47 protein-coding genes and 1 pseudogene (2 of these 48 running past the window's edge) are annotated in these 57,671 nt (G+C 36.3%); 25 read left to right on the plus strand and 23 right to left on the minus strand.

The features are described 5' to 3' along the window. Positions 1-831, minus strand: partial view of an isopenicillin N synthase family oxygenase gene (locus GQ45_RS02735; protein ID WP_047414889.1) — the 5' portion only. Its footprint begins 120 nt before the window's first position; the window shows 831 of its 951 coding nt (coding positions 1-831); it begins with the start codon at positions 829-831; its stop codon lies beyond the left edge, outside the window. A gap of 128 nt (positions 832-959) precedes the next feature. On the opposite strand from GQ45_RS02735, the gene GQ45_RS02740 reads away from it, so the two are divergent. The 10 genes from GQ45_RS02740 (at position 960) to GQ45_RS02785 (ending at position 10,630) form a co-directional block, all read left to right on the plus strand. Then, positions 960-2,936: a thiamine pyrophosphate-dependent enzyme gene (locus tag GQ45_RS02740; RefSeq protein WP_047414891.1), complete on the plus strand. Its 1,977-nt coding sequence runs from the start codon at positions 960-962 to the stop codon at positions 2,934-2,936. Positions 2,937-3,080: 144 nt separating this feature from the next. After that, entirely contained in the window at positions 3,081-3,560 is a 480-nt protein-coding gene (locus GQ45_RS02745) for a lipocalin family protein (protein WP_047414893.1), read from the plus strand. A 93-nt stretch (positions 3,561-3,653) separates the two neighbouring features. Continuing rightward, the gene (locus tag GQ45_RS02750) at positions 3,654-4,346 is read left to right on the plus strand and encodes an OmpA family protein (RefSeq protein WP_047414895.1); all 693 of its coding nucleotides are present in this window, start codon (positions 3,654-3,656) and stop codon (positions 4,344-4,346) included. Between the two features lie 322 nt (positions 4,347-4,668). Next, on the plus strand, positions 4,669-5,787 hold the full coding sequence (locus GQ45_RS02755) for an NAD(P)/FAD-dependent oxidoreductase (protein ID WP_047414897.1): 1,119 nt from the start codon (positions 4,669-4,671) through the stop codon (positions 5,785-5,787). Next, positions 5,781-6,509, plus strand: a complete 729-nt coding sequence (locus GQ45_RS02760; RefSeq protein WP_047414899.1) for a methyltransferase domain-containing protein — start codon at positions 5,781-5,783, stop codon at positions 6,507-6,509. Before GQ45_RS02755 ends, GQ45_RS02760 begins: the two co-directional genes overlap by 7 nt. Beyond that, positions 6,506-7,561, plus strand: a complete 1,056-nt coding sequence (locus GQ45_RS02765; RefSeq protein ID WP_047414900.1) for a type III polyketide synthase — start codon at positions 6,506-6,508, stop codon at positions 7,559-7,561. The genes GQ45_RS02760 and GQ45_RS02765 overlap by 4 nt, the downstream gene beginning before the upstream one ends. Before the next feature lie 187 nt (positions 7,562-7,748). Further along, positions 7,749-8,528 carry an SDR family oxidoreductase gene (locus GQ45_RS02770; protein WP_047414902.1) on the plus strand — a complete coding sequence of 260 codons (780 nt, stop codon included), beginning with the start codon at positions 7,749-7,751 and terminating at the stop codon, positions 8,526-8,528. A 1-nt stretch (position 8,529) separates the two neighbouring features. After that, entirely contained in the window at positions 8,530-8,982 is a 453-nt protein-coding gene (locus GQ45_RS02775) for a 3-hydroxyacyl-ACP dehydratase FabZ family protein (protein ID WP_047414903.1), read from the plus strand. Continuing rightward, complete coding sequence (locus tag GQ45_RS02780) at positions 8,975-10,249, plus strand: beta-ketoacyl synthase (protein WP_047414905.1); 1,275 nt, start codon at positions 8,975-8,977, stop codon at positions 10,247-10,249. Before GQ45_RS02775 ends, GQ45_RS02780 begins: the two co-directional genes overlap by 8 nt. A 123-nt stretch (positions 10,250-10,372) precedes the next feature. After that, complete coding sequence (locus GQ45_RS02785; protein WP_047419953.1) at positions 10,373-10,630, plus strand: phosphopantetheine-binding protein; 258 nt, start codon at positions 10,373-10,375, stop codon at positions 10,628-10,630. Here the strand turns inward: GQ45_RS02785 and GQ45_RS02790 are convergent, their stop codons facing one another. Then, positions 10,631-11,599 carry a TerC family protein gene (locus tag GQ45_RS02790; RefSeq protein WP_047414907.1) on the minus strand — a complete coding sequence of 323 codons (969 nt, stop codon included), beginning with the start codon at positions 11,597-11,599 and terminating at the stop codon, positions 10,631-10,633. A 184-nt stretch (positions 11,600-11,783) separates the two neighbouring features. On the opposite strand from GQ45_RS02790, the gene GQ45_RS02795 reads away from it, so the two are divergent. Next, the gene (locus GQ45_RS02795) at positions 11,784-13,670 is read left to right on the plus strand and encodes a CocE/NonD family hydrolase (RefSeq protein WP_047414909.1); all 1,887 of its coding nucleotides are present in this window, start codon (positions 11,784-11,786) and stop codon (positions 13,668-13,670) included. Positions 13,671-13,773: 103 nt separating this feature from the next. Here the strand turns inward: GQ45_RS02795 and hpf are convergent, their stop codons facing one another. Next, complete coding sequence (hpf, locus tag GQ45_RS02800) at positions 13,774-14,079, minus strand: ribosome hibernation-promoting factor, HPF/YfiA family (protein WP_047414911.1); 306 nt, start codon at positions 14,077-14,079, stop codon at positions 13,774-13,776. 171 nt (positions 14,080-14,250) lie between these two features. Between hpf and GQ45_RS02805 the strand changes: the two genes are divergently transcribed. From GQ45_RS02805 to GQ45_RS02815, 3 genes are all read left to right on the plus strand, one after another. After that, positions 14,251-14,595, plus strand: a complete 345-nt coding sequence (locus tag GQ45_RS02805) for a hypothetical protein (RefSeq protein WP_156125335.1) — start codon at positions 14,251-14,253, stop codon at positions 14,593-14,595. Between the two features lie 41 nt (positions 14,596-14,636). Further along, a complete protein-coding gene (locus GQ45_RS02810) occupies positions 14,637-15,185 on the plus strand; it encodes a DUF4251 domain-containing protein (protein ID WP_047414915.1) in 549 nt (182 codons plus the stop codon). A gap of 122 nt (positions 15,186-15,307) precedes the next feature. After that, on the plus strand, positions 15,308-15,772 hold the full coding sequence (locus GQ45_RS02815) for a nucleoside deaminase (RefSeq protein WP_047414917.1): 465 nt from the start codon (positions 15,308-15,310) through the stop codon (positions 15,770-15,772). Between the two features lie 649 nt (positions 15,773-16,421). On the opposite strand, the gene GQ45_RS02820 is transcribed toward GQ45_RS02815, so the two are convergent. Both GQ45_RS02820 and GQ45_RS17475 read right to left on the minus strand, forming a co-directional pair. Next, on the minus strand, positions 16,422-19,223 hold the full coding sequence (locus GQ45_RS02820) for a hypothetical protein (protein WP_047414919.1): 2,802 nt from the start codon (positions 19,221-19,223) through the stop codon (positions 16,422-16,424). 9 nt (positions 19,224-19,232) lie between these two features. Next, entirely contained in the window at positions 19,233-21,809 is a 2,577-nt protein-coding gene (locus GQ45_RS17475) for a hypothetical protein (protein WP_052188103.1), read from the minus strand. Positions 21,810-22,755: 946 nt separating this feature from the next. Here GQ45_RS17475 and GQ45_RS18195 point away from each other — a divergent pair. The 4 genes and pseudogenes from GQ45_RS18195 to GQ45_RS02845 all read left to right on the plus strand — a co-directional run. Then, positions 22,756-22,961 (plus strand): annotated as a pseudogene (locus tag GQ45_RS18195) (IS1595 family transposase); the annotation flags it as partial. A 112-nt stretch (positions 22,962-23,073) separates the two neighbouring features. Further along, on the plus strand, positions 23,074-25,818 hold the full coding sequence (locus GQ45_RS02835) for a prolyl oligopeptidase family serine peptidase (RefSeq protein WP_047414922.1): 2,745 nt from the start codon (positions 23,074-23,076) through the stop codon (positions 25,816-25,818). A gap of 686 nt (positions 25,819-26,504) precedes the next feature. Then, complete coding sequence (locus GQ45_RS02840) at positions 26,505-27,074, plus strand: DUF2202 domain-containing protein (protein ID WP_231555143.1); 570 nt, start codon at positions 26,505-26,507, stop codon at positions 27,072-27,074. Positions 27,075-27,111: 37 nt separating this feature from the next. Beyond that, positions 27,112-28,440, plus strand: coding sequence for a hypothetical protein (locus tag GQ45_RS02845; protein ID WP_047419959.1), 1,329 nt, complete (start codon positions 27,112-27,114; stop codon positions 28,438-28,440). A gap of 739 nt (positions 28,441-29,179) precedes the next feature. Here the strand turns inward: GQ45_RS02845 and GQ45_RS02850 are convergent. Next, positions 29,180-29,470, minus strand: a complete 291-nt coding sequence (locus GQ45_RS02850) for a type II toxin-antitoxin system RelE/ParE family toxin (protein ID WP_047414924.1) — start codon at positions 29,468-29,470, stop codon at positions 29,180-29,182. After that, a complete protein-coding gene (locus GQ45_RS02855; protein WP_231555144.1) occupies positions 29,457-29,738 on the minus strand; it encodes a type II toxin-antitoxin system ParD family antitoxin in 282 nt (93 codons plus the stop codon). Before GQ45_RS02855 ends, GQ45_RS02850 begins: the two co-directional genes overlap by 14 nt. Positions 29,739-30,311: 573 nt before the next feature. Between GQ45_RS02855 and GQ45_RS02865 the strand changes: the two genes are divergently transcribed. Next, positions 30,312-30,884: a porin family protein gene (locus GQ45_RS02865; RefSeq protein ID WP_047414927.1), complete on the plus strand. Its 573-nt coding sequence runs from the start codon at positions 30,312-30,314 to the stop codon at positions 30,882-30,884. Between the two features lie 9 nt (positions 30,885-30,893). Then, positions 30,894-31,991, plus strand: coding sequence for a DUF6544 family protein (locus GQ45_RS02870; RefSeq protein WP_047414929.1), 1,098 nt, complete (start codon positions 30,894-30,896; stop codon positions 31,989-31,991). 667 nt (positions 31,992-32,658) lie between these two features. Here GQ45_RS02870 and GQ45_RS02875 read toward each other — a convergent pair. Then, the gene (locus GQ45_RS02875; RefSeq protein WP_156125337.1) at positions 32,659-34,608 is read right to left on the minus strand and encodes a PQQ-binding-like beta-propeller repeat protein; all 1,950 of its coding nucleotides are present in this window, start codon (positions 34,606-34,608) and stop codon (positions 32,659-32,661) included. Between the two features lie 215 nt (positions 34,609-34,823). On the opposite strand from GQ45_RS02875, the gene GQ45_RS02880 reads away from it, so the two are divergent. Then, positions 34,824-36,851 (plus strand): NADPH-dependent 2,4-dienoyl-CoA reductase, encoded by a 2,028-nt coding sequence (locus GQ45_RS02880; RefSeq protein WP_047414933.1) that lies wholly within the window; start codon positions 34,824-34,826, stop codon positions 36,849-36,851. A gap of 176 nt (positions 36,852-37,027) precedes the next feature. On the opposite strand, the gene GQ45_RS02885 is transcribed toward GQ45_RS02880, so the two are convergent. The 7 genes from GQ45_RS02885 to GQ45_RS02915 form a co-directional block, all read right to left on the minus strand. After that, a complete protein-coding gene (locus GQ45_RS02885) occupies positions 37,028-38,380 on the minus strand; it encodes an ATP-binding protein (protein WP_081980855.1) in 1,353 nt (450 codons plus the stop codon). Between the two features lie 201 nt (positions 38,381-38,581). Continuing rightward, a complete protein-coding gene (locus GQ45_RS02890; RefSeq protein ID WP_231555145.1) occupies positions 38,582-39,361 on the minus strand; it encodes a class I SAM-dependent methyltransferase in 780 nt (259 codons plus the stop codon). A 217-nt stretch (positions 39,362-39,578) separates the two neighbouring features. Then, positions 39,579-40,634, minus strand: coding sequence for an NAD(P)-dependent alcohol dehydrogenase (locus tag GQ45_RS02895; protein ID WP_047414935.1), 1,056 nt, complete (start codon positions 40,632-40,634; stop codon positions 39,579-39,581). After that, on the minus strand, positions 40,631-41,056 hold the full coding sequence (locus tag GQ45_RS02900) for an OsmC family peroxiredoxin (protein ID WP_047414937.1): 426 nt from the start codon (positions 41,054-41,056) through the stop codon (positions 40,631-40,633). The genes GQ45_RS02895 and GQ45_RS02900 overlap by 4 nt, the downstream gene beginning before the upstream one ends. Positions 41,057-41,075: 19 nt before the next feature. Then, entirely contained in the window at positions 41,076-42,179 is a 1,104-nt protein-coding gene (locus GQ45_RS02905; protein WP_047414939.1) for an alkene reductase, read from the minus strand. Between the two features lie 2 nt (positions 42,180-42,181). Beyond that, on the minus strand, positions 42,182-42,862 hold the full coding sequence (locus GQ45_RS02910) for a type 1 glutamine amidotransferase domain-containing protein (RefSeq protein ID WP_047414941.1): 681 nt from the start codon (positions 42,860-42,862) through the stop codon (positions 42,182-42,184). An 83-nt stretch (positions 42,863-42,945) separates the two neighbouring features. Continuing rightward, complete coding sequence (locus GQ45_RS02915; protein WP_047414943.1) at positions 42,946-43,521, minus strand: Crp/Fnr family transcriptional regulator; 576 nt, start codon at positions 43,519-43,521, stop codon at positions 42,946-42,948. 201 nt (positions 43,522-43,722) lie between these two features. On the opposite strand from GQ45_RS02915, the gene GQ45_RS02920 reads away from it, so the two are divergent. Further along, positions 43,723-44,292, plus strand: coding sequence for a Crp/Fnr family transcriptional regulator (locus tag GQ45_RS02920; protein WP_047414945.1), 570 nt, complete (start codon positions 43,723-43,725; stop codon positions 44,290-44,292). A gap of 293 nt (positions 44,293-44,585) precedes the next feature. Beyond that, the gene (locus tag GQ45_RS02925) at positions 44,586-45,326 is read left to right on the plus strand and encodes an acyl-CoA desaturase (RefSeq protein ID WP_047414947.1); all 741 of its coding nucleotides are present in this window, start codon (positions 44,586-44,588) and stop codon (positions 45,324-45,326) included. Between the two features lie 280 nt (positions 45,327-45,606). On the opposite strand, the gene GQ45_RS02930 is transcribed toward GQ45_RS02925, so the two are convergent. From GQ45_RS02930 to GQ45_RS02940, 3 genes are all read right to left on the minus strand, one after another. Beyond that, a complete protein-coding gene (locus GQ45_RS02930) occupies positions 45,607-46,491 on the minus strand; it encodes a DUF4382 domain-containing protein (RefSeq protein ID WP_047414950.1) in 885 nt (294 codons plus the stop codon). A 422-nt stretch (positions 46,492-46,913) separates the two neighbouring features. Continuing rightward, a complete protein-coding gene (locus GQ45_RS02935) occupies positions 46,914-49,409 on the minus strand; it encodes an ABC transporter permease (protein ID WP_047414952.1) in 2,496 nt (831 codons plus the stop codon). Between the two features lie 45 nt (positions 49,410-49,454). Then, positions 49,455-50,144: an ABC transporter ATP-binding protein gene (locus tag GQ45_RS02940; RefSeq protein ID WP_047414954.1), complete on the minus strand. Its 690-nt coding sequence runs from the start codon at positions 50,142-50,144 to the stop codon at positions 49,455-49,457. 27 nt (positions 50,145-50,171) lie between these two features. Between GQ45_RS02940 and GQ45_RS02945 the strand changes: the two genes are divergently transcribed. Further along, positions 50,172-50,912, plus strand: coding sequence for an arylesterase (locus GQ45_RS02945; protein ID WP_047414955.1), 741 nt, complete (start codon positions 50,172-50,174; stop codon positions 50,910-50,912). Between the two features lie 217 nt (positions 50,913-51,129). Here the strand turns inward: GQ45_RS02945 and GQ45_RS02950 are convergent, their stop codons facing one another. The 4 genes from GQ45_RS02950 to GQ45_RS02965 all read right to left on the minus strand — a co-directional run bounded on the left by GQ45_RS02950 (position 51,130) and on the right by GQ45_RS02965 (position 57,182). Further along, positions 51,130-52,668 (minus strand): SDR family oxidoreductase, encoded by a 1,539-nt coding sequence (locus GQ45_RS02950; RefSeq protein WP_047414956.1) that lies wholly within the window; start codon positions 52,666-52,668, stop codon positions 51,130-51,132. Between the two features lie 469 nt (positions 52,669-53,137). After that, positions 53,138-54,454: a DEAD/DEAH box helicase gene (locus tag GQ45_RS02955; protein WP_047414958.1), complete on the minus strand. Its 1,317-nt coding sequence runs from the start codon at positions 54,452-54,454 to the stop codon at positions 53,138-53,140. Positions 54,455-54,456: 2 nt separating this feature from the next. Next, positions 54,457-55,797, minus strand: coding sequence for a DEAD/DEAH box helicase (locus GQ45_RS02960; protein ID WP_047414960.1), 1,341 nt, complete (start codon positions 55,795-55,797; stop codon positions 54,457-54,459). A gap of 113 nt (positions 55,798-55,910) precedes the next feature. Continuing rightward, positions 55,911-57,182, minus strand: coding sequence for an FAD-dependent oxidoreductase (locus GQ45_RS02965; protein ID WP_047414962.1), 1,272 nt, complete (start codon positions 57,180-57,182; stop codon positions 55,911-55,913). A gap of 104 nt (positions 57,183-57,286) precedes the next feature. Here GQ45_RS02965 and GQ45_RS02970 point away from each other — a divergent pair, with 104 nt between their 5' ends. Further along, the gene (locus GQ45_RS02970) at positions 57,287-57,634 is read left to right on the plus strand and encodes a DoxX family protein (protein ID WP_047414964.1); all 348 of its coding nucleotides are present in this window, start codon (positions 57,287-57,289) and stop codon (positions 57,632-57,634) included. 22 nt (positions 57,635-57,656) lie between these two features. Here the strand turns inward: GQ45_RS02970 and GQ45_RS02975 are convergent, their stop codons facing one another. Beyond that, on the minus strand, positions 57,657-57,671 hold the final stretch of the coding sequence (locus GQ45_RS02975) for a DoxX family protein (RefSeq protein WP_047414967.1). 348 nt of this gene lie beyond the right edge of the window; the window shows 15 of its 363 coding nt (coding positions 349-363); the start codon falls outside the window, past its right edge; the stop codon is at positions 57,657-57,659.

Raw genomic sequence — 57,671 nt, forward strand, 5'->3', positions numbered from 1 at the left:
TTCACTTACCGGATGCATAAAAAATGGAACGGAATAGCGCGACGTTCCCCATAATTCTCGCGGCGGATTCACCACTTGATGAATCGTTGATTTTAATTTATTGTTCGTTAAACGCGAGAGCATATCACCCACATTAATCATTAACTCGTTAGGTTGAGCAATCGCATCAATCCATTCGTCATTATGATTTTTTACTTGTAAACCTTTACCGTGAGCACCCATTAATAACGTTATTAAATTAATATCGCCATGGGCAGCAGCGCGAACTGCGTTTTTAGGCTCACTCGTAATCGGTGGATAGTGAATAGGTCTTAAAATAGAATTCCCATTTTTAATGTAGTCATCAAAATACGTTTCATCTAAATTTAGATGTATGGCCAAAGCTCTCAGCACATACTTCGCTGTTTTTTCGAGCATTTTATAGGTTTCTTCTCCAATAGTATTAAAAGCAGGCAATTCATTCACTTGCACATTATCGGGATATTCTTCGGCTAATTTTTCATCGTTTTCTACATATTGTCCAAAATGCCAAAACTCCTTTAAATCGCCTTCTTTTTTGCCTTTAGCATGTTCTTTGCCAAAAGAGGTATACCCGCGTTGTCCGCCAATACCTTCAATTTCATAACTATCCTTTACGTCTTGAGGCAATTGAAAAAAGTTTTTTATTTCAGCATATAAATCATCGACCAACTGCTGGGGTAAAAAATGACCACTTAAGGCTACAAAGCCTATGTCTTCAAAAGCACTGCCAATTTCTTTTATAAATTTTTCTTTTCTTTTTGGGTCTCCAGAAACAAAATCCTGTAAATCAACACTCGGAACATAACTCATAATCACCAAATTTTGAATCAAATTTAATTAAAATATAGAAGTTAAAATAGTATTGTTAAGAATGTTTTCTTTAGGAGGTTTTTTTGTTACATTTATACCAGTATTTAGCGTTTAATTTTTCAATACCTATGGAGTACAAAAGCTTTGCTGTTACTGACAATCAAAAACTAGCGCTGTACCAACAGCTGCTAAAACCAAGAATGATTGAAGAGAAAATGTTGATACTTCTTCGGCAGGGTAGAATATCAAAATGGTTCAGTGGCATAGGGCAAGAGGCTATTTCTGTTGGCGTAACTGCAGCATTGCATAGCTCAGAATATATTTTACCCATGCACCGCAATTTAGGTGTTTTTACCAGCCGTAATATTCCCTTACACCGCTTATTTTCTCAATGGCAAGGTAAATTAGGTGGCTTTACTAAAGGTAGGGATCGTAGTTTTCATTTTGGCACTCAAGAATTTAATATTATCGGCATGATCTCGCATTTAGGCCCGCAATTAGGGGTTGCTGACGGTATAGCCTTGGCTGATAAATTACAGCAGCGAAAACAGGTAACTGCTGTGTTTACGGGTGAAGGTGCCACCAGTGAGGGTGATTTTCACGAGGCGCTAAACCTTGCTGCTGTATGGAATTTGCCTGTGCTTTTTTGTATTGAGAACAATGGGTACGGACTTTCTACACCCACCCATGAGCAGTTTAAATGTAAAAATCTAGCGGATAAAGGAATTGGTTACGGGATGGAATCGCATATTATTGATGGTAATAATATTTTAGAAGTCTACACTAAAATAAATGCTATTTGCACTGATTTGAGAGAAAATCCTAGGCCTGTGCTGTTAGAATTTAAAACCTTTAGGATGCGCGGCCATGAAGAAGCCAGTGGTACAAAATATGTGCCGCAAGAATTGTTAGATACTTGGGAGGAAAAAGATCCTATTCGTAATTACGAAGCCTACCTATTAAAAGAAAATCTTATCACTCAAAACGATATAAAAAACTTTAAGGCTGAAATTCAGACCGAAATTGATGCGAATTTACAGCTAGCCTTTTCTGAAGAAGAAGTTTCTAGTTCCACTGAAATCGAGTTGAACGATGTGTATAAGCCTTTTAACTTTGAAGAAATTTTACCTACTTCAAAGACTAAAAACATCCGGTTTGTTGATGCCATCTCGGAAGGATTAAAACAGTCGATGGAAAAACATGAAAACCTCGTGTTAATGGGACAAGACATTGCCGATTACGGCGGTGTTTTCAAGATTACAGAATCCTTTATTCTCGATTTTGGCAAGGAAAGGGTCCGAAATACGCCTATATGCGAATCTGCTATTGTTTCTGCAGCTATGGGTTTGTCTATTAATGGGATGAAAGCTATGGTTGAAATGCAATTTGCAGATTTTGTGAGTAGCGGATTTAACCCAATAGTCAATTATTTAGCAAAATCGCACTACCGATGGAATGAAAATGCCGATGTGGTGGTTCGCATGCCTTGTGGGGCAGGGGTAGGAGCAGGTCCTTTTCACTCGCAAACCAATGAAGCTTGGTTTACCAAAACACCAGGTTTAAAAGTTGTATATCCTGCATTTCCTTATGATGCCAAGGGACTTTTAATTACGGCTATTAATGATCCCAACCCTGTATTGTTTTTTGAACACAAAGCCCTTTACCGTAGTTTATATCAAGAGGTCCCAGAGGCCTACTACACCATCCCGTTTGGAAAAGCGGCCAGCCTTAGGGAAGGCGACGACATCACTATTGTATCGTATGGAGCAGGCGTTCATTGGGCTTTAGAAGTTTTAGACAAACATCCAACGATTAAAGCAGACCTGCTTGATTTAAGAACCCTACAACCTTTAGATTTGGAGGCTATCTATAGCTCCGTTAAAAAAACAAATCGATTGCTCATCCTTCAAGAAGACAGTCTTTTTGGTAGTATTGGGAGTGATATAGCCGCACTTGTCATGGAAAACTGTTTTGAGTTTTTAGATGCTCCTGTAAAACGCGTAGCCAGTTTAGAAACACCCATTCCGTTTGCTAAAAAATTGGAAAATAATTACCTGCCCAAAGGCCGCTTTGAAAAAGAACTCCTAGAGCTGTTGGCGTATTAGCAATAGGAGTAAAAATTTACCTTATCAAAGCATAAAGTCAGCTGCCTTATATTTACCTTGCGCGGTATTAACAGCGTTTTAACATTCGTTTCGTAGTCGAAAGTAAGTTTTGAACGTATATCCAATTAAATAAACAACAATCATATGAAGAAAGTATTAATTTTAAGTGTAGTCGTAGGCCTATTTTTAAGCAGTTGTGGCGCCTCTAAATTGGCGAGAGAACAAGGTAATTTGCTCAGTGGTACATGGATTTTGAATAATGTAAGTTTCGCCGATCAACCTGGCACATTCAAATCTGTTCTTTTCAATGATGCGCAAGATATCTGTTTCGAAGGCAGCAATTGGTTTTTTAGAGACAACAACAATACAGGTCGCTATACCATAGCCCCCTCTAGTTTGTGCCAAAGTGGGGATCGATTTATTCGCTGGTCTATTATCACCAATGATTATGGTACCAATGAACTTCAATTTAAAATGATTGATGAAAACAGAAAAGATATTTCTGGCGGATTTGGTTATCGGTTAACCATAAATACACTGAACGCATCAACTATGGTGTTAGCATCAAAGGTGACTGCGAATGGCGCTCCAGTGTCAGTGATTTATGAATTTTCTAAAAAGTGATGCTTTTTAAGTACAAAAGAAGTAAAAACAAAGGATAAAAATAATAAAAGCCAAAAGCGTAATGCTGGATGCCTAAAATAAATAAAATAAAGGATGAAAAATATAGGAGTAAAATTAGCAACAATCATCATGACCTTAAGTCTTGTAGTAGGATGTAACGCTGTAAAAAATGCAAATAACACCCAAAAAGGTGGAGCTATAGGCGCAGGTGGTGGTGCTGTAATTGGTGGCATTATCGGTAATAATGTAGGAAGTGGAAACAATACAGCTCTGGGCGCGATTATAGGTGCTGTAGTTGGTGGCGCTGCAGGTGGCTATATTGGCAATCGAATGGATAAACAAGCACAGCGAATAGAGGAAGAAATACCTGGAGCAGAAGTAACTAGAGTTGGTGAAGGGATCAATGTTGTTTTCAATGAAGATGCTGGGGTGTATTTTGACACCAATAAATCTGATGTAAAAGGTACTTCAGCGAATACTTTAGATCGCTTAATAGGAGTTTTAAATGAATATCCAAATACTAATATTTTAGTAGAAGGACATACAGATAGTGCAGGAGCAGATGCCTATAACATGACTTTATCCAAACAAAGAGCAGAATCAGTTACTAATTATTTGGTTAAAAACGGAGTTTCTAGCAGTAGATTAACCACAAAGTGGTACGGAGAAGCACAACCAAAATCAGACAATAGTACTGCTGAAGGCAAGGCAAAAAATCGTAGGGTAGAGATGGTCATTGTTGCCGATGAAAATTTAAAACAAGAGGCGATTCAAAAAACACAATAATAGAGTACACTCTTAAAAATAAATACACAAATCCCAACATTCATGTTGGGATTTGTTTTTATAAATAGGTATCTTCACTTTAAGAAAAATTTTTCTCAAAAAAATCTTTGACGTATTTTTTATAGGCTTATTTTGATGGAGTTATTATATGTTGAAGCTAATTAAGACTGAAGTTTATTAAAGCTTTAAAAAAATACTACTTAAAATTTAAGTCCTGAACAAGTATGTTTTTTGATAGTAGGCAAATTTAATCCCATAGTAGCAACAGCACGGGATCAAGCACAAGAAGCCTAAGTTCTTCAAGGGATAACAATGTTTTAAAATGATGTATGACACAGGTATTATTGGTGGTGGATTAGCCGGACTCACCGCTGCCATTCATTTAACGCAGAAAAATAAACGTGTTATCGTTTTTGAAAAACAGGCCTATCCACATCACAAAGTTTGTGGAGAGTATGTTTCCAACGAAATTATTCCTTATTTAAAGCGTCTAGATATCGCTATTGAAAACGCCGTTAACATCGACACCTTACACTTTTCAACCCAAAAAGGAAATGCTATCGCCACAAAACTGCCTTTAGGCGGATTTGGCATCAGTCGTTTTACTTTGGATGAAATCCTCTATAAAAAAGCAGTGGATTTAAAGGTCACTTTTGTTTTTGAAGCGGTTAGGTCTGTCGTATTTAAAGAAGATAGCTTTGAAATTGAGACCGATTCCGGCCGCTTGGTTTATGCTAAAACAGCGATCGGTGCTTACGGAAAACGATCTAATTTAGATAAAAAGCTACAACGTAATTTTATGGCAAAAAAGTCGTCATGGCTAGGCGTAAAAGCGCATTACCAGCATCCAAATTTTCAGGATAATGTGGTAGCACTTCATAATTTTAAAGGAGGTTATGGGGGTTTATCTAAAACCGAAACTGGGGCCGTTAATTTCTGTTATTTAGTTCATTATGAAACTTTTAAAGAGCTTAAGGATATTGAAAGGTTTAATCATTCGATAGTTTCAGAAAATCCATTTTTAAAAAATTTCTTGACAGAAGCTACGCCAATGTTTGAACAACCGTTGAGCATCGCTCAAATATCATTTGAAAAAAAACAAGCCGTCACCAATCATGTATTGATGTGTGGGGATACTGCAGGTTTAATTCATCCACTTTGCGGCAATGGTATGGCTATGGCCATCCATAGTGCAAAAATAGCTAGTGAATTACTGTGTTCGTATTTTGAGGATCCCACCATGGATCGTGATGCCTTAGAATTAGCCTATAAAAAACAATGGAAGAATGCCTTTGGTTATCGCTTATGGATCGGCAGAAAACTACAATGGATTTTACTCCATGATACCCTTGCCAACCTTGTCATGGGGATTGTTTCTAAATCACCCAACCTACTGCGTTTTTTAATTAAACAAACCCATGGAAAACCGATAAAATGCTAAGAGATCTTTCCAAAAGAAGTTACCAGCCAGAATTAATGGATAGTTTTGATGAGCCCATTGCTTCCTTAAAAGCCGTTTTTCAAGATATTAATCGTGTAAATCAACTTTTAGGCGGTAATGCCATTACCATTAATGCTTTAAAAAAGATACTTCAAGACCACCCACAAGAACAATACACTATTGTAGATATGGGCTGCGGCGATGGGAATATGCTTCGTGAAGTTGCTGCTTATTTTAGAAGCCAAAAGATCAAAGGAAACTTTATTGGCATCGATTTAAATACAAACGCCCTACACATTGCGCAAGAAATGTCAAAAGATTTTCCAGAAATTAGGTATTTAAATCAAGACATTTTAAAAATTGACAGCCATACTTTTCACTGTGATATTTTAATAAATACCCTCACCATGCATCATTTTACAGATGAACAAGTGCTGGTATTTTTAAAAAAGTTTACCCAACTTGCTCGGTATGCCGTCGTTATCAATGATTTACAAAGAAGTCGGCTAGCGTACTATCTTTTTCACTTCTTTAGTAGTATTTTTATCAAAACAAAAATTGCAAAAATTGATGGTTTAATTTCTATCCGTAGGGCTTTTATTAAAAAAGAACTACAGGGCTATTCCGAAAAAATACAGGGTACCACCCATACCATAGCTTGGAAATGGGCCTTTAGATACGTTTGGATTTTAAAACCGAATCTCATAAAAGAAAATGCATGAATGACGTAAAAATTGTAACCGTTGCCAAACAACTGCCTGAATACAGTCGTGAAACAGCAGCTATTTTACCCCTAGTCGAATTTTGGCTTCAGAATCAAGACGAGCGATTTCGACGAAAAGTATTAAAAATATTTGAAGGTGCTGCTGTAGATAAGCGATTTAGTATTATGAAACCCGAAGAAGTTTTTACGGCAAGCTCTTTCGAGGAAAAGAACGCCATTTATGCGCGCGAAGTTAAAAAGTTAGGCGTTCAGGTTTTAAAAAATGCCCTGAAAAAATCGAATTGGAAGGCAGACTCTATAGATTACATCATCACGGTGAGTTGTACAGGAATCATGATTCCGTCTTTAGATGCCTACATCATTAATGACTTAGATTTACGAGAGGATATTGTTAGGCTTCCTGTAACAGAGATGGGTTGTGCCGCAGGTGTATCGGGCATCATCTACGCAAAGAATTTTTTAAAAGCGAATCCCAACAAAAGGGCTGCCGTGATTGCAGTCGAGAGTCCCACTGCCACCTTCCAGTTAGAGGATTACTCCATGGCAAATATGGTAAGTGCTGCCATTTTCGGTGATGGTGCTGCCTGTGTATTATTATCTTCCGAAGAAGATGCAACGGGCCCTAAAATCATTGGTGAGGGCATGTATCATTTTAAAGACGCTACTCAAATGATGGGTTTCGATTTAACTAATGAAGGACTAAAAATGATTTTAGATCCTGCCGTACCTGCTACGATAGCGGAGCATTTTCCAAAAATTATACACCCTTTTTTAGCAAAACACCACAGCAGTATTGAAAAAGTGGAGCATTTAATTTTTCATCCAGGCGGACGCAAAATTGTACAAACCGTAGAAGAGCTGTTTGGCGCTTTAGGAAAAAACATCGATGATACCCGAGAGGTACTTCGCTTGTACGGCAATATGAGTAGTGTTACGGTGCTATATGTATTAGAGCGATTTTTAGATAGAAATCTTGAAAAAGGTGCGCAAGGGATCATGTTAAGTTTTGGACCTGGTTTTTCTGCGCAGCGGGTTTTATTAGAATGGTAGTTTTTTTAATGTTAAAATTGTTTGCCATGAATAATAGGAATAGGCAAACCTCATAAGTATTTGATTTAAAAATTTATAAATTTGGTGTTTTTGAACTTGAACTCTCGCACTGAGCAAAGTCGTAGTGTAAACTTGAACTAAATATTGGTATTCATTCTTAATACTTTGTACACAATACGTAAATAACATGTTAAAAAATAAATGGACTTTAATTCTTGGGGGTAGTAGTGGTTTAGGCTTAGCTACTGCTAAGAAATTAGCGCAACATCAATTTAATTGCATCCTTATTCATCGCGATCGGCGCAGTGAATTAGCTGAGATTGATAAAGCCTTTGAAGCCATAAAAGAAAACGGAGTTCTTTTAAAAAGTTACAATATAGATGCGACCAATGCCGTGAAAAGAGCTGAAATTATTAACGATATTAAAACATGGATGGGTACCGATAAGATTGATGTTTTAGTACATAGTATTGCCAAAGGAAACCTAAAACCAATGTTTTCAACTACTGAAAAAACATTAGCGCATCAAGATTTTCAATTGACCTTAGAAGCTATGGCGATCAGTGTGTACGATTGGACGAACAGCTTAGTGCAGCAAAATTTATTAGCAGAGGATACGCGGATTATTGCGTTTACAAGCGAAGGAAATACGAAAGCAATTCCGAATTATGCCGCTGTATCAGCTGCAAAAGTCGCCCTAGAAGCGATTATAAGAAACATGGCTTTAGAATTTGCTCCTATCGGAATAAAAGCCAATTGCATTCAAGCCGGAGTAACAGAAACGGCGTCTTTTAAAATGATTCCTGGAAGTGAGCTCATCAAGGAAAATGCCATAAAAAGAAATCCGAATAAACGATTAACGCAACCCGAAGATATTGCCAATGTAGTGTATTTGCTTACTAGAGACGAAGCCAAATGGATTACAGGAACTATTGTAAAAGTAGATGGGGGTGAAAGTTTACGCTAATATGAAGTATCTACATATCCTACAACATTTGCCCTATTCTAGTCCGTTTTTATTTGTAGACCAACTACGTCATGTAGATGAAAATAGCGTTGAAGGTTCTTATACTTTTCTTAAAGATGCCGACTATTACAAAGGCCATTTTAAAAATTACCCGGTAACACCTGGGGTTTTGTTAACAGAATGTTGTGCTCAAATTGGTTTGGTTTGCTTGGGAATACACTTACTTATTTCAAGTAATACTTTAGATAATACAAAAATTAAAATTGCCTTAACAAGCTCAGAAATGGAATTCTATTTACCTGTTTTTCCCAATGAGGAAGTCCGAGTGATTTCAGAGAAAAAATATTTCCGTTTTCAAAAATTAAAATGCTTCGTCAAGATGTATAACGCCGAGCATAAGTTAGTATGCAAAGGTACGATATCAGGTATGTTTAAAGCTACAGAAAATGAATAATCGCGTTGTGATAACCGGATTGGGTATTTGCGCTCCAAATGGGGTAGATATTGCTAGTTTTACTCATGCGTTGAAAAACGGAATCAGTGGCATTCGCTTTCATGAAAACTTGGCAGCTTTAGAATTCGGCTGTCAAATAGGAGGGGAGCCTGCAATTACCAAAGAATTATTAGCACACTATTTTACACCCTTACAATTGCGTGGACTGAAGGCTACAGGCATTATGTATGGCGTTATTGCCGGTGTTGATGCTTGGAAAGATGCGCAGTTACCTATAGAAAATAAAGCACAACCCGCATGGGAAAACGGAATTATATTTGGTACCGGAATTTTAGGGGTAGATCAGTTTCGGGAGGCTATACATTTAATTGATGCCAAAAATACACGCCGACTAGGAAGTACCTCGGTGATGCAAACCATGGCGAGCGGTATAAGCGCTTATTTGGGGGGTATCTTAGGCTGTGGAAATCAAGTGACGACAAATTCTTCGGCCTGCACTACAGGTACTGAAGGTATTTTAATGGCTTATGAGCGCATTAAACACGGAAAAGCTACCAGAATATTAACCGGTAGCTGTAGTGACAGTGGTCCGTATGTATGGGGTGGTTTTGATGCCATGCGCATTTTACCGAGGGCCTATAATGACAATCCCACGCAGGCAAGCAGGCCTATGAGTGCATCTGCTTGTGGCTTTGTACCGGGAAGTGGAGCTGGAGCTCTGGTCTTAGAATCTTTGCAAAGTGCTTTAGACAGAGGAGCTACCATTTATGCCGAAGTACTGGGCGGTGCTATAAATAGTGGAGGTCAACGTGGTGAAGGTACCATGACAGCACCTAATAGTGAAGCTGTGCAACGTTGCATTACCGAGGCCGTCGCAGATGCGCAAATTACCAAAAATGATATTGATGTGGTCAACGGACATTTAACGGCCACGAGTAAAGACGGATTAGAAATTGAGAATTGGAGTAAAGCTTTGGAACGCGAACAGCTTGATTTTCCTTATATGAATTCATTTAAAGGAACAGTCGGACATTGTTTAGCAGCAGCAGGGAGTATTGAAGCGGTAGCCAGTATTCTTCAATTTAAAGAAGGGCTTGTTTTTAAAAATACGAATTGTGACGATTTAAACCCTGAAATTGAGGCTATCGTGCATCCTACGAAAATACCGAGAGAAACTATAGCCTACCAACCCAATATCATTGCAAAAGCAAGTTTTGGTTTTGGTGATGTAAATGCTTGCGTTATTTTTAAGCGGTTTGAGTCCTAATGTCGAAAGTCGAAAGAAAAATTGATAGGTAGAGGCTCGTAAATTTGATGAAATTTACCCGGTACTCATCAGATTGCTTCGCTTTGCAAGCAATTAGTGTTAATTAAAAAATGGAATAAAAAAATGAATACAGAAGAACGTTACCAAAAATTAAAGGCTATCGTAAAAATATACCTACCAGAAGATGTTTCCGTAGATGACATAAGCATCGAAAGTCATTTTATCAATGAATTAAATATCAATTCTGCCAATCTCGTCGACATTGTTTTAGATGTTGAAGACGCTTTTGATATTATGCTTGAAAATGCCGATATGGACCAAATGCAAACGGTTAAGGATGCCTTAGAGATTATTGATACAAAATTAAAAGCTAAGCTTTAATTATTCTTCCGTGGTATTCTTAGGTTCAGTTTCTTCTTTTTCTTTAATGAGTACCGAAGCCAATACACCTCCTAATAAGGATGCTGCAATTACGGTCAAGGACAGCCATTCTGGTATTTCAATTTGATGTGAAAATAACATTTTTAAACCTACGTAGGCCAATATCACCACAAGGCTATAATTGATAAAACGGAATTTCTGTAACATTCTTGAAATCAGGAAATACATAGATCGCAGGCCTAGAATTGCAAAGATATTAGAGGTAAAAACAATAAAGGGGTCTGCGGTAATGGCTAAAATAGCGGGAATACTGTCTAAAGCGAATAAAATATCGGTCAACTCAATCACGACTAAAGCTACAAAAAGTGGTGTAGCCGCATTTAATCCCATCCGTTTTACAAAAAAATCATGTCCGTTTAATTGAGAGGTGATCGGATATATTTTTTTTATTTGTCTAAAGACAAAAGAATTTTTAGGATCAAACTCGTGATCATCACCCTTAAGCATTTTAAAAGCGGTATATAAAAGAAAAACACCGAAAACATAAATAATCCAATCAAAACGGGTAATTAATGCCACGCCAAAAAATATCATTAATGCACGGAATACAATAGCTCCCAAAATTCCCCAAAATAAAACCCGGTGTTGGTAAATAGGCGGAATTTTAAAGGTCGAAAATATAACAGCGATCACAAACACATTGTCAATGCTCAAGGATAATTCGATTAAGTATCCCGTAATATATTTTAAAACAGCACTGTCAGGAGTTAAGCCAGTTGAATTAGCTATAAGACCTTCCGTAAACAACCAATAAATAACACCACTAAAACTCAAAGCAACCGTAACCCAGACTGCCGTCCAGATGCCCGCTTCCTTCGATTTAATGATATGATCTTCTTTATTAAAAACGCCTAGGTCTAGCGCTAGAAAAAAAATAATAAGAGCCAAAAATAATATCCAAACGATCATAAGCTACTTTTTAAAGATGTAAATGTACTCATCATTTCAGAATCCATAATAATCAAATGCCATTATTTTTTTAAAACCTAATCTTCCCTCATTCCCGCCATTATTTAAATAAAATAAGTAGGCTTCAGGATAATTTTAGTACATTTAAAATCAATACATCAATACACCTTAAAACAAAAACCAGATGAAAAACAAAACATCACTCTTACTAGTGCTACTTATCTTTTTAGGGAGCCTAGGAACTACACTAAATGCACAATCGGAGATTTTAAAAAAGCTAGAAGAAATAGCTGTTGTTGATCAAAAAGTAATGATGCCGATGCGCGACGGTGTGCGATTGGCAACCGATATTTATCGTCCTAAAACAGGAGGTCCAGTACCTATTATTTTTTCGAGAACGCCGTATAATTTTAATACTTGGCAAAACGGTAAGGAAAGTACAAGAACCTTAGAAACAGCCTATAAAATGGTAGAAAAGGGCTATGCCTATGTGGTTCAAAATGAGCGTGGTCGTTATTTTTCAGAAGGGGAGTGGGATATCCTGGGAACGCCACTCACCGATGGCTATGACGCCTTTACCTGGATGAAAGAACAAAGTTGGTCTAATGGAAAAATAGGTACCTTAGGCTGCTCTTCAACCGCAGAATGGCAAATGGCAGTGGCTGCCCTTGATCACCCCTCGCATGCCGCTATGGTACCACAAGGTTTTGGTGCCGGGGTGGGCACCGTAGGTAAGTTTCAAGAACAAGGAAATTGGTACCGAGGAGGAGCAGAGCAACTCTTATTTTTCTCTTGGCTGTACGGGGTAGAACACGATAAATTTAAACCGCGAATTCCTGCTGGAGCAACCCAAGAAGATTTAATCCGAATTTCTAGATTTTATGACCTGGGTCCTGAAAATCCACCTGTAGATATGCTCGAGGCTTTATCGCATTTACCTATTCAAGATATTTTAAAAAACATCAACGGAAAAAAGGAAATTTTTGATAAAATGGTAACGCGCAAACCAAATGATCCTGCCTGGTTTGAAGGCGGACTCTATCATGATACCATGGATTTTAGCGTACCAAGTTTTTGGTTTGCTTCGTGGTATGACGTTTCTATTAGTCCTAATATCGCCTTATTCAATCATGTTCGTGAAAATGCGAAAGAAGCGATGATCCGCGATAATCAGTATTTAGTAATCGCTCCCACCTTACATTGTGCTTATACCAGAGCTACAGAAGATACGGTGGTAGGCGAGCGCAGTGTTGGTGACGCCCGTTTAAATTACGAAGAGCAAATTATGGCCTGGTTTGATTTATGGTTGAAAGATGCGTCTAACGATTTTAAGGAAAAAACACCCAGAGTACAATACTATACGATGGGGAGCAATACTTGGCAATCTTCAGAAGAATGGCCTCCAAAAAATGCTAAAATGACCAGCTATTATTTGTCTAGCGGTGGCAATGCCAATAGCTTAAACGGTGATGGAGTTTTAAGTACAAAACCACCTAAATCAGATATGCCTGACAGCTTTACCTATGATCCCATGAATCCTGTGATGTCGTACGGCGGTAATGTATGTTGCACGGGTAATGCTGTTCAAGGAGGTGCCTTTGATCAACAGCAAATGGAACAGAGAGAAGATATTTTGGTATATACCACGGCTCCCTTGAAAGAAGGAGTAGAAGTTTCAGGCTTTATAGAAACAAAGCTTTTTGTTTCATCGGATGTGAAAGACACGGATTTTACCATTAAATTAATTGATGTATACCCAGACGGTCGTGCCTATAATTTAGATGAAACCATACAACGAGTGCGCTATAGAGAAGGCTATGATAAAGAAGTGTTTATGGAAAAAGGTATGGTCTATGAGGTTAATTTAACCCCAATGTCTACTAGTAATTACTTTAAAGAAGGGCACAGCATTCGTATTGAAATATCGAGTAGTAACTTTCCAAGATTTGCAAGAAACCTCAATACGGGAGGTGATAATTACAATGAGAAAGAGGGTGTCATTGCCCATAATAAAATTCACCATAGTAAAAAGCAAGCCTCAGAAATACGCCTGCCAATTGTAAAAAAATAAAGCGAATTAAAACCAAGCGTACAACGCGCTTTCCATGTTCATCTAAAAAAAAGCCCAAACTGTGATTACAGCTTGGGCTTTTTTTTAGAGGTGAATACTAGTATTACTTAACTCTACTTAGCTTGTCTTTACGCTTTTTAAGCTGACGTTCTAAGTCATCAACAGATTGCATGATCGAGGCTTCAAAATTACCATTACTTGATTCTGCAAACAAACGAGGTCCAGGAATACTCAAGCGAATATTACAAATCATTCCCGTATCAGGGCTAGAGGTGTTTTCCGTTTTAAAAAATACATCAGCTCGGATAATGTTATCAAACTTATCAAAAAGCTTGCTCAACTTTTTACCGGTGAAAATTTCTAGACGTTCACTCGCTTTAACATCGTCGTACTCATAATTGATATTCATATATTATTATTTTAAAAAATGATACTTTGATTACTTCCTTAAAGTAGAAAATTAAATATACCACATTTTTTTGGGAATCTTGACATTAGAAAGCGTTAAATAGCATGTTAAATTACAGCGAGATTGAAGTAAAATTCGTACCTTAATGGGAGACTTTAAAACCTAATGGATATGGAACATACAGAACAAATTTCGGGACGTCAAAAACCATTACGAGAAAGCAACGCGTATCTTATTCAGTTAGAACGGTCTACGAACGATCTAATTCAGAGTACCATTCTGCTCAATAGTTATTGTTATGAACCAAAAACAAGAGAATTATTTGAGTTGAAAAGTGTACTTAAAGAAAAGTTTAAACAACTATTGCAGGGAAATAGTAGCCTTAAGCAACAGCTGCATCAAAAACAAACGGATGCTAACGAACTTAGGATGGGTATTAAAGCCCAAATTAAAAGGATAGAGCAACTGCATAAAGAGATTAAAGAATACTGCTGTTTAAGCCATAGCGATTCGTAATTTACGGTATAAATTTTGATACTTATTTAGAAAAAAAATCCATGAAAAACCTTTTTATAGCAAGCTTATTTTTACTTATCGCTTGTGGAAGCACCCAAAAGACAATAGCGCCAAGTGCTGAAAGTAGCGCTTTAGACCAATTACTAGCCATTAAAAACTTTAGCATTAGCGCTGACTGGGCGTACCCAAATGCTACAGCGAGTATGGCAGCCCTTTCGAATACAGGGATATTGGGTGTTGGAAATACGGCCAATGCTATTAATTTAATTGGAAATCCTAATTTTTTAAAAGTAGAAGGGGACAGCATCTCTGCCTTTTTGCCTTATTATGGAGAACGACAAATGGGCGGTGGGTATGGTTCAGATAATGGTATTGAGTTTAACGGAATTCCGGAAACCTATAGCCTTAAAAAAGACGAACAAAAGCAGCGCTACAGTATGGAATTTACCATCAGTGGTAATACTACCGAAGTCTTTAATGTGAATATAGATTTTTTTCCCAACACTACCGCGCAAATAAATATCTTCAGTTCACAGCGCAGAGGAATTCGATATCAAGGCAATGTAACTGCTCTTAAGAACGAAAAGTAGGGCTCATCTTTAAACATCCTCAAGAACTCAAAAAATAGTTATGAGCACTTTGTAGTAAACAGTACTCATGGTGAAAAGTTTTTTTTGACAATACTAGGATAAAAAATGCAAACTATTAAAATATGAAAGAAACAAACGAGTTTTATATGGAAAGAGCTATCGCATTGGCGGCTGAAGGTATGAATGCCGATGCAGGAAGACCTTTCGGTGCCGTGGTCGTAAAAGATGATGAAATCATTGCAGAAGCCTATAACCAAGTAACTACTATGAATGATCCCACAGCACACGCAGAAATTGTGGCGATGCGTAAAGCCTGCGAAAAGCTCAATAACTTTGAATTAAGAGATTGTATCATTTATACCTCATGTGAACCTTGCCCCATGTGTTTGGGAGCCATTTATTGGTCTCAAGCTAAAATGGTTTATTATGGGTGTAGCCGCAAAGACGCTGCTGCCTATAATTTTGACGATCAGTTTATCTATGACGAGCTAGATAGGGACATGAAAGACCGTAACATTCAATTTGTACAACTCGCTCAAAAGAAAGCGGTAAAAGTGTTTGAGGCTTGGGGACAACGAAATAGCTAAGTTACATGTTGTTGGTTGCTAGTTGTTGATTGATGTAAAAGTATAATACCAACAGGACCTTTTCAATAATTCTATTTTACATAATATAAATTATAGAACAAATGATAACAATTAGCGAATAGCGCCTTTGGGCGATATTTGATATAATATCAGATATAACAACACGTAAGTGTTTTATATCGGCAGATATTATGTCAAAGGTAATTATGGCTTCGTTAGAATAATCAGTGAATAATTATCCAACGCTTGCCAACGCCAAAATAAAAGCTAACCTTTTTGCTCTTATTATAAATCTCTTATTCGGTAAAATGCACGTAACAAAAAATTTTAGACGATTACTCACGTCTTTAATATTGTTTTAGACGAGTTCGTAAATGCGCTACATTTCTCGTGGATTGCCACAAGAGCATAAATTTTAATAAATCGACTTTTTAGGAGATTCACAAAAACATTTGAAGTTTCTGCAAATAAATAAAGATGTGAGTAAATATAAATTTCTAAGCACTTATTATATTTAGAACTTCAATTATACGTAATATTTATAAATGAAATTATGAGTTTTAACTACGGTTATCAAAAAAATCAACAATGTGAAAGGTTCAGTATTTGGCATAAAACCTATTAAAGCGACCCATAGATAATACTTAATTTATTCTAAATACTCTAAGAGAGCATAAGCGACTTCGTAAGCTACATCATTTGATAATGGGTTCTCAAATAACGTAGGAATTTGAGCTACATCTTGAATCCAGTCAAATATTTCAACCCCATCTTCTTCGAGAGCATCATCATACCATGTTCTTAAATCATTTCTCAAAACTGTTCTAACTCTGGTTAATAGATTTCTTGTATTCACTAAATGATATTCTTCTGAAGGAATACTTAAAATAAATTGAACTGGTTCAAAATTTCTAGGTCCAATTGAGTCTAACTGTCTGATTAAAAATAAGTCCTCCAAAATAGTATAATTTTGTCCATTGATAGTAATAGCCTCTTCAATATCGATAAATCTGCTTAAATCTTTAGTCAATTGTGTTAAACCATCTAGATTATGATCTACCCAGTCAGTCCAATTATAACTAGATTTAGATTCGAAAATTGATAATATAACGATTCCTGTTCTACCATCTTCCATTTGAAATGTAGAGTATAGTATTCCATCTGTGAGTTGTCTACCATTACCAGAAACTAAATGGGTAAATATAGGCTCACTAAGTTCTAATCCTGAATCTGCGATAGCAATATTCACTCTTGCCACTTTAGCAAATGCTGCTCTTCTAACTAGATCAAACCAAGGCATTTCAGTTCGTAATGCCTCTTGCACATAGCCCTTAATAGAATGTGCTCTATTATTTAAATAGGCAAGCCGCTCAACTCCATCCAACTGTCTCAATGTAGTTAAAACGTTGTCACTTACAAGCCCAAACAATTCTCGTAATTTCCCCCTTCTAGATGATGATTGGAATAAACGTGTTATAAGATCTGTGAGGTTTTGACTACCAAATAATGGACTGATTCTTCTAATTATCTCATCATACAATTCTATTTCAATCCTTCTATTTGTTAATCTAGCGATTGGAACGTCAGGTATAGCATTCTGCAAAACATTTGGATTACTTCTTGAGATGTTAGCGTTTCTTGCAAGTCTTGTTGAAATCCCGAAACCTATTACATGCCCAAATAATATAAATATAGATTGCTCTCTAAGATCAAATACTTCAGCTATTGCTAATTGCTGATCAATGACAGCAAAACTATTTAATTCATTCCTCTGATTATTTTCTATGAGTAATAAAAGATCAATTCCTAATGCAATAATGCCCTCTACCAAAATAGCTAAAATTGTAGTGGGAAATACAGTTCCAATGGTAATCCCTATACCTAAAGAAAAGGCGGTTAATCGATTTTCATTAGTCCAAAACGGCTCCCTATCTTCAATAAAATACAAACAATATTCGTACAATGGACTGTTCGAATAATTTTCTCCGAGTACAGGCTGAAGTAGATTTTTCAAAGCAGACTGTGTAACGAAGGAAATTGATTTTAAGTCCCCAATTTCTGCTATACTATTTGGACGCCATATTGAATTCAATTTTTGGCGAATTAATGCTAATGAATTTCTTAATGGTCTGAACACGTAATTTCTAAGTATAGTTTCCAATTGTCTTTCCGCTTCTTCTGGATTCGATCTTCTAAGTTCTAGAATTGTTGCAATCTGGCCAAGATTTAATTTTTTTTGTAGAACGAATATTACTGGAAACTTACCATAAACAATTAATTTCAATTCTCTAAATGATACTGAAGCAGAATCCAAAGCACGCCTTTGTGCTTCATTATTTCTGTTTTGTATCAATCGCATATTGAATCTGGTATGTGAATTATTTTGCCATGGTAGGGAGTTTGGTCTAAACTTAACAACAGGTCTATCAGGGTCTTGGGGAATATAAGGAGCTACATTAGAGAAAAATGGAAATATGTATGCTAAATTATTTAAAAGTTTCATTCTATCAGAACCTACGTAAGACGTAGATACTTGTCGATGAATAGCACGGAGCTGACCAAATACACGATGAGCTTCATCCGAAAGTGCATTGAAAACGAGTCTCTTTATAGCTTCTTTTTGGGTTCTATTTAATGAATCGTGAAACCCACCAGGTCTAACACTAAATATTAAATAAGGTCCAGCAGATTCTTGTGTATAGTTAAAACTATTTTGAAGGTGATAGTATTCATCTCTAATTTCTGAAAACCGAGTGTGCGCTAATAATAATAAATCTCGATCCAATCTTTCAGTTCTATTGTGTCTAGTATCATTTCTTACATTTTCAGCTGCAAAAGTTTCTTGAGTTTCATTAATCGGAGTAGTATTTTCATTTGGTATATTGGTTTCAGATTCTAATGATTCCCAATCTTCCGGAATGGAACGGTGCCAAATTGAGTATCCTGTAATAAATCTACTCATGTTTCTTTCTCTTAGTAGCTGTCGGTCACCGGTTGTAGTTATATGTCGTGGATCTCTAACCCAACTACTAACTATTTGATGAATATCATAAATAAAAGATGTTACTGTTAATAAACCCAATGTACGTTCTCTAACCATTTGATTAATTAGATAAGGAGAATTTGGATACCTAAATTCTAGATGGTGATGCAGCTTTGATCTAAAAAAGGATTCTATGCTTTGGGCTTCACTTAGATTCCCATTATCAGCAAGGTGAATTATAATTTCAGAATAGGTATTCCATTGGACTGTAGCTCTGGAAACAACATAAGATCGTGACCATGTTGGGTCTAAATTTATCCATTCTCTATCAATTGCTGCTAATGTGACTATCCCACCAAATGGTAACAATAAATAATTAATTCTTTTTCCTGGGAATTGATGTGAAGAAATTTCCTTATAAAGAATACCAAGTTGATTTATATAATTTATAAAACTTTGTGTAGCCATTTGAAAAGCTTAATCTGTAACATCTTTCTCCCAAACCCAACTTCCTACAGGATTCTCTTTCCACTTAGGCAAACCGTCTTCTTTTTTAAGCTTAATCAAACTAGTAGGTAATCGCACTTCCCAAGGCTTCCCAACTGGAATAGGCTCTTGTTCAGTATTGCCAGACTGCTCTCTAATTTCATCTACAATGGACAGGTAAAGCGGGTCTTCTATTGACGGAACCCCTTCTCCACCCCAAACATTGCCAGTTTCCATATAGTGTGCAACTACAGCTTCAAATCCTAATCGTACTGGTAAAACCAAACGTGCGGCACTCGCTTGCAAAAATTGCTGGTATTCATAATTGGGGTCATCTAATTTAAATTTTTTATCCCAACTTTCCTGTTTAGACCAAAAATAAGGATATAAGGCATATTGCATTTGTGACCATTCAAAAGCCTGCTCAAAAAAACGAATGAAATCACCTTGTTTCTTTGCTTTTACTCGATCTATTTTTGGAGGTTTTTCATCCGCATCATCAACAACTATTGGAAAATCTGTATTAAATCTAGTTGTGTCATTTGAAACATCATCAGGAGAAAACGACAAATTATCTGTAAAAAGCGATATAGCATGTTTTTTAAGCTCTGTTAACATTATTTGTTTTTGTTTGCTTGGTGGTACTCCATAGTTATTCTTTTCAAAACTTTCTTGTGCTTTTCTATCCGCATTATATTGTGCTAATTTATTTTCATATTCCATTAACCGATCTTGATAAGCCGCTTGAAGAATATCATAAGTTTCTTGTTGCCAATCTCTAATAATAACTTCAGAAGGCTCGCAGATTATTTCTCCCTTAATTATATGGTTATTGGTTTCCCTTGCAAAATAGCCAATTGATAATTTATTGTTTGCATTTGCTATAAAATCATCAGGAAGTTCAATATTTTTGGGTTCATTAAACTTCCCAGAAAAGGCAACATGGTCTTTATCTTCTGCTGTATAGGTATTTCGAAGGTTTTCAACTCCATTTCCAGAAATCATTTGAAAATATGAAGAGCCAACCAAGAAATCAAATTTCAAGCCCTTATGCCTATCAGTGTAGCCAATAACACTTAATTTTATTTTTTTGGGGATATAACCATCTTTAATTTCAATATCAAAACTTTTTGGAGGTGCCATATAGGTAGCACCTTCCCCGAGAATAGCATCTGGTTCAGAATTTTCTTTAGGTCTTGAATACGAAAAGGAAAAAGTCATAGCCTCTGGTGGTGATTTGACGCCTTGAGCTTCATATAAGGAAACATAATTTGAGTAATGGTTTTTATCGCCAAATAAAAATGTTTCACCCGTAGCTTGATAATAACCTTGTTTTAATTTGTATCCGATTTGATAGAAATGAATATCCAATTTTGGCGGTTGGATTAGGCTACTATTGGTAATGTTATCTCCTATATTGTTCAAATACCGCAAATATGAAGCAGGCTCTGGAATCATCAAATCAAACATTTGTCGCTGACCATAGTTGAATACTTGGGCTTGGTAAATTTTATCTACAAATTGATAGATGCCGCTAATTTGTTCTAGCTCATTAGTTGCACCTTCAATAAGCACATTAGTAAACGAGTGTAAATCTTTGGTTTCATTTTCCTTAATAATCTTGGTTATTCGCTCTGTGCGAATACGTTCATTTACCTTTTCCAAGGAACGATCCATAATGTCCTTGGCATATTCAGAAGATGATTTTGTTTCGGTAGTTTCAGAAGTATCCAAGCTATAAGCCATATTTGCAGCTATCGTTGTTGGACCATATTTTCCTGATACAGACAAATCTGTGCTAAATTTTTGGTCTTCTTGTATTGTTTTTGATGTTTCACGATTCATTTCAAACCGTTCGGTTGTCTCAGATTCTTTTTCAGTTTCAACACTTTTTTCATTTTCATAGATAAGTGTTTCTTCAAAACGGTCTAAAAAACGATGTTCCCTACTTCGCGTTTCACCTTTCATTACGTTTTCTATATGAGCAATTTCAGTTTCCTCGTAGCGTAATAGATGCTGTTTTACAACTAATAAATCAGCAACACCAACAGATTTGATAAATGGTTCAGTAGCTTTGCTTAAACCTAATAACCTAATATTATGCAAAAGGAACTTTTGAAATAGTTTGTTTACCCTAGCTCTTTCAAGAACTTGATACATCACATATAATTGCAAGTTAGTATCGGACAATTTTTCATAAGAACTGTAATTTGAAAAATAAACAAGCTCTGAGAGCATATTTAAGTCTTTTTCAAAATCTTCTTCCAGATTATTATAATTTGAAGTGAGCATTTGAAAAACAGAATTGTAAAACTGACCAACAGTAGATTTTGTATTATTACTATAGTTATTTAATGCAGCTCTGACTTCAGTACCTAAACCTAATTTTTTAATAGTAAAATTTAAATTGCTTAAGTATGTATTTGCCAATTCTATTTTTTCTTCGGTGGTTTTATTCTTAGCAGCCTGAATTGTATCGGTTACCTTTACTGGGTAAGATTTTAAGATATTACCACCTCTTAATTGTACAAATCTGAAAATATCGTTTAGTGAGCTTTGATTTTTCATATGGTTTATTTTAGAAGAAAATGAATAAATCCTATAATGACTTTTAAAAAAGTATGGTATTGAGACTTATGAGTATAAGTTATTACATTTCGTGAAACAGTCAGCCGTTAATGTACTACTAGTAAGAAATAATGTACGATTTGTAGGAAATTACAATCCACATATATTTATTCACAAGAATCTTACTGTCATTTGATGGTATTTATGCATCTCATTCGTCGATGTCAATTCCCTCCTATGGTTCGGCTCTGCTTACCACAGGCTAGTCGCATAAAAAGTGTTTACTCGCAACTCCTATTTGATAAAAAAGAGCTTGTGAACCCTATAGAGTTTATTCGCAAGGGTATTATTGTTATAGTGTATCTCATAATTTCTACCAAATTCATTAACATGGTAGAAAAAGCTTTTGGTATAATTTTTTCAAGAAGCTGAAGTAACAACTTTGCCGGCGCAGCAACCCGATCGAAAAACAAAAGGTCTACAAGACCTTTCATTTTTATGCCGTACCCAAAGCTCAAGGTACCCTTCGACTATGCTCAGGACAGGCTCCACGCAGAACATTATAGTACATTTTGCATTATTGGTTTAGCCAGTGGCTGAAGCAATAATCAAGAAGGTTGGCGCGCTGGAGAAATTCTACAGAAGTTTAACCTATGTAGCTATACTTGCATTATGTAAAATATCCCAGAAACATTGTATTTCATTACAATAATACGAACTTGGGACATTAAACTATTAAGCGGTTTGCTTCGCAGCGTTTTTAAAAAATAATTATACTATCGCAATACTACAAGAAGCTATTATAATCGGTTTATCAAAATGTTTTTATTAATTTAAGGATCAGTTTTGACCTTTACATTAATTTCGGATAGAGAATAAACAACTAAAAGCACATGTCTCAAATACTAAATTATCTATTGAAAACCGCTAACCAAGCTGATAAAATTCTTCAGACGTGGAGCTACATATAAGTGAAAAATCAAGCGAAACCTTAAAATGGGTTCATATTTCAATACCCAATGCAAAGCGAAATTTTGTGAGTGCTTCCCATAAAATCAAAAAAAATAGCCTCAATTTTTTGTAAATGAATTTGCCAACAAACGTAACCGAAGATACTTCGGAGTAAAAATATTTGGTAGACTGGGGATATGACTAATTACAAGTATACAAAAAACACTATCTTAGTTTTTAAGATTTAGTTCTTAATACTTTATAGAAATAGTATGATGTAGAATTTAACAACCTAACCAATAACTAAAATAACATGAAACAAAACTTCGTATGTATTAGCATAGTATTTACTGTTTTCTTTAGTACTATAAGTACAGCCCAAGATAAAGTACTCCAATTAGAAGATTATAGCAAATGGAAACGTATTGTATCATCAAAAATCTCACCTAATGGCGAGTGGTTTACTTATGGTCTTAGACCAAATGGAGGTGATGACACTTTATTTGTTAAAAAAACAAGTGCAAAAACATCAGATTTTACATATCGTATCCCTCATGCAAGTTCACCCTCATTTTCTAGCAATAGTAAATGGGCAGCATACCTTATTTCGCCATCAATAAAAGCCACTAAAGAGCTAAAAAAGTCAAGTAAAAAAGTATTCAGAACAGCTGAGTTAAGAAATCTCATTACTGGTGATTCTATCCATTTTAAAAGAGCAACGTCGATGACATTTTCTGAAGATGGAAAGTATTTTGCGATATCTCTAGAAAAATCAGAAAGTGATAAATCAGAACACAAAGGGCAAGATTTGATAGTCGTAGATTTAACAACGCTAGCTAGCTTAAACTTTGGAAATGTTTACGAATTTGCATTTAATAAAAACTCCAGTCACTTAGCATATACTATTGATGCAGCTGAAATGGTTGGTAACGGTTTATATGTATACGACCTTAATAAAAATAAACTACAAAATTTAGACAGTGATAGAAAAACATATAGCAGTCTTATTTGGGACGACGCTAACATACTAAAGGAAGACTGGGGTAATAAAGGCACTCAAATTGCAGTATTAAAAGGAAAAACAATAGATACGTTAGCGCAAAGAGACAATATGCTTTTAACAGTCTCTAACGTGCATCAAAACCCAATTAAAAGAACTTTAAATGTGAATGAAAAAACCAATTTCCCGAATAACTTTGTAATTAGTGAGAAGGGACGCTTGCAATTTAGTAATGATGGAAGTTTTGTTTTGTTTGGAATTAAAGAGCAAGAGGAAAAAATGAAGATGGATAAGGATACTATTGCCAATCTTGATGTTTTTCATTGGAATGATGAAACTATTAATTCTGTACAGAGAAGTAGGGAAAATGACAACCGAGACTTTACATATTGGGCATCATTCCAATTTAATAATAATGTATTTACTAGGCTTACAGATGATAGTATGCGTAATTTATTGTTCTCTAGAAACTCAGAGTATTGGGTAGGTAGCGATCCAAAACCTTACATTAATGATGTAAACTGGGGTATATCTCCTGAAGATTTGTATCGTGTTAACTTAAAAACTGGAAAAAGAGATCTTATAGTTAAATTAATCAAAAGACCTTTAGGCTACTCTCCTGAAGGAAATTACTACGCTGTACAGAAAGACACAGCTATTCATATAATAAACTTAGCAGACAATACACTAACCAATATCTCTAAATCTGCTGATGTTAATTTTATGAATTTAGAACATCCCTATCCTCATGAAAAACCACCTTATGGTGTAGCAGGATGGACAAAAGATGGTACTTCTATTATCTTAAATCATAAATATGATTTATGGTCATTAAAATTAGATGGCTCAGTTGTTAAGAATATAACACAGGGCTTTGGAGACCAAGAAGAAACAAGATTTAGATACCAAAACCTAAACCCTAATGCCCCATATATAGACACAAAAGAACCACTACTTTTAAATGCCTATGGAGAATGGACAAAAAAGGCAGGTTTTTATGAATTAAAAATAGGTGAAAAACCGAAGTCATTACTTTTTGATGACTATGCATTTACAACAATTATGAAAGCAGAAAAGTCTGATAATGTTGTGTTCACTAAAGAATCTTTTGTCGAGTTCCCAGATTATTATGTTAGCAATACATCTTTTAAAAAACCACAAAAGTTAACTGATGCTAATCCTCAGCAAAAAGAGTATAAATGGGGTTCTAAAGTATTAATAGATTATACCAACAGTAAAGGAGAAAAATTACAAGGTACACTTACGCTTCCTGCAAATTATGAAAAGGGGAAGAAGTATCCTATGGTTGTGTATTTCTACGAGAAAATGTCTGATAGACATCATCGTTATTATATGCCTACTTATGATGACCGTCCACATGGTTCTACTTATGCTAGTAATGGTTATTTATTCTTTCAACCAGATAATGTTTATGAGGTAGGAAAACCAGGCACAAGTTCTTTAGACTGTATAACATCTGCAACTCAGAAAGTAATTGATTTAGGGTATGCAGATCCCAAAAGAATAGGATTACAAGGACACAGTTGGAGTGGTTATCAATCTTCATTTATACTCACACAAACAGATATGTTTGCATGTGTCGTAACTGGTGCACCACCTACAGATCTTGAAAGTTTTTACAATAATATTTACGGAAACACAGGAACCAACCATAATGGTATTATGGAAATTGGACAAGTAAGAATGGGAAGAGGTGTTACACCATGGACACATCGTGAAATCTATCAGCGAGAAAACCCAATGTTTCATGCTAAAAACATTAAAGTACCATTTATGATATTGCATGGAACAGCTGATGGAGCCGTAGATTGGACGCAAGGACTTGAGTTTTACAACGCAGCAAGAAGACTAGGCAAAGAAGTGATTTTCTTATCTTATCCTGGAGAACCACATCATTTAAGTAGAGAAGCCAATCAAAAAGATTTTCAAATTAGAATGAAACAATATTTTGACCATTATTTAATGGATAAAGAAATTCCTAAATGGATGGCAGATGGTATACCGCACCTTAAAAAGCTTTATGATAAAGCAAAGTAGTCTTGAATAAGAACTATGAAAGCTAATAGCAGTTAAAAGCTTTTCCTAAGCAAAGTTACCTTTCGACTATGCTCAGGACAGGCTCCACACGGTACATTATAGGACATTTTACAACAATTAGCGAAATAGCGCTTTTGGGTGATATTTGACATAATTGCAGATATAATGGCTGCCAGACCTAAATCGATAGTAATTATGTAAAAGCTAATTGTGGTTTCGAAAAATAAATGCTCCTAAGCTCACATCTATTTTCACGCGCCTAAAATATGGACGCTCATTTTTCCAATCGTTTTAACCAAATCGACGAAGGAAATTCATGAATTCCTATAAAAAAATGAACCATCCAAGAACTAAAATTTTATGAGGCAACAACTTAGGTATGGCATAGATTTATACGGCTTGAACACTGTATATCTTCCTTCTAAGGAGCACGTCTTAAAATTACTTTCCAGATCAGATTATGGATCTTATCGAATATTTGTATTCGTTTTTTGTCGAATTTTTAACTATGTAACTTTCGTTACTGTAGATAATGCCGTTATAGTTTAATTTTATTCAATAATTTAAGACGATACCTGTAATTAGGTCTAATTTATAAAGAAAATTAGTAGTCAAAATAAAAATAAGCTATGATGAAAAGATGTAAAAAAGTAAAAGCGATTGGTACAATTGTAATAGTAACAAGTATGGTTTTCTTAAGCTCTTGTAGTAATAATGATACCGAACAAGTTATAAATAATACAGCGCTTAATCAAACAGATAAAGATGCTCTTTTGTTCATGTTAGAGGAAGAAAAATTAGCGCGCGACACCTATGAATATTTAGATAATTTATGGTCAATAAACCAATTTGGTAATATCAAAAACAGTGAGCAATCTCATATGAATGCTGTTGCCAATTTACTGACCCAAAGCAATGTTCCTTATGAGATATTGCCCTATGGTGAATTTATGAATACAGAAATACAAAATCTATATGACCAATTTGTAGACGATGGATCAATTAGTATGAATAATGCCCTTACCATAGGCGCTACTATTGAAGATTTGGACATTCGTGATTTACAAGATTATATTGACCTTACCTCAAATGTTGCTTTACTATCAGTTTTCGAAAACTTACAATGTGGATCGCGCAATCATCTAAGAAGTTTCATCTCTGTAATTGAAAATTTAGGAGGAAGTTATGTGCCACAATATATATCGCAAGAACAGTTTGATAATATCATAAACTCTGAAAAGGAACAATGTAATTAACCCTAACCTCGTTTAAACATATTTTAAAACCGAATAAATGAAACTAAACATCACTTTTGCTTTCCTTATAACTTTTACTCTATCAAGCTGTAATTCATCAGCACAAGAACCGTTTACAATAGAAATAGAACCATTTTCAATTAACGAAGCTCCTGGGATTCAATCCTACTCATTGGGAAAAACTAGTGATGGTAAATGGTTAATACTAGGTGGTCGTATAGATGGCTTGCATAAACGAAGACCGTTTGAAGCTTTTTTAAAAAAAGAAAATAACACCTCAGTATTTGTAATAGATCCTATTGGTAATAAAACTTGGGAAACAGATTTAAGTGTTCTACCAACTTCTATTTTTGAACAATTGCAGTCTACCAATCAGGAGTTTCATCAAAGAGCTAACTCGCTCTATGTGATAGGTGGCTATGGCTATAGTGAAACTAAAGCTAATCATATCACATATCCATATTTAACAGCTATAGATATTGATGGCCTCGTAAAAGCCATTATAAACAAATCGAATATTTCTAGTTTCTTTAGGCAGATATCAGACTCAAATATGGCAGTAACAGGTGGACAACTTGGATTATTGAATGACACTTTTTACTTGTGTGGCGGTCAATACTTTGAAGGCAGATATAATCCAATGGGACCAAATCACGGTCCTGGGTTTACTCAAGAGTATACCAATGAAATTAGAAAATTTAAAATAATAGATGATGGTGTTGATTTATCGATCAGTAACTACGCTGCGAAAAAAGACTCTCAAAATCTTCATAGAAGAGATTATAATATGGTACCACAGATTTTTCCGGATGCAACACCAGGTTTTACGATGTTTAGCGGAGTTTTTCAATATGACGCTAATGTTCCGTGGCTAAATACTGTAAATGTTACAGAATCTGGTTTTGAGGTTAATAATGATTTTAATCAATACTTAAGTCAATATCACAGTGCTAAAGTGCCAATTTATAATGCAGAAACCAACAACATGATGACTGTTTTCTTTGGTGGGTTAAGTCAGTATCAATTCAATGAAGATGGTGAATTGGTTAAAGATGATGAAGTACCTTTTGTAAAAACCATAAGCTTGGTTGTCAGGCACAAAGACGGTTCGATGGAAGAAAAGGATCTGGGTGTAAAGATGCCTGCTTTTTTAGGATCTGGAGCTGAATTTATTCCCTTGTCAGACAAAACAATCTATTTAGAAAATGATATTCTAAATTTTACTGTTTTAAAAGAAGAAAAAACCTTAATTGGTTACATATATGGAGGTATAGAAAGTTCTGAAGAAAACATTTTTTTTAAAAATAATGGTACTCAAAGCGTTGCAAGTAATCAAGCCTTTAAAGTTTTCATCTTAAAGCATTAGTCATATTTCTTCAAAAACAAGTGTATAAAAATTTGTTTGCCGCTTCAAAGAACCATAAAAGAGCGTTTAATAGACAAATAATAAGAAATTATAGTATGATTCTTTTAAGATTCTCAAAGATACAAGCTGACAATTTCTGCCAGCGATTTTTGATTGGTTGGTTTGAAAAAACATTCATTTTTTAAAGGGTCTTTTCTATACTCTTTATGCTACACACCCAATACGATAAAAGGTTTATGATATATATTCACTTCTATTCAAAACATATATTCATGCACTTTTAATAATGGTTAGCAGTTTGGAGTTAGAAAAGAGCAAAGTTGATTTCTTATCCATTCCACACACATTGACTCATAAGATTTTTATTGTTTTTAAAAGTGTTTATGAAACTCGCATAAGGGTCGGTTTACTTCACCTTGTGGAAGAAACATTTTAAAATAAATTTTTTAAAGAAACTTTAGAAACAACTTTGCCCGTGCGTCAACCTGCTCAAAAAAGAAAGATTCTCATCTCTTTTTTATGTCGTACCCAAAGCTCAATTTACCCTTCGACTATGCTCAGGACAGGCTCCACGCGAAACATTATAGTACATTTTGCATATTGGTTTAGCCAGTGGCTGAAGCAATAATCAAGAAGGATGGCGCGTTTGCGAAATTCTACAGAAGTTTAATCCAAGTAGCTTTAATGCTCAACTAAAAGAAAACGACACCAAAACCATTCTCATAATTTTAATATATAGTTATAAAGTAGTATCATAGTCCATACTTTGATTCAGTACACGAACAATCAAAATATCAATATCTGTAGCTAAATAAAAAATAGTATGAGATTTATAAGAAAACCTTTTTAATGAGAATACAAATTCTGAAGCATCGCGTCCAAGATTGATGTTATCGGATAAAACTTGAAAGATATCGTGTATTCCAAATAAATATTCTTGCGCCTGTTTCAATCCAAACCTTTCAATTCCATATTCGTACATTTTTGTAAGATCACTTTCGGCCTTTCCAGATACTTTATAAACGCCCATCTGCTCTCATACGTTCTTCAACTTCTTTCATAATATCTGGAACAGATTTATTGCGAATACCGCTTTCCATACCTTCTGTTATGGCTGCTTTTAGTGCGGAAAATTTAGCATTTTTTGCCTGATCCTGTCTTACTAAATCACGAAGATATTCACTATCATTAGTAAATTCACCAATTGTAATTCGTGATTTTATCCATTTATCTTGTTTTTCAGTAAATGTTATTGTTTTTCTAATGGTAGACATGCGTATTTTTGTTTTAATAATCATACTATTGGTGCAATTTAATGTATTCGATTGAATATTACAAAAAAATAGAGTGCTAATTTCATGTATTTAGTAACTATTCCCATTCCATACACATTCCCACTTCGCTCCTATCGTCATCTCGACTTCACTCGATACAGGCTAGCATAAAAAGTATTTATTTACAATGTTAATATTGTTTTAAAGGAGTTCATGCACCTCGCAAACTCGATGTCATTAACATGGCAGAAGAAACTTTTAGAATAAATATTTTTAAGAAACTTTTGTAACAACTTTGCCAGCGCATCAACCCGCTCAAAAAACTAAAGGTCTACCAGACCTTTCATTGTTATACCACCCAAAGCTCAAGGTACCCTTCGACTATGCTCAGGACACGCTCCACGCAGAACATTATAGCATAAATGATAACAACTAACAATCCATGAACTAAAATTTTATGAGTCCGAATTAAACATCTAGGTTCAATTTTACCTACTAAACTCGCTTTAAAAAAATTTATGAAACTGATAATTATCATTCCTACACATATTTTCATGGCCTAAATTTATAAAGTGTTTAATGCTAAATAGTTAAATCATGAAAAATTCAAAAATTTTAATTTTAACGCTTTTAATGGTATGGATGAGCGGAGTACTGTTTTCACAGGAAAAATGGTCTCTTGAAGTGCGGCCTGGAGTTAACATACCAACGTCGGATTTTGGGGATTCAAATATCAAAACAGGATTTGGTTTTGAGTCCGCCATAGGCTACCGCTTTATGGAGCATTTAGGAGCTTATGTAGGTTGGGGTTACAATAACTTTAAACTTGAGGATTCTAATTTTGATTTTGATGAAACAGGATATACTTTTGGATTTCAGTTCGTACATTCTTTAGGAACTTCTGAAAAACTATCGTATCTAGTAAGAGCTGGTGGAATTTATAATCATATTGAACTCGAAAACAACGATGGCGACATTGTTGAAGATTCTGGTCATGGTCTTGGTTGGGAACTAGGAGCTGGAATTAATTACGCGCTAGGAAGTAACTGGCATTTAAGACCACAAATAGGTTATCGTGCACTTTCCAGAGATCTTGAACTAGGAGAAATTACCTCAAATATTGATGTTAATTACTTTGTATTTGGCGTAGGCATTGCAAAAACGTTTTAAAACTGAATAATGAAATTTGCCTTTTCTTTTATCCTATTACTACATGGACTTATCCATCTGATTGGATTTGTAAAAGCATTTCAATTTGCATCAATAAATCAATTAACCCAAAGCATTTCAAAACCTATTGGAATACTTTGGTTGTTAACTTTTATTCTATTAGTAGTAGGTGCTATATCGTTTATATTGAAAAAAGATTGGTGGTTTTTTGTCGTCATTATTGCTGTGGTTCTCTCACAAATAGTAATCGTAATGTCTTGGAAGGATGCAAAATTTGGCACTATGCCTAATGTGATTATTCTTTTGGTCAGTATTTCGGCTTTTGGCAATTATCATTTCAATGTAATGATTAAAAAAGAGGTACATGCAGTTATGGCGAACAGTTCAAATAATCCGACTATAATTTCCAAAGAAGATTATAATCATTTGCCAGAAATTGTTCAAAAATGGTTGAATACATCCGGAGTTGTTGGAAAACAAAAAGTGGTTTCTGTGAGATTAAAACAAACCGGAGAAATGCGTACCAAACCAGATGCAAGTTGGATGCCTTTTAAGGCTACACAATATTATAATATTGAACACCCAAGTTTTATTTGGTGTACCGAAGTAGAGGCGTTTTCAAACATAAAAATGATTGGTCGTGATAAGTTTAATCATGGTAAAGGTTCGATGCTTATAAAATTAGCTTCTTTAATTCCAGTTGTAGATGAATCCGATAATGAACAAATTAACTCAGGTACCATGCTTCGGTTTTTAGGAGAGGTTTGTTGGTTTCCTTCTGGTGCTTCAAATGATTATATCACTTGGGAAACCATCGATTCAACATCTGCTAAGGCAACCTTTAAGATGAATCAAAAGAGTGTTTCAGGTGTTTTTAAATTTAATTTAAATGGAGATATAGTTTCTTTCGAAGCAGACCGCTATTATGGTGGAGGAAAAAATACTAAACTCGAAAAATGGGTTATTTCTGTTGAAGATTATAAAGTTTTTGAGGGAATTAAAATCCCTTATAAATGCCGTGTAACATGGAAACTTAAAGAAGGTGATTTTAACTGGCTTAACCTTGAAATTGTTGACATGGAATATAATATTCATGAAATTTATTAACTATTAAAAATTCAACCCACAATAAAATGTGCAAAGCCACACACATTTATTCATATGATTCTAATTGTCTTTTAATGTAATTTATGTATTTCCTTCGTCGATGTCACTTCCCTCCTATGGTTCGGCTCTGCTTACCACAGGCTAGTTGCAAAAAAAGTGTTTACGCACTCTACTCCTATTTGATAATAAGGAGCTCGTGAACCCTAAAGGGTTTAATTCGCAAGGGTATTATTGTTTTAGCGGAGCTCATGATTTCTACGAAATTCATTCGCATTGTAGAAGAAACTTTTTGCCTAAATTTTTTCAATAAACTGTAGTAACAACTTTGCCAGCGCATCAACCCGCTCAAAAAACTAAAGGTCTACCAGACCTTTCATTGTTATACCACCCAAAGCTCAAGGTACCCTTCGACTGCCTCAGGACAGACTCCACATAGAATATTTTAGTGCATTTTGCATTAGTAATTCAGCCAGTGGCTGAAGAACTGATCAAGAAAGCTGCTGCGCTGGCATAATTCCAACAAAGATTAATCCAAGTAGCTATAATGTAGTGTTAGGCAAAATATCCCAGAAACATTCTTTTTAGTAAAATATAGGTAAAAGCTGTTTTAATAGAATGCCTTGCATACTGGTAAACCTATATGCAAGGTATTTTTTAAGGTGATCTGTTAGCGCGCCATATACGAAGTAAGTGCAGCGTCTCCTGTTTGATAATACACCTGTCCGGTAATATCGTCAACGGCATATAAGGGCTCACGGTCCGTACCAAGATTAATTGTACCCGCTACTTTACCCGTAGTTTTACTAACTTTTAGCAATACAATGTCTTTTTCTTGTTTTGACATGATGAACATAAAGTCCCTACCTTGTTTAGTGGCTTTGAGTCGGGCATTCGCCTTTCTAAAGGCAGCACCAGCATAACTTGAAGCGGCATTTCCCAAATCCCCGTAGGCCTTGCCTATTTGAGCTACCAGTTCTCCTGCTACTTCGTCTTTTTGACGTAGGTCATTTTCGGCTGCGGCCATGGTACCTGCAACATAGTACGAGGCGGCCCCAATATAGGCAGCCCGCACCGATGAAGCATACAGCAATGCACGTTTCCAACCAGCTTCTTTCGGTGCGGCATAATATTCTTGATAGACCAGAGCCCCATCAAAATTAAATTTGGCAACATTCTGATCGGAGTGTATAAAAATACCATCCTCCAAAATTTCCAGATTCGAAGGGGATTCCTTGCCTTCAAATCGAAGTGCTACTTGTGAAAAATCACTGACCTGACCATTTGACTTATCCACAACTTTTAAAAGTCCGGAACTATAATCAAAAGCATAGATTTTATCTTGATGTGCAGCGGTAAGTCTAGGGCTGGTTTGAATACTTTTTTCCCACTTTAGCGCACCCGTATTAGGATCTAAAATGTTCATCGATTCGGTCGTAATATAGAGGATTGAATTTGCTAGTGGCACAATCCCAACGACTGTACCATCTACTCTAACAGGTTTTTCAAAGGTAATGGCCCCAAGGCTTGGGTCTAAATAATTGAGAAAATCTTTATTGGCAGTTCGTGATACCAGCAAAATACCATCACCAGAATCTAAATAATCATACACGCCACCTTTGATGGCGATACCATTGCCCTTTTTCCCCCAAAGTCCTTCACGGGTCTTATAGTCAAATAGGTTTATTTTTGTTCTATTCCCGTCATCGGGCAACACAAGCATTCCATTATCTAAAAAATTAACCTGGCTGAGCGCTCCATTTACCGTTAATTCTTCGCTCCATACCAAACTTCCGTCATTGATATTATAGGCGTTATAGTGATTGGTATAGTTCATAGTGGTAGTACCAGAGGATGTGGTCATGCCACCTTGTCGTTCTTTCTGTGACGCCAAATAGAAGACATCACTGCCTTCGGGCTGGTAATAGTTTAGTTGTATATCCATATCTTTAGATACATGCTCTGCAGCCTGCTTTAATAAGGCCCCAAATTTCCCCATTTTATCGATTTGCTCCGCTTCCCTAGAGTTCGTTTTCTTCCAAAGTACATCTCCGGTATCGGTATTAAGTTTGTAGTTGTTGAACAAGGTTACGATGAGTAGTTCTTGGTTGTCAAGTTCATTGGCAGCAACGATACGACCAAATTTCTCATTCATAGACCATGACAAACTAGCATCTGACATTCTTACGGAAACCATGAGCGGTTCTCCCTTGTAATCCGTTCCAGAAACAAGAATGGCATCTGAATTATACAATAAATGATAGCTATCCACCTTTTGAAGTCCGGCATTTTTAGAATTAAAGACTTCGTTGCCGCTAAACTGATCGATCAGATGTAAGCTTTGGTCTGTGGTTACCGAAAAAAACGGACTATTGGGAAGTTCTTCGAAAGCAGCTCTCTCCAAATTGCCAAAGGCTCTTTTTCCCCAACTAATATTACCTGTTTCGGTATCGATACCTAGCAATTCTTCTCTTGAACTAACGATAAGGTTGCCCAATGAAGTAACTTCTTGCCATAAAATTTTAGTAGGTACCTCTTTATTCCATTTCATTTCTACCTGTGAAAAAGATAGTAATGGAAACACGATCAATAATAAAAAAAGTGGTTTTATCTGGCTCATATTTTGGTTTTTAGTCTTTTTAGAACGTAGTACTTCCCTATTTAGTACAATCTATTCCGTATTATCTGAGCCAAGACTCCAATCTTATAGACCTTTATGCCCAGGCCTGCAGCACCTAGCACCCTGTCGCTGTTTAAATTTTGTCATGCTAAAAAAACGTATCTTACCCATTGTTCTGCGTGCATCCTAACCGCACCTAAATAACCTAAAGAAAAATGACCAAGTATACTCATATTTTTGAACCCTTAGATTTAGGATTTACCACCCTAAAAAACCGAATTATCATGGGTTCTATGCATACCGGATTGGAGGAAGAAAAAAATGGCTTAGAAAAAATAGCTGCCTATTATGCAGAACGCGCCAAAGGTGGCGTTGGTTTAATTGTTACTGGGGGTATTGCACCTAATGTACAGGGCTGGACAGGACCTTTTTCTGCACGGATGAGTACCAAAAAACATGCAAAACACCATAAGGTAATTACAGATGCGGTGCATGCAGCAGGTGGTAAAATATGTATGCAAATTTTACATGCCGGACGTTATGGATATCATCCGTTTGCAGTGGCACCTTCTGCCCTAAAATCACCTATTAGTCCGTTTAAACCCTTTAAACTAAAGAAAGCCGGAATTGATCGTACCATTCGTGATTTTGTAAACGCTGCTAAACTATCAAAAGTAGCAGGTTATGATGGTGTAGAGATTATGGGTTCTGAAGGGTATTTAATCAATCAATTTATTGTAGAACGAACAAACAAGCGTACCGATTCTTATGGAGGAAGCTACGAAAATAGAATGCGATTACCCATCGCATTGGTAAAGCAAACGCGTGAAGCGGTAGGAACCGATTTTATCATCATCTATCGTTTATCCATGTTAGATTTAGTGGAAAAAGGCAGCTCTTGGGAAGAAGTGGTAGCCTTAGGCAAAGCTATAGAAAAAGCGGGTGCCACCATTATAAATACCGGAATTGGGTGGCATGAAGCCCGTATACCTACCATTGCAACCTCAGTACCAAGAGCTGCCTTTACTTGGGTTACCCAAAAAATGAAAGAAGAGCTTTCGATTCCCTTAATTACTTCGAATAGAATAAATATGCCCGAAACAGCTGAAAATATTTTGGCAGAAGGTCATGCAGACCTGATTTCGATGGCACGCCCATTTTTAGCGGATCCGGAATGGGTACATAAAGCAGAAATGAACAAAGCGAACGAAATAAATACCTGTATTGGTTGTAATCAAGCGTGTTTAGACCACGTTTTTGAACGCAAAGTAGCCAGTTGTTTGGTAAACCCAAGAGCATGCCACGAAACGGAACTGAATTATCTTCCGACGAAAACAAAGAAAAAAATTGCTGTTGTTGGGGCAGGTCCTGCAGGTTTAGCTGCTGCAACCGTTGCCGCACAACGCGGACATGACGTGACCCTTTTTGATGCCGATACCGAAATAGGAGGACAATTCAACATGGCCAAGCAAATTCCAGGGAAAGAAGAATTTCACGAAACCATTAGGTATTTTAATAAGCAAATAGAGTTACATCGTGTTACTCTAAAATTAAATACGCAGGTAACTGCCGAAGATATAAAAAATGGCCATTTTGATGAGGTTATCCTGGCTACAGGAATCAAACCAAGAATCCCAAAAATTGAAGGTATTGATCATCCTAAAGTTTTAAGCTATATTGATGTTTTAAAGTTAAAAAAGCCGGTTGGTAAACGTGTTGCCGTTATTGGTGCCGGAGGCATTGGTTTTGATGTATGTGAATATTTAACACATGAAGGTAAAAGCACTTCCTTGGATATTGACGCTTGGTTAAAAGAATGGGGTATTGATAAAACAATGGAGGCTAGAAGCGGAACAGAAGGTGTAAGCGCAGAAGTGCATCCATCACCACGGGAAATTTTCATGTTTAAGCGCAGCAAGGGTAAATTTGGTGGTAAATTGGGCAAAACTACGGGCTGGATTCATCGTTCTACCTTGAAAAAGAAAAAAGTACAGTTCATCAACGAGGTGCAGTACACCAAAATTGATGATGAGGGCTTGCATTATCTTCAAAATAAAGCTCAAAAAGTGTTGGCTGTAGATACGATTGTCATTTGCTCGGGTCAAGTACCATTGGCAGAATTATTGGCGCCAATAGAAGCCATAGGTATAAAAGTACACGTCGTTGGAGGTGCAGCGGTTGCTGCTGAATTGGATGCAAAACGCGCCATAAACCAAGCCTGTAGATTAGCCGCCATACTTTAACGATCACAAAATAAATTTACTTATTCATCCGTATAAATTACCATGGCACAACTACCCTGCTCTACTTTGTTCTTTTTTTAAAAGAATGTTTCTTTACAAGATTTTTATTGTTGAAAATAGAAGATTATGAACTTCGTAACAAGGCTCTGCTTCACGTTACTTTATAGCATTTTTTGCTAAGCCATCGCATTATTTTGGCCAAAAGTAAAATAAAACGTAGTACCGACCCCCTCTTCACTTTCTAACCAAATAGACCCATGGTAAAATGTGATGATTTTTTTGACAATAGAAAGTCCAACGCCAGAAGACAGTCCTGTACTTTCTAGTTTAGTAAAAACTTTAAATATTCTTTCAAAATAATCCGATTTAATTCCTATTCCGTTGTCCTTTACAAAAAACTCAAAATGTGCTCCTTTTTTAGTAGCTCCAATTTCAATGAGTGCTTCTTCCTTGTCATTATAGTGAATGGCATTTTGAATTAAATTTTGAAATACTTGTCGAAACCTCCAAGCATTGCCATATACCGAGGGCAGTGTATTTTGGATGCTTATTTTTACGTGACTCGGCAATAAAATGGTTTGTACCACTTCGTTCACCAGTATATTAAAATCAATGAGGCGATCCTCTGATTCTAATTTATCTATGGTAGAATAATCTAAAATTCCCTTGATCAAAAAATCCATTTTTTCTACATTAAACAATACTTGATGTAAAGGTTTTAGAGCATTTTCATTCAAAGCTGCCTTATGATCCTCCATAAACCAATGTACCAAAGAATGAATATTGATAAGGGGAGCTTTTAAATCGTGAGACACCACGTGGGCATACTCATTGAGCTCTTCATTTTGGCGGAACAAATTTTTAAGCAATTCTTCTTTTTTCTGTTCTTGTGCCCTAATCTGTTCTTCATTTTCTTTTCGTTGGATCACATTCACCAGCATGTTGGCAAATACAAAAAGAATATCTTTCTCGTTTTCTTCATACCTATTTATTTTATGTACCGCGTCAAAGCCAATAAAACCGATTAATTCTTTGTTTTTAATCTTGGGTATGGTAATTAAACTTTTAATGCCTTGTGGTTCTAAAATAGCACGAAGACCTTGCTCACCATCTTCAGGTAAAAGACTCACGTCTTCTACATAAAAGGCCTGTCCCTGGCGGTGAGCATCGAGCCATGGGCTAATAACATCGGTAGGTATATTCTGTAAGTTGGCTATTTCGGGTGCAATGTCCTTAGCACACCATTCATAAGTGTTTGAGGTAGTATTGTTTTCAAAATCATAAGAAAAAATGTAACTCCGGTCAGCACCCACAAATTCTCCAATTTGTTTTAAGGATTTTCCAATCAAGGCATCAATATCGGTTAAATCTGAATTGATATAGGTAGTAGAAATACTTATCAATAAGTCTTGAAAGCGCAGCTGCCTTTCAATAATTTTATCTTTAACAAAACGTTGATCATCGGTGTTGGTATGGTGCTCTATGTTTTTTAAAGTTGTGCGGCTTTCCTCTTGCTGTTCCTTTTTCATTTTAATTTTCACGTTTTGAAATGAAAAAGTAGGCTATTTTTCATTGTCCAAAGATACTATTTACAGATTTAACTTACAAAAGTTAAAATATAATCTGTATTACTTAATTTACTCCGTAAATTTATTCCTTAATCCGGGTATTGGTATTCAAAAGACCGTCATACCATAAGTATTGCTCGTTTAAAACGGCACAAGCTGTCATTATTCCGATTTCAGCTCAAATACCATACAATGCTGCCAAGGCAAATTATCCTTATTTTCTAAAAGTGTAAAGCCTGCAGTTTTGAACTCTTTAACCGCTTGTGCCTCTGTCATTTTATGAATTATCTTGATGGGTATGTTGGGGTCTTCGCCGCGGTATTCTATCAAGAAAATTTTACCCTCTGGTTTTAGTGCTTTTTTTATTGCTAAAAGCATCTCAAGCGGATACTCAAATTCGTGATACACATCTACCATTAGTACTTTATCGATGCTATTTTCCGGTAAGTTCACGTCTTGTTCGCTTCCTTTTACCAAATAGACATTCGCAATACTGTTACGTTCCTTTTGATAGCTCATTTCGGCCAGCATTTCTTCTTGAATATCTACGGCATAAATAGCACCTTCTTGGGTCACAGGTGCCATTTTAAAAACATGATATCCTGATCCCGCCCCTATATCGGCAATAACATCGGTAGCCTGTAGGTCTAAATTTTTTAATAGGCGAGAAACACTTTCTTCCTGCTCTCGTTCAGGTCTATTGAGCCATTCCATACCTTGAAAACCCATAACATGGGCAATCTCCCTTCCTTGATACCACTTTCCTATACCATTGGGGTCATTGCGTTTGTAGGTGTATATTTCACTTGATTCGGAAGCAGGAGTCTCTTTTTGTTGACTCTTACAGCTCTGCAATGGTAACATCAGGGTACTAATCATAAGCACTAGAAAAGCCTGTTTTGTCGAAAGTTTTAGCCTATCATTTTTATCTCCTAGTTTCATTTCAATATATTTTAATTTATTTTCTTACAGCTTATTTTTGGCGTACACCCAATTAAAACAAAAATACAAAAGCTTCAAGTAGCTTTTATTTTTAGCTGCTTTTTATCTCATCAAATTTCAAAAATTACCTAAAATCGATTTATTTTTAGAGACCTTGAACAAAAAAAAGCCTCATAACTATTTATGAGGCCTTTTTTAAAACTTTAGAACTCGTTTTTTATTTTAACGATTTCATATCGATAACAAATCTATACTTTACATCATTACTCGTTACACGCTCGTATGCGGTGTTGATATCTTGCATATTGATGAGCTCAATATCACTCGTAATATTGTGTTCTCCACAAAAATCTAACATCTCTTGGGTTTCTTTGATACCGCCTATTAAAGAGCCAGCAATACGCTTGCGCCCCATAATAATGCTACCACCATGAAACGGCTTTAAAGGCTCTACGGCCCCAACTAAAACCATCGTGGCATCAATTTTAAGCAAACCTAGGTAAGGATCCATTTCATGACCTACTGGAATGGTATTTAATATAAAGTCGAAACTTCCTTGATGCTTTTTCATGTCGTCTTGGTCTTTAGAGACTAAAACTTCATGTGCGCCTAATCTTTTGGCGTCTTTTCCTTTTTCAGGTGATGTCGTAATCATGACTACATGGGCGCCTAGTGCATTGGCAAACTTAACACCCATATGCCCTAAACCTCCTAAGCCGATAACCCCTACTTTATCTCCTTTTTTTACCTTCCAATGGGTTAAGGGAGACCATGTAGTTACTCCAGCACATAATAAAGGAGCCGTTGCTGCTTCGTCTAAGTTTTCTGGAATACGTAAAACAAATTTTTCATCCACCACCACAGACGTTGAATACCCACCATATGTTTGCTTCCCATCGATATGTGGATCAGCACTATTATACGTGAACGTAGCTCCTTTTTCACAAAATTGTTCCAAATCTTGTTCACAAGAATTACAAGTCTGGCACGAGTCTACCATACACCCTACACCTACTAAATCGCCTATCTTGTAATGGCTAACATTTGCCCCTACTTCGGTGACACGGCCAATAATTTCATGCCCTGGTACTACTGGATAGGTAGATCCCTTCCAATCGTTCCTTACCGTATGAATATCACTATGGCATACCCCACAATAGGTGATGTCAATTTTTACATCGGCTGCTCCTACTGCTCTTCTTTGTATGTCTAAGGGTTTTAAATCTTCGGTTGATGCCGTGGCACCATATGCTTTTATCGTTGTCATACTTATGCGTTTTTTAAGGTTACTTTTAAAACTATTTCTGTCTGTAATACTTTAGACACAGGACATACTTCTTTCGCTTTATGCGCTATTTGCTGAAATTGTTCTGCATCTATATTTGGTACATCTCCTTCCAAATTTAAATTGATTTTTGTAATTGCCCCGTCTTCAAAACTAACGGTGGCTGCAACATCTAAGCTTGTTGCTGTAAAATCAGCTTCGTTTAGTAAGAAACTTAATTGTATGGCAAAACAACCCGCGTGTGCTGCTCCTATCAATTCTTCAGGATTCGTTCCTTTTTCTCCATCCTCAAACCGAGTATGGAACGAATAAGCGGTATTATTAAGAACTTTACTTGCTGTGCTGAGCTTTCCTTTTCCATCTTTTCCACTGCCTTTCCATTCGGCATTTGCTTTTCTAGTAAATTTCATTAGTCTTTTATTTTAATTGTTATACTTTTTGTGCTACTGCCTTCGGATAATCAGTATAGCCCTTAGCTCCTGTGGTGTAAAAGGTTTCTTCATCCCATTCGGCTAGCTCTACATTATTTTCAAAGCGCTCCACTAAATCAGGATTAGAAATATACAACTTACCATAGGCTACGAGATCCGCTAAACCTTCCTCGATGATTTTATTCCCTTTTTCTTGATCAAAAGCGGTATTGATCATTAAGGTACCTTTGTATAAAGGTCGGAAATGTTTTGCAATTTCTGTTACCGCAAATGGAACATCTGAAACATCTGAAAAAGGTTCAGATAAATGTACATAGGCCAATGCATAGTCGTTTAATTTTGATATCAGGTATTCAAAAGTGGGGATGGTATCCTTATCCATGGTCATCCCAAATAAGCCATGTAAGGATGGATTAAAACGCACACCAATTTTTTCTTGAGGAATTACTTCTTTAACGGCCTCTAAAACCTCAAAAAAGAAACGTGTTTTGTTTTCCATGTTGCCTCCATATTCATCTGTTCTTTTATTAGAAGATCCATTAAAAAACTGATGAAACAAATAGCCGTTTGAAGAGTGTATTTCTACGCCATCAAAACCTGCTTTTACGGCATTGGCTGCTGCATTCTGAAAATCTTTGACCGTGGTTTTAATTTCCTCAATGCTCATTCCTTTAGGGGTTACGGTATCTTTAAAACCTTCTGGCGTATACGATTTCGCATTTGGATTTAGAGCCGAAGCGGATAAAGGCAATTCGCCATTGTGAAAATCAGGATGCGACATCCGGCCCACGTGCCATAATTGAATAAAGATTTTTCCACCTTTATCGTGTACACGTTTTGTTACTTTTTTCCATCCTTCTACTTGGGCTTCTGAATAGATGCCAGGCGTATTGATATAGCCTACGGCTTTTTCAGATACTTGTGAACCTTCTGTGATAATTAAGCCTGCTGATGCTCGTTGTTCGTAATACAAGCCGTGTAAGTCGTCTGTGGGCACATTACCCTCGTTCGCGGCTCTACTTCTCGTCATCGGTGCCATAACGATTCTGTTCTTAAGGCTTATATTATTCGTATAGGGTGTTAGTAAATTTTGTTTGCTCATGTTTATTGTAATTTTTTGGTTAATAATTCGGCTACTTTTTCAGAGGAAGCCGGGTTTTGGCCTGTGATTAATAAGCCGTCTTCAACCGCATAAGGTTGCCAGTCGCCTATTTTAGAGTAGATACCGCCATTCGTTTTTAGCATATCTTCTAAAAGAAATGGAACCACCTCTGTTAATTGAACCGCCTCTTCTTCTTCATTGGTAAATCCGGTTACTTTTTTTCCTTTTACCAAGGGTTCCTGAGCACTATTCTTTACATTTTTTAAAACTGCCGGTGCGTGGCACACAAAGGCAACAGGTTTATGGTTGTTATAAAATTCTTCTATCAATTTAATAGAGGTTAGGTCTTCTACTAAGTCCCACAATACGCCATGCCCACCAGGATAAAAAACAGCATCATAATCTTCTTGATTGATGCTTGCTAATTGATGCGTATTGGCTAATTTGTCTTGTGTGGCCTTGTCCTTATCGAACCTTTGCGTTGCCGCTGTAGCAGCATCTTCTGAAGCACTGCTTGGATCTATGGGTGGGTGGCCACCTTTGGGTGACGCCAAAGTAACCTTGTGTCCTGCATCTGTCAGGGTGTAGTAGGGTGCCGCAAATTCTTCAATCCAGAATCCAGTTTTTTTTCCTGTGCTCCCTAAAGAGTCATTGCTTGTTAATACAAATAGTATATTTTTCATGTCGTACTTTTAATTTTTTGAATTAATTCAAAGTTATGACACCAAAACATCAATTTCATTGATCTATATCAATTAAGAAAGCTTTAACTTTTTTGTTTTTTCCTCACCCTACTTAGGTTTTCTGGTGTAACACCTAAGTAATTTGCTATATCATAGTTGGGCACTCGGTCTTCTATATGAGGATAAGCGCTACAGAATTCTAGGTACCGTTCTTGTGTGTTTTTTTCTTGGGTAGATAAAATTCGTTTCCGTTGAGAGACAAAAGCCTTGGTGACTAGTATCCTAAAATAGCGCTCAAAAATTGGGGCTTCCGTATAAATTTTTTGAAGTTCATCGTAATTAAGGGACAATAATTCCGCATCTTCAATGGCTTCGATATACAAATTTGACGCTATTTGATTGTAAAAGGCATCAAAATCACCAATCCACCAATTTTCTATGGCAAATTGAATAATATGACGACCTCCTTTAGCATCTATGTAATACGCTTTTAAGCAGCCTTTTACCACAAAATATTCATGCTTTACATGGGTGCCTGGTTTTAGTAAAAAATTTCCTTTGGATACGGAGACTTCTGTAAGCACCTCTTGAAATAATTGTAAATCCTTGGCGGAAGGATGAATATGGCTCTCAATATGTTTTATAATGGACTGATGCATAGTACAAAGATGCTATTTTGTTTGACTTTTCGCAATAGCACCTAGCCTAATTTAATGATTAGTTAAAGGCTAGCTATCGGATACGTACTCTTTAATGACAAGTTGCATAAAAAACATGCTAGAATCTCGATCCACATTATTTAATAGGAATGTTTCTCTATGAATCCTTATCTTTACCCCTTATAGTTTTGATAACAACTAGTGCAACAAATAAAAGCCTACTTAGAAAAAATAGCCACCATCTCTGCATCCGATTGGGACTTTTTTATGTCCAAATTAGAACGACGGGTAATTCCTAAAAAATCGATTTTTCTACACATCAATGAGATTGAAAATCACATTTCCTTTATAGAATCTGGCGTAGTTCGTTTGTTTATTCCCAAAGAAAATCCGGACAAAGAAATTACTTTTGGTTTTAGTTTTAAAGATCAGTTTATCAGTGCCTATGATTCATTTTTAACACGTTCCCCTTCAGCCTACCAATTGCAAGCACTTACCGAAACAACGATTTTAAGCATTACTTATTCCGATTTGCAACTCGTTTATAAAACCACCCAATTAGGAAATTTAGTGGGTCGTTTAACCGCTGAGCGACTTTTTTTAATCAAATCAAAACGGGAACAAAACTTATTGAATTTGACTGCAGAACAACGCTATGTAAATTTGTTTAAAGAGCGCCCAGAGTTATTAAAAGTAATCCCTCTAAAATATATCAGTTCTTATATTGGTGTGACTTCGCAAGCCTTAAGCAGAATTCGAAAACGGGTTTAAGAAGCTGTCGAAAGCCGAATGTCAAATATTTTAAGTGTAAAGGCTCATAAATTAGAACCAAGATACAAGACTCAGGATTCAAGACCCAGGATTCAAGATTCAAGACCCAGGATTCAAGATTCAAGAGCCAAGATACAAGAATCAAGACTTCATAGGTGAACCATTTTATGAGCTGTAAAATTTAGTCTAGCCTCCTAGTTCTTAGAGCGCAGCAGTCATGAATCTTTCCTAATTAATTGATTTAGGTTCATTGTTTCTCTCCATGCATCAAATTACCTTTGTAAAAAAAAGCTATGTTGATTATTATATTTGTTGCCGTACTCTGGTATGGCGGTTTGTTTTTCCAGTCCTTTTTTTTACACCGGTATGCGGCGCATCAGGTATTCACAATGTCTAAAACCATGGAACGCATTACCTTTGTTTTAACTTGGATTTTTCAGGGACCCAGCTACTTAAGCGCCTATGGCTACGGCATCATGCATCGCATGCATCACGCGTATACTGATACCGAAAAAGACCCACATTCTCCCTCACACGATGACAACTTATTTGCAATGATGTGGAAAACAAAAACCGTCTATCAAGATATCAATACCCAACGTGTAGTCATAGATCAACGGTTTACCAAAAACGTGCCCCAATGGAAAGGCTTTGATGTCTTTGCAAGTTCTCGCTTTTCTAGACTACTATGGATCACGGCTTATATTTTATTCTTTGTTTTTTTTGCAACGGCTTGGTGGCACTGGTTATTATTACCGGTGACCTTTTTAATGGCACCTATTCATGGCGTCATCATTAATTGGTTTGGACATATTTATGGCTATGTCAATTACACGATGAAGAATACTAGTAAAAACCTCTTTCGTTTTGATTTTTTAATGATGGGCGAAGGCTATCACAACAACCATCATAGACATGCGAACAGAGCCAATTTTGGCGTAAAATGGTATGAGATTGATGTCACCTATTTAATTATTAGAGTTTTAGATGGTTTTGGTCTAATTCAATTGAAGCCTGTTAAAGTTAAATCATAGGAATCGTTGAAGACACAGAAACCTTCTCCCCTAGGTTTTGGTTTCCTTTAGGACAGTGAAATTTCACATCTACGGCTGTAATAAACGAAAAGATAAAGGTATACGTGACTTATATTTTGTGTCTTACTAAGCTATTTTTTTAGAAATAAAAGTATTGTCTAAGCTTATATATAATCCCGATAAATTAAAACTACGGCTAAGAAAAATTAGGCAATTCATTAGCTCATTAAAAGAAAAAAGCGGGATAAGAATCCCGCTTTTTCATATATGAGACAGAATCTTATTCTTCCAGCACCAGTTCAAAGTCTTGAACCGTTTTATTAGCTGCGATTATTTGGATTTCTTCAATAGTCTGTGCCTTATATGCTTCTTTTTCAACGGCTACAGTGTAAGACCCCGCATTCAATCCCATAATCATATAACCCCCATCGACACCAGAAAAAGTTGTTGTGTTTAGTGTATCTGCAATAAAGACCGCCACTTGGGCACCTTCCAATCCAACCAGTACGTCTCCTTTCTTTTCTGTAATTATACCCATAAGTGTTCCGGCTGTTGATAAATTACTAGCCTTGATAACAGGTTTAAAATTAAAACCATTAATATTTGCTGTCCCCCCTTTTGCGACGAAGGATTTGCTTACATCAAAATCAAGTAAAAGATCTGAAGTTAATCCACCGTCAACCACAAGCTCTGGTTGTATAAATATTTTGATTCCTGATTGTGATCCACTTGGAACATTTAAATCATAGGAAGTACCATCTTTCAGTACTACATTAATTCCCTTTACATACACTCTAATCAAATCGTAAGACCCAACCGGAACATCTATATCTACCAGTGTTTTTGTAACACCATTGGTGAGCTCCAAAAGATTTACTTTTATGTCATCTTCCATTAGTACTACAAAAGGTTTATCACTATCTGTTTCAACCGTCATGCCATTGCTGTCAGTCATTTGATCATCTATTTCCACATTTCCTTTGTAGCGCGCGTCAATTTTGAAAATAGTCACATTTGCTTCTGCTACTAAATCGTGTGGGAAAGGAGCATCTGTTAATTGAACTTTAAGCCTGCCAAAGGTATTATTCGTGTCATTTTCATCTGAACAAGCAATAAATATGCTACTAAAAACAATTAGAAGAATTGAAAAAAAGTTAAATTTCATAGTCTAAAATTTTAATTAATATGTATAAGTTTATCTATATACGTTTAAAAACAAAGAGTAGACCTTAAACCCTACCCGAGATTTCAATTATTCGATGAATGACCTCTTTATTTTTTTAAAGTTTATGGATAACATAATTTATACATAGCTAAATATTTCTGAATACATATTTTCTAAATTTTATTTTATACTCCTTATTACTCCGTGTCAAAACTATTTTAGAATTATTTTTTGGGAATTTAGAAAGTACTAAAATTATATTTGATACGTATCCCAAGCAGATGTATTCGGTATATTTTTTTTTGCACTTTTTGATATTTGGCCAATATATAGTTATTGCATTTATAGAAACAGAACAAACTCGTATTAGATAAAATTACGAACCACAAGATTTTATATCATAATTTTTGATTTTAGTAGTGCTACCCCTCCCGTCTCAAAACCTCTAGGGGCGAACTGCGTAAAACCGTCTGAATATTACTTAAACCAATCGCTAACACTAAAAGCGTAATGCCCGGTAAAAACACTAAAAACGGAATCGAAGAAGGCAAAAATGGCTCTTTGAAAACAAATAATGCCAAACAAAGGCTACTCACCAAGGCCAATAAAATGCCCACCAAACTTCCTAAAAGTCCTAAAAAAACATATTCTAAGGCTGATATTTTTAATATTTGAGTGTTTTTGGCCCCCAGGGTTCGGAGGAGCACACTTTCTTTAATTCGTTGGTATTTACTGGTGCGTACCGAGCCTATCAACACAATAATCCCCGTAAGAATGCTAAAAAAGGCCATAAAATTTATAATCCAAGAAACTTTATCTAAAATATCTTCAACGATGGTAAATACTTGTCGCAAATCAAGTACGGATACATTTGGAAACTGTGCTACCAAATCGCGTTGCAAATTTGCAGATCCTACTTCATCCGGTACTGCTGTGGTAATAACCCTAAACTGTGGCGCCTGCTCTAAAACACCTTTGGGAAAAACTATCGTGAAATTAGGTTGCAATTGTGTCCAATCTACACTTCGAATGCTACCTATAGTCGTTTCTAGCAATACGCCTTGAACATTAAAAACTAATGCATCACCTACCGCTAATTTTGCGTCTCGCGCAATATTATCTGATATAGAAATTACTACAGGAGCTCCTTTTGGCAACTCGGGGGTCCACTCCCCTTCTAAAACCTCTTCAGAATCGGCTAGAGTATCCCGATAGGTGGTTCTAAATTCGTGTCTTAATATCCAACCTCCCATTTCGCGGACAGAATCTTGGCGAATATCATTTACCAATCGGTCTTTTATTTTATGTACACGCATGGTAACAATCGGAATGCTACTTAAAACAGGTAAATTGCCATCCGTGAGTCGCTTTTCGATGGCATCACGCTGGTCTGTTTGCACATCTAGGATAATCAAATTGGCATTTTCTGCCGTCTGACCTATTTCGGTTTTAGCCAATAAAATATCTTTGGTAAAATAGAGCGTGCTAATTAAAAACGTACCTAAACCAATTGCCACGACCAGCACTACCGTCTGGTTATTAGGTCGAAATAAGTTTAGCAAACTTTGACGTGTCGTGTACCCAAAACGTTTTGGAAAATAGCGTTTAATCAACTTCATAAACCCTGTTGCAATAAAGGCTAAGGTCGCAAAGGTGACCAACGTACCCCCCACAAAACTCAAGGCGTACAGCGCGTCTTTTAACAACCAGAAAGAAAACAGAAAGAGGAAGAGTAAAATTAAGCCCAATACGAAAAATCGCACTTTATTTGGGCCTTGTGATGCTTCTTCATCCACACGCAATACTTCTAATGGCGAAACATACCAAGTTCGCAATAAAGGCAACAAGGCAAATAAAACCGACATGAATAATCCTAGAAAAATCCCTATTAAAATGGGTTGTATTGAAATACTTATTTCTACGGTAAAAGGTAAAAATTCTTGTAAAATGTAAGGAAATAGCTCTTGAAGCGCCACACCTATAAGTGAACCTAGTAAGCCACCAACAATACCAATCCCTGCAATTTGTAGTAAGAAAATTAAAAAACTCTGCTTTCGAGAGGCACCCATACATTTTAAAACGGCGATAGATTGTAATTTTTCTTTGATGTAAATATGTACAGAACTCGCAATACCAATACAGCCTAATAATAACGCAATAAAAGCAGCCAAATTTAAAAATTTACCTACATTATCATAGCGTCTGCCCAAACGTTGACTTGTGCTTGTATGGGTATCTAAATCGGCATTTTCGGCATCTAAAAGGGGACCAATTTTATCTGCAAACCGACTTAAATTGAGTGAATCGGTGGCCTTATAAAAAAATTGGTATTCCTTGCGACTTCCGAATTGTAAGAGTTCTGTACCTTCAATAAGCCGATTAGGAATAATTACGGTTGGCGCTACAGAAGTAGAAATTGCGGTACTTCCTGGTATGGCTTTTAAAGCACCTGCAATTGGCAAGGTAAGTTCACCAACCTTTATAGAATCACCTGCTTTTACATTAAACTGAAGCATTAAGGTAGCATCAACCAATGCTCCACCTAAATCCTGATAAGCTACTGATGCTGAACTAGGTTCGGTATCAATAGTACCATAAAAGGGAAAGTCTCCTTGCAGCCCTCGAACCTTGACCAATTTAGTGCCCCCATTTTTAGGAAAGGCAATCATCGATACAAAATTCACTTCCTGTGCGTCAGGTTTCAAAGAGTCAATAATCGCTTGAGCTCTAAGAGTGGGTTCTTGACGACTGTCGATAATATAGTCTGCCCCCATCAAGGCTTTTGATTGTCGCTGAATGTTATCTTTTAAATTGGTACTAAACAATTGAATGGAAACGACTGCGGCTATTCCTAAAATAATAGAAGCCATAAACAATAAAAGTCGTACTCTACTCGCTTTGGCATCGCGCCAAGCCATTTTAAAAAGCCATTTGGTATGTTGATTCATGTGTGTTAGCTATGCTTACAGTACTGCTGTAGTTTGATTGGTTAAAATTTGGCCGCCTTTAAGTCGTAATATTTGCTGGGTTCTATTCGCTAAGTCTAAATCGTGTGAAATAATCACTAAGGTAGTGCCTGCTTCTTTATTTAAATCAAACAATAATTGAATGACTTTCTCGCCCGTTTCTTCGTCTAAGTTTCCAGTAGGTTCATCCGCAAACAAAATAGAAGGGCTGTTCGAAAAGGCTCTGGCTAGTGCCACACGCTGTTGCTCTCCTCCTGAAAGTTGCGAGGGGTAATGGTCAAAACGATCGGCTAAGCCCACTTTATCTAATAATGCCATACTTTTTTCTGTTGCATCTTTTGCGCCTTGTAACTCTAAAGGAACGCTTACATTTTCTAAGGCTGTAAGGGTGGGCAACAATTGAAAATTTTGAAAAATGAATCCCACTTCCTTATTTCGTAATTGCGCGCATTGGTCTTCATTTAAGCTGCTCAAGTCTTGACCACAAAGTTCAACCGTACCCGCATTAGGTGCGTCTAAACCAGCACAAAGGCCTAGTAAGGTTGTTTTTCCGCTTCCAGACGGACCAATAATGGAAAATGTTTGTCCTTTTTCTACATCAAACGTAATGTTTTGCAATACTGTTAATTCTTTTTGACCACTGGTGTAGGTCTTTTCTAAACCAGTAATCTTTAATATCTTTGGCATATAATTTTTAATTAAAAATGACACCTTATGTCAAAGGCTGAAAATAATCAATTGAGGGCAAATTTACCAACTTCACTGCACCCGATATTCTTAAAGTTTTGTTATTTTACGATGGCGCTATGCCTATTGTCTTGTGGAAATGATAAAAAAGAACAAAACTCCTCTGACGCCGCGGCCAAAGAAACAAGCGCAACAACGGAAACAGAAACAACGAGTACAAAAACAATCCTTTGTTTTGGGGACAGCATAACCGCTGGTTACGGACTTGAGGATACGGAAGATGCATTTCCCGGACTATTACAAGAAAAAATTGATTCCTTAAACCTAGAATACACCGTGATCAATTCAGGCCTAAGTGGCGAAACAACCGCTGGTGGAAGAAGCAGAATTGATTGGGTTTTGAATCAAAACATCGATATATTCTTGTTAGAATTGGGGGCGAATGATGGCTTGCGAGGCGTACCGCTTTCAGAAACTCGTGCCAATTTACAAGCCATAATTGATATGGTGCAAGCAAAGAGCCCTACAACCAAAATTATCCTTGCAGGAATGCAATTACCGCCCAATATGGGTCAAGCCTATACTACGGAATTTAAGCAACTTTTTGTCGATATCGCCAAAAATAATGATATCGCTTTTATTCCTTTTATTTTACAAAACGTCGGGGGTATTGCTGATCTTAATCAAAGTGATGGCATTCACCCTACAGAAGCAGGTCATCAAATAGTGGCTAATACTGTTTGGGAGGTTTTAAAGCCGATGTTGTAATTAGTTTTTAAATTTAAAACTGACATCACCCTTGTATTTTTATATTTTGCCAACGAGGAACATGCACGTAGCACTGAGCGTGTTGAAGCGCCTTCAACCATTTTAGAAGGTCTTCGACAGGCTCAGACGGACACTTTAGTATTCATTTGTCATAGTAGAACTCAATAATACTTTTCTAAATTTTCAACTTTTGACATTCGACATTCGACATCATGACTTACCAGTCAATAGGAAAATAGTCTTTTAAGAACTTCCCCGACCAATGTTTCCCTGTGTTAATGCCGTCAAATAAGGGGTCTAGAACACGAGCTGCGCCGTCAACAATGTCTAAAGGCGGTTGAAAATCTTGTTCTACTTGTTTCTTTTTCGCTAATGCCGCAGGGTCTTCATCAGTGACCCAACCGGTATCAACGGCATTCATAAAAATACCTTGCTTCGCTAAATCACCAGCTGCGGTATGGGTCAGCATGTTTAAAGCCGCTTTTGCCATATTGGTATGTGGATGGCGCGATTCCTTAAATGCACGGTGAAATTTGCCTTCCATAGCGGTTACATTAATCATATGCTTTTGTCCTGTATGGGTCTTTTTCATCACTTCAGCCAAACGGTTACACAACACAAAAGGTGCAACAGCATTTACGAGCTGAACTTCAATCATTTCTGTAGTTTCTATTTCTCCGAGTTTTAAGCGCCAACTATTGGTGTTACGCAAATCTACCTGCTGCAAATCGGCATCTAATTCTCCTTCTGGGAACACTTCTTTTGCTACCAAAGCCTTATCAAAACTGTAAGGAATTTGTGATAGTTTAGCAGAAGCCCGTAATCCGATACCGGGCTCGGGACCATGCCAGGTGACAGGCATATTCTGGTTGGGCGATGCTGAGGAAGTAAGCTGCGCTAATTCTTGCAAACAACTCGTATGATCTTGTAATAGTTCTTGTGCAAATTTAGGAAGTGAGGTGATAGGTCGCTCTTCATTCGCCATTAAATGATGATAAAAACCCGCTGGTCGCCGCACAGTTTGGGCTGCGTTATTAATCAAAATATCTAAATGATCATACTGCTGTGCTATAAAATTACAGAAGATTTCTACACTTGGAATATGCCGTAGGTCTAAACCATGAATTTTTAAGCGATGTCCCCATTCCATAAAATCGGGCTCTTTAGAGAAGCGTAAAGCAGAGTCCACAGGAAAACGTGTGGTCGCAATAACCGTGGCTCCTCCACGTAAAAGCATTAAGGTGATATGATAGCCAATTTTTAAGCGAGAGCCCGTTATAACGGCTATTTGTCCCTTTACATTGGCGGTTTGAAAGCGTTTGGCATAGTTAAAATCACCACATTCAGAACACATAGTATCATAAAAATGATGCAATTTGGTAAATGACGTTTTGCAAACATAACAATTACGGGCAATTTGTAATTCTTGTTGCTCCTTATGTTCCAAATCTGCCGCTTGTATTAATTTTGGAGCAGTGAAAATATGTGCTTCTCGAGCATTCCGGATCCCAGTTTCCTTACGAGCTACCCGATCTTTTTTATCTTGTTTGCGTTTACTGGCTTTCTGTGCATCTTTTTTACGTCGTGAAAATTCGTCACGAGTAGGTCTTGAAAACTGACCGGTTACTTTGAGCAATGCTGTTCTTTGTGCTAAAGGAATATCAAAAATCTGATCGGTATGCGCTACTAACTGCCCTAAGATGGCAATGCATTTATCAATCTCTTCAGAAGTAATAGGTGGTGTATCGTTGCTCAATTTTGATGTGTTTATTTATTTTTATGTGATGTATACCTTAGCCTTTAGTGGTTAGGTTCTTAAACTATGTAAGAAGAAGCAAGACTTTAAATAATTAGAAGCCTATAGGTCTCCCTGGGCTTGTCAATGTGCCTTCTATTATTTCGCATGGTCTTCGACAAGCTCAGACAGACATTTTAGTATTCATTTGTCTACAAAATTAGATGATTTTTAATTTTTTTTATCAGTACCCTTTAGAATCCTAGTTGTTTCACTGAGCCACTCGAATTACGTTCGGCTAATTGGTAAGGTCTTCGACAAGCTCAGACATACATTTTAGCATTCATTTGTTTACAAAATTAGATGATTTTTAATTTTTTTTATCAGTGCCAACTAGTAACATGGATGTCTTACTGAGCCTGTCGAAGTGCATTCGGCTAATGGATAAAGCCTTCTACAAGCTCTCAATACTTCTAATTTTATATGATTTCTATCCTTCTAAAACAGTAATCCTTACTTTTTTATTCTTCAGTTTTGTATTGCTTAATTTCTGTACGAGTTCATCCGCTAAAACCTTTGGAACTGCCACAAAAGCGCAATCTTGCTTTAATTCGATCATCCCTAATTGCTCTTTAGTTATACCACCTTGTTTCAAAAACAAACCAGCAATATCTCCTTTAGAAATTTTATCTTTTCTACCTCCAGAAATAAATAAGGTTTCCCAATATACAGGTTTTTTGGTGGGTTGTTTTGAAATATCAGCGATAGCCGTTTCTGCTATAAACTCTGGCAAAGCCTGATCTTTCCATTTTAATACGTAGGCAGTACCCTCCGCTTTTACACGTGCAGTTCGCCCGTTTCTATGGATAAATTCTTCTTTGTGAATCGGTAGTTCATAATGAATGATAAACTCCATTTCAGGTACGTCGATGCCTCTTGCGGCCAAATCAGTAGCCACCAGCAAGGGATAGGTTCCATTTCTAAATTTTAATAAGGATCGTTCACGCTCTTTTTGCTCCATGCCTCCATTAAAATTTCCATGCGGAAGGCAATGTTTCTTTAAAAAATCGCTTACCGTTTGTATACTATCTTTTAAATTGCAAAAAATAATGCCTTGTTGATTTCCTAAATGATGCAATAAAGCTAATAAAGTTGTTAGTTTATTTTTATCAGGAGAAATGAGTGTTTTTATTGTTAAGCTAGAGGCTTTGCTGTCTAAGTAATTAAGAATATTTGGGTTGGTCAACTTTACAAATTCGGGAATGCTAACGCCTTGTGTAGCAGATGTTAAAATACGTTTATGTAAAGCATTTAAATCTTTTAATATTTCACGCATTTCATCTTCAAAGCCCACTTCTAAAGATTTATCAAATTCATCTAAAATTAGGGTTTTAATATCGTCTTTAGTAAAACGTTCGTTGGCAAAATGATCATTTATACGCCCCGGAGTACCAATTAAAATAGCGGGTGCATGTTTTAATTCTATTTTATCTTTAGACATTGCCCGACCACCATACACCGCATTTACTTTATAACCAGAACCCATATTCCTTAGTACTTGTTCAATTTGTATAGCTAATTCACGGGAAGGCACTAAAATTAAAGCTTGAATGTTTTCACAATCCGGATCTAAACTTTCAATTAAAGGCAAGGCAAAAGCTAGTGTTTTGCCTGTTCCTGTCGGAGAAAGAATTATGGTATTCGAAGTTTTCGGAATACTCCTCAATGCTTCAATTTGCATTGGGTTTAAGCTTTTAATACTTAATTTTTCTAATATTTCTGCTTGTGTTTTTAGGGGTGCTGCCATACCTACTTCTTTTTCTTTGCTGCTAAGGATGCTTCTTTTGGTAGCACACTGCTGTGTTGTTCCAGATGATTTGCTAAAACCTTTTCGATCAACTCTTCTTTGGTTAAATGATGAAAAATTGTTTTAATCTTATTTTTAAAATCATCAGAAACCTCTCGATTGGGTTTCGTTTTAAATATCCTGGTGGCCCACAGCAAGGTGTTTGTTTCTTCAATACTTGCGGCAGATGCCTTTTTTATTCTATGGAAACTAATTCCTAATTCTTTTTCAAAAACCGGAATTTCGGCTTCTTCTTCTTGCTGAAGAATGGTTAATGAAAGTCCGTTTGCTCCTGCCCTTGCGGTTCTACCACTTCTATGCACATATAAATCATAGGTCTCTGGTAAATGATAATTTATGATAAATCCTATATTTTTTACATCAATACCTCGAGATGCCAAATCGGTGGCTACTAATAGCTTTAAATGACCGTCACGAAATTGTCCCATCACACGATCTCGAATGGCCTGCGTTAAACTACCATGTAGCGCTCCAGAAGAAAATTTATTGATGGCTAAATTTTTGGCTAATTTATTTACGGCTGCTTTTGTTTTGCAAAAAATAATACCTTGTTCGCCTTCTCTTGAGCTTAAAAAATGGAGTAAAACGTCTAATTTTTCTATAGGTTCCACCACAATATACTGATGATCGATGCCTTGATGACCAATAGTTTCCATATCAGCTTCTAAATGCATCACATTTTTATTCAAGTAGTTTTGTACCAATTGTTTAATAGCGCCTGGCATGGTTGCCGTAAACAAAAGAGTTCTACGAGATTCTGGTAATTCAGCTACAATTGGGTCTAAATCTTGCTTTAATGCCGTGACCATTTCATCCGCTTCATCCAATACCAAATACGCCACATTTTTAAGGTTTATGGCTTTTTTTTGAATCAAATCAACCAAGCGACCCGGTGTAGCCACGACCACATGGGTTGTACTTTTTAGTTGTTCTATTTGTGGTTTTATAGGTGTTCCTCCACAAATCGAAGCAATTTTAATGGCTGGACTATGTTTAGAAAAAGAAACTAAGTTGGCATAAATCTGTTGGCCTAATTCTCTCGTTGGTGCTAAAATTACAGTTTGTATTTGAGAGCTATCCGTAGCTATTAATTGCAATAAAGGCAATCCGAAAGCAGCAGTTTTACCTGTTCCTGTTTTAGCTAAGGCTACAATATCTTTTTTAGCGCTAAGAACTAGAGGAATTGTTTTTACTTGAATATCAGTAGGAATTGTTATGGCTAAATCCGCTAAACTTTTTTGAAACGCTTCGCTAACTCCTAACTTTGAAAACTTTTTAGACATAAAATAATTTTCGACAAAGATAGTTAGACTTTTATAGGGAATAACAGGTATTTTACTTGTTATTGCTAGAAAACAATAAGTTGCCCTACGACTTTCTGCAGTACTTGATACTTTTAAAGGTTCGCTGAATTCGTAGAAGATGAATTCTCGATCGTTTTCACCAAGGCCAAGGCAGCCGTTTCACCAGCAATCATGGCTGCATTTAAGGAACCGTTTAAGAGAAAGTCACCCGCCAAAAATATATGATCCGAGAGTTTTATGTCTTCTATAGCTAGTCTATTTTTTAAATGCTGTAGGTTAGGAAGTGCCTTAGGAATTGTGTAGTGCTTTACAAAAGTTAGTTCAGTAATTCCACAGTACGTTTCCAAATCATGCTGTACTTTTTCAATTAATGCTTCTTGGCCAAGTTGGTGCTCTTTTACTACGGTTACCGAGAGCAGCTCATCAGTAGCCCTTGTTCCTGTTTCAAGACTGGTGTGGTAAAAGATATTATTGATTAAAGCCGACTCGTCAGCAATTAAACCAATGAGCGCTTTTTCTATGATTCTTTTTTTTGCCGTAAAATATAAAACATCACAATGTTTCCAAGATACTTTTTGATCTAGGGGTTTTGGTGTTTCAAAAAGAGGTTCGGTGGCAATAATAGCATAGTCAAATTCATTTTCAGTTCCATCAGATAAATTTAGTGATACATCTGTTAGACTGGTAATTGTTGAATTATATAAAATTTTAGACTTGGTAAGTGACCCTAACAATTGTGCAGGAATAGCTGAGATTCCGTTTTTTGGAAGTGTAGCAAATCCCTCACCAAACATTTTAAATACAAATTGAAACATTCTGCTGGAGGTAGCTAAATCGGGTTCTAAAAAAATTCCACTAAAAAATGGCTTAAAAAAACAGGCAATCATATCCTCACTAAATCCTTTTTGTTCTAAAAAAGCCTTGGTGGTCATTTCATCTTCAGCAAAAATCTGATCAATTGTTTTGCTTTTTAGAGATAAACTTAGCCTAATTATTTTCCATTTATCCTTCAAATTCCCGATAGATGAACCTAAGGTGGGCAACAAAAGTGAAAAATCTCGAAGTGGATCTCCTAAGGTCATTTGCTTTCCATTTCGAAAGATGACTGCTCCAGGCAGAAACTTTTGTAAGGCTAGTTCTTCTAAGTCTAAATATTTTTGTACCATAGGGTAAGCCTCTAAAAGCACCTGAAATCCATGATCTAACTGGTAGCCAGCTATCAGATCGGTTTTTACACGACCTCCAGCGGAATCTGTTTTTTCATAGATTGTGGCAAAATAACCATTTGCTTCTAACACTTTTGCCGCCATTAAGCCACTAATTCCTGCGCCTATGATACTAATTTTTACACTTCTTTTTTCCATGGCCTAAAAATAATAAATAATCAGAACCTTGCGCTTTAATAGGAACAGGATATTTTACGCTTTTAAAATGTATTCGCATTAATTCAAGTATCTTTATCCCCGCTATGAGCTTTTATACTTTTTTAATTTTTTTCTCAGCTATATCTTTTGCTTTTTTCGGCATAGGATGCTTTGTAGCTCCCCGAATGAAAATTGAGTTTTTACGCTACGGATTATCAAAACTGCGAAATTTTGTAGGAGTATTACAACTTTTAGGAGCTATAGGTTTGGCGATTGGCTACTACTTCAGCCCAATGCTCATCTTGGTTTCCGCGAGTTGTCTTTCTTTATTGATGTTGCTTGGATTTGGAGTGCGCTTGAAAATAAAAGATTCTTTAGTGCTAGCTACTCCAGCTCTTTTCTACGCCTTGTTGAATGCTTACATTGCTTTCGAGCAATGGATTATTTTGTAAAAAGCTATACACTTTAGGTGTATTATAAATAAGAAAT

The sequence above is a fragment of the Cellulophaga sp. Hel_I_12 genome (assembly GCF_000799565.1).
In the GTDB taxonomy this organism is placed as follows: Bacteria; Bacteroidota; Bacteroidia; order Flavobacteriales; family Flavobacteriaceae; genus Cellulophaga.

Coding starts and splice junctions, on each gene's coding strand:
- GQ45_RS02915 (WP_047414943.1), bottom strand. CDS start 43,521: ATGCATCAGTCCATTATAAAACATATTGAGAGCCATATTCATCCTTCC.
- GQ45_RS02820 (WP_047414919.1), bottom strand. CDS start 19,223: ATGGCTACACAAAGTTTTATAAATTATATAAATCAACTTGGTATTCTT.
- GQ45_RS02880 (WP_047414933.1), top strand. CDS start 34,824: ATGACCAAGTATACTCATATTTTTGAACCCTTAGATTTAGGATTTACC.
- GQ45_RS02850 (WP_047414924.1), bottom strand. CDS start 29,470: ATGGGCGTTTATAAAGTATCTGGAAAGGCCGAAAGTGATCTTACAAAA.
- GQ45_RS02885 (WP_081980855.1), bottom strand. CDS start 38,380: ATGAAAAAGGAACAGCAAGAGGAAAGCCGCACAACTTTAAAAAACATA.
- GQ45_RS02810 (WP_047414915.1), top strand. CDS start 14,637: ATGAAAAACCTTTTTATAGCAAGCTTATTTTTACTTATCGCTTGTGGA.
- GQ45_RS02840 (WP_231555143.1), top strand. CDS start 26,505: ATGGTTTTCTTAAGCTCTTGTAGTAATAATGATACCGAACAAGTTATA.
- GQ45_RS02930 (WP_047414950.1), bottom strand. CDS start 46,491: ATGAAATTTAACTTTTTTTCAATTCTTCTAATTGTTTTTAGTAGCATA.
- GQ45_RS02870 (WP_047414929.1), top strand. CDS start 30,894: ATGAAATTTGCCTTTTCTTTTATCCTATTACTACATGGACTTATCCAT.
- GQ45_RS02775 (WP_047414903.1), top strand. CDS start 8,530: ATGAAGTATCTACATATCCTACAACATTTGCCCTATTCTAGTCCGTTT.
- hpf (WP_047414911.1), bottom strand. CDS start 14,079: ATGAATATCAATTATGAGTACGACGATGTTAAAGCGAGTGAACGTCTA.
- GQ45_RS02740 (WP_047414891.1), top strand. CDS start 960: ATGGAGTACAAAAGCTTTGCTGTTACTGACAATCAAAAACTAGCGCTG.
- GQ45_RS02785 (WP_047419953.1), top strand. CDS start 10,373: ATGAATACAGAAGAACGTTACCAAAAATTAAAGGCTATCGTAAAAATA.
- GQ45_RS02815 (WP_047414917.1), top strand. CDS start 15,308: ATGAAAGAAACAAACGAGTTTTATATGGAAAGAGCTATCGCATTGGCG.
- GQ45_RS02760 (WP_047414899.1), top strand. CDS start 5,781: ATGCTAAGAGATCTTTCCAAAAGAAGTTACCAGCCAGAATTAATGGAT.
- GQ45_RS02890 (WP_231555145.1), bottom strand. CDS start 39,361: ATGAAACTAGGAGATAAAAATGATAGGCTAAAACTTTCGACAAAACAG.
- GQ45_RS02780 (WP_047414905.1), top strand. CDS start 8,975: ATGAATAATCGCGTTGTGATAACCGGATTGGGTATTTGCGCTCCAAAT.
- GQ45_RS17475 (WP_052188103.1), bottom strand. CDS start 21,809: ATGAAAAATCAAAGCTCACTAAACGATATTTTCAGATTTGTACAATTA.
- GQ45_RS02935 (WP_047414952.1), bottom strand. CDS start 49,409: ATGGCTTGGCGCGATGCCAAAGCGAGTAGAGTACGACTTTTATTGTTT.
- GQ45_RS02795 (WP_047414909.1), top strand. CDS start 11,784: ATGAAAAACAAAACATCACTCTTACTAGTGCTACTTATCTTTTTAGGG.
- GQ45_RS02970 (WP_047414964.1), top strand. CDS start 57,287: ATGAGCTTTTATACTTTTTTAATTTTTTTCTCAGCTATATCTTTTGCT.
- GQ45_RS02910 (WP_047414941.1), bottom strand. CDS start 42,862: ATGAAAAATATACTATTTGTATTAACAAGCAATGACTCTTTAGGGAGC.
- GQ45_RS02965 (WP_047414962.1), bottom strand. CDS start 57,182: ATGGAAAAAAGAAGTGTAAAAATTAGTATCATAGGCGCAGGAATTAGT.
- GQ45_RS02750 (WP_047414895.1), top strand. CDS start 3,654: ATGAAAAATATAGGAGTAAAATTAGCAACAATCATCATGACCTTAAGT.
- GQ45_RS02770 (WP_047414902.1), top strand. CDS start 7,749: ATGTTAAAAAATAAATGGACTTTAATTCTTGGGGGTAGTAGTGGTTTA.
- GQ45_RS02945 (WP_047414955.1), top strand. CDS start 50,172: ATGTCAAAGGCTGAAAATAATCAATTGAGGGCAAATTTACCAACTTCA.
- GQ45_RS02955 (WP_047414958.1), bottom strand. CDS start 54,454: ATGGCAGCACCCCTAAAAACACAAGCAGAAATATTAGAAAAATTAAGT.
- GQ45_RS02835 (WP_047414922.1), top strand. CDS start 23,074: ATGAAACAAAACTTCGTATGTATTAGCATAGTATTTACTGTTTTCTTT.
- GQ45_RS02940 (WP_047414954.1), bottom strand. CDS start 50,144: ATGCCAAAGATATTAAAGATTACTGGTTTAGAAAAGACCTACACCAGT.
- GQ45_RS02845 (WP_047419959.1), top strand. CDS start 27,112: ATGAAACTAAACATCACTTTTGCTTTCCTTATAACTTTTACTCTATCA.
- GQ45_RS02960 (WP_047414960.1), bottom strand. CDS start 55,797: ATGTCTAAAAAGTTTTCAAAGTTAGGAGTTAGCGAAGCGTTTCAAAAA.
- GQ45_RS02765 (WP_047414900.1), top strand. CDS start 6,506: ATGAATGACGTAAAAATTGTAACCGTTGCCAAACAACTGCCTGAATAC.
- GQ45_RS02865 (WP_047414927.1), top strand. CDS start 30,312: ATGAAAAATTCAAAAATTTTAATTTTAACGCTTTTAATGGTATGGATG.
- GQ45_RS02855 (WP_231555144.1), bottom strand. CDS start 29,738: ATGATTATTAAAACAAAAATACGCATGTCTACCATTAGAAAAACAATA.
- GQ45_RS02755 (WP_047414897.1), top strand. CDS start 4,669: ATGATGTATGACACAGGTATTATTGGTGGTGGATTAGCCGGACTCACC.
- GQ45_RS02805 (WP_156125335.1), top strand. CDS start 14,251: ATGGAACATACAGAACAAATTTCGGGACGTCAAAAACCATTACGAGAA.
- GQ45_RS02745 (WP_047414893.1), top strand. CDS start 3,081: ATGAAGAAAGTATTAATTTTAAGTGTAGTCGTAGGCCTATTTTTAAGC.
- GQ45_RS02925 (WP_047414947.1), top strand. CDS start 44,586: ATGTTGATTATTATATTTGTTGCCGTACTCTGGTATGGCGGTTTGTTT.
- GQ45_RS02905 (WP_047414939.1), bottom strand. CDS start 42,179: ATGAGCAAACAAAATTTACTAACACCCTATACGAATAATATAAGCCTT.
- GQ45_RS02875 (WP_156125337.1), bottom strand. CDS start 34,608: ATGAGCCAGATAAAACCACTTTTTTTATTATTGATCGTGTTTCCATTA.
- GQ45_RS02900 (WP_047414937.1), bottom strand. CDS start 41,056: ATGAAATTTACTAGAAAAGCAAATGCCGAATGGAAAGGCAGTGGAAAA.
- GQ45_RS02790 (WP_047414907.1), bottom strand. CDS start 11,599: ATGATCGTTTGGATATTATTTTTGGCTCTTATTATTTTTTTTCTAGCG.